Annotated in this window: 55 protein-coding genes and 2 tRNA genes (2 of these 57 running past the window's edge); 34 read left to right on the top strand and 23 right to left on the bottom strand. The window is 45.4% G+C overall.

The features are described 5' to 3' along the window. Positions 1–392, top strand: partial view of a hypothetical protein gene (locus tag MOX91_RS02825; RefSeq protein WP_370396558.1) — the end only. The gene continues 553 nt to the left of window position 1, outside the view; only the last 392 of its 945 coding nucleotides appear in the window; its start codon lies beyond the left edge, outside the window; the stop codon is at positions 390–392. Between the two features lie 74 nt (positions 393–466). Then, on the top strand, positions 467–724 hold the full coding sequence (locus MOX91_RS02820) for an LEA/WHy family protein (protein WP_370396557.1): 258 nt from the start codon (positions 467–469) through the stop codon (positions 722–724). Positions 725–802: 78 nt separating this feature from the next. On the opposite strand, the gene MOX91_RS02815 is transcribed toward MOX91_RS02820, so the two are convergent. Continuing rightward, positions 803–3,358: an AMP-binding protein gene (locus tag MOX91_RS02815; protein WP_370396556.1), complete on the bottom strand. Its 2,556-nt coding sequence runs from the start codon at positions 3,356–3,358 to the stop codon at positions 803–805. A gap of 1 nt (position 3,359) precedes the next feature. Then, positions 3,360–4,235: a 4-(cytidine 5'-diphospho)-2-C-methyl-D-erythritol kinase gene (gene ispE, locus MOX91_RS02810; RefSeq protein WP_370396555.1), complete on the bottom strand. Its 876-nt coding sequence runs from the start codon at positions 4,233–4,235 to the stop codon at positions 3,360–3,362. A gap of 43 nt (positions 4,236–4,278) precedes the next feature. Here ispE and pyrF point away from each other — a divergent pair, with 43 nt between their 5' ends. The 5 genes from pyrF to MOX91_RS02785 are packed head-to-tail and all read left to right on the top strand — an operon-like array spanning position 4,279 to position 7,219. Beyond that, a complete protein-coding gene (gene pyrF, locus MOX91_RS02805) occupies positions 4,279–4,983 on the top strand; it encodes an orotidine-5'-phosphate decarboxylase (RefSeq protein ID WP_370396554.1) in 705 nt (234 codons plus the stop codon). Beyond that, the gene (gene ispD / locus MOX91_RS02800; protein WP_370396553.1) at positions 4,973–5,686 is read left to right on the top strand and encodes a 2-C-methyl-D-erythritol 4-phosphate cytidylyltransferase; all 714 of its coding nucleotides are present in this window, start codon (positions 4,973–4,975) and stop codon (positions 5,684–5,686) included. The genes pyrF and ispD overlap by 11 nt, the downstream gene beginning before the upstream one ends. After that, on the top strand, positions 5,683–6,165 hold the full coding sequence (gene ispF, locus MOX91_RS02795) for a 2-C-methyl-D-erythritol 2,4-cyclodiphosphate synthase (RefSeq protein WP_370396552.1): 483 nt from the start codon (positions 5,683–5,685) through the stop codon (positions 6,163–6,165). Before ispD ends, ispF begins: the two co-directional genes overlap by 4 nt. A gap of 2 nt (positions 6,166–6,167) precedes the next feature. Further along, positions 6,168–6,476 carry a hypothetical protein gene (locus MOX91_RS02790; RefSeq protein ID WP_370396551.1) on the top strand — a complete coding sequence of 103 codons (309 nt, stop codon included), beginning with the start codon at positions 6,168–6,170 and terminating at the stop codon, positions 6,474–6,476. After that, positions 6,473–7,219: a TlyA family RNA methyltransferase gene (locus tag MOX91_RS02785; protein WP_370396550.1), complete on the top strand. Its 747-nt coding sequence runs from the start codon at positions 6,473–6,475 to the stop codon at positions 7,217–7,219. Before MOX91_RS02790 ends, MOX91_RS02785 begins: the two co-directional genes overlap by 4 nt. Here the strand turns inward: MOX91_RS02785 and MOX91_RS02780 are convergent. The 7 genes from MOX91_RS02780 to MOX91_RS02750 all read right to left on the bottom strand — a co-directional run bounded on the left by MOX91_RS02780 (position 7,216) and on the right by MOX91_RS02750 (position 15,698). Continuing rightward, complete coding sequence (locus MOX91_RS02780; RefSeq protein ID WP_370396549.1) at positions 7,216–8,016, bottom strand: hypothetical protein; 801 nt, start codon at positions 8,014–8,016, stop codon at positions 7,216–7,218. The two genes, MOX91_RS02785 and MOX91_RS02780, sit on opposite strands and share 4 nt — an antisense overlap. A gap of 821 nt (positions 8,017–8,837) precedes the next feature. Continuing rightward, positions 8,838–9,278 carry a tRNA (adenosine(37)-N6)-threonylcarbamoyltransferase complex ATPase subunit type 1 TsaE gene (tsaE, locus tag MOX91_RS02775; RefSeq protein ID WP_370396548.1) on the bottom strand — a complete coding sequence of 147 codons (441 nt, stop codon included), beginning with the start codon at positions 9,276–9,278 and terminating at the stop codon, positions 8,838–8,840. Between the two features lie 69 nt (positions 9,279–9,347). After that, complete coding sequence (locus MOX91_RS02770; protein WP_370396547.1) at positions 9,348–10,529, bottom strand: pyridoxal phosphate-dependent aminotransferase; 1,182 nt, start codon at positions 10,527–10,529, stop codon at positions 9,348–9,350. A gap of 436 nt (positions 10,530–10,965) precedes the next feature. Next, positions 10,966–11,304 carry a histone H1-like repetitive region-containing protein gene (locus MOX91_RS02765; RefSeq protein WP_370396546.1) on the bottom strand — a complete coding sequence of 113 codons (339 nt, stop codon included), beginning with the start codon at positions 11,302–11,304 and terminating at the stop codon, positions 10,966–10,968. A gap of 553 nt (positions 11,305–11,857) precedes the next feature. Continuing rightward, positions 11,858–12,391, bottom strand: coding sequence for a phosphoribosyltransferase (locus tag MOX91_RS02760; RefSeq protein WP_370396545.1), 534 nt, complete (start codon positions 12,389–12,391; stop codon positions 11,858–11,860). Positions 12,392–12,457: 66 nt separating this feature from the next. Beyond that, entirely contained in the window at positions 12,458–14,005 is a 1,548-nt protein-coding gene (locus MOX91_RS02755) for a sialate O-acetylesterase (protein WP_370396544.1), read from the bottom strand. A 313-nt stretch (positions 14,006–14,318) separates the two neighbouring features. Then, complete coding sequence (locus MOX91_RS02750; protein ID WP_370396543.1) at positions 14,319–15,698, bottom strand: sugar porter family MFS transporter; 1,380 nt, start codon at positions 15,696–15,698, stop codon at positions 14,319–14,321. Positions 15,699–15,813: 115 nt separating this feature from the next. Between MOX91_RS02750 and MOX91_RS02745 the strand changes: the two genes are divergently transcribed. Further along, complete coding sequence (locus tag MOX91_RS02745; protein WP_370396542.1) at positions 15,814–16,254, top strand: 23S rRNA (pseudouridine(1915)-N(3))-methyltransferase RlmH; 441 nt, start codon at positions 15,814–15,816, stop codon at positions 16,252–16,254. Positions 16,255–16,299: 45 nt separating this feature from the next. Here MOX91_RS02745 and rdgB read toward each other — a convergent pair whose 3' ends face one another. After that, positions 16,300–17,910 (bottom strand): RdgB/HAM1 family non-canonical purine NTP pyrophosphatase, encoded by a 1,611-nt coding sequence (gene rdgB, locus MOX91_RS02740; protein ID WP_370396541.1) that lies wholly within the window; start codon positions 17,908–17,910, stop codon positions 16,300–16,302. Positions 17,911–18,023: 113 nt separating this feature from the next. On the opposite strand from rdgB, the gene MOX91_RS02735 reads away from it, so the two are divergent. From MOX91_RS02735 to MOX91_RS02710, 6 genes are all read left to right on the top strand, one after another. Then, complete coding sequence (locus MOX91_RS02735; protein WP_370396540.1) at positions 18,024–18,224, top strand: hypothetical protein; 201 nt, start codon at positions 18,024–18,026, stop codon at positions 18,222–18,224. A 97-nt stretch (positions 18,225–18,321) separates the two neighbouring features. Continuing rightward, positions 18,322–18,398 (top strand) — tRNA-Glu (locus MOX91_RS02730). 737 nt (positions 18,399–19,135) lie between these two features. Further along, positions 19,136–19,208: transfer RNA gene (locus tag MOX91_RS02725), tRNA-Thr, on the top strand. Between the two features lie 185 nt (positions 19,209–19,393). Next, positions 19,394–20,281 (top strand): glycosyltransferase family 8 protein, encoded by an 888-nt coding sequence (locus MOX91_RS02720; protein ID WP_370396539.1) that lies wholly within the window; start codon positions 19,394–19,396, stop codon positions 20,279–20,281. Between the two features lie 53 nt (positions 20,282–20,334). Next, positions 20,335–20,847 (top strand): acyltransferase, encoded by a 513-nt coding sequence (locus tag MOX91_RS02715; protein ID WP_370396538.1) that lies wholly within the window; start codon positions 20,335–20,337, stop codon positions 20,845–20,847. A 28-nt stretch (positions 20,848–20,875) separates the two neighbouring features. Further along, positions 20,876–21,745, top strand: coding sequence for a polysaccharide pyruvyl transferase family protein (locus tag MOX91_RS02710; protein ID WP_370396537.1), 870 nt, complete (start codon positions 20,876–20,878; stop codon positions 21,743–21,745). 102 nt (positions 21,746–21,847) lie between these two features. On the opposite strand, the gene nhaD is transcribed toward MOX91_RS02710, so the two are convergent. Beyond that, positions 21,848–23,266 carry a sodium:proton antiporter NhaD gene (nhaD, locus tag MOX91_RS02705; protein ID WP_370396536.1) on the bottom strand — a complete coding sequence of 473 codons (1,419 nt, stop codon included), beginning with the start codon at positions 23,264–23,266 and terminating at the stop codon, positions 21,848–21,850. A gap of 206 nt (positions 23,267–23,472) precedes the next feature. Here nhaD and kdsB point away from each other — a divergent pair, with 206 nt between their 5' ends. The 4 genes from kdsB to MOX91_RS02685 are packed head-to-tail and all read left to right on the top strand — an operon-like array spanning position 23,473 to position 27,861. Next, a complete protein-coding gene (gene kdsB / locus MOX91_RS02700) occupies positions 23,473–24,540 on the top strand; it encodes a 3-deoxy-manno-octulosonate cytidylyltransferase (protein WP_370396535.1) in 1,068 nt (355 codons plus the stop codon). Positions 24,541–24,544: 4 nt separating this feature from the next. Then, positions 24,545–25,513 carry a KpsF/GutQ family sugar-phosphate isomerase gene (locus tag MOX91_RS02695; protein ID WP_370396534.1) on the top strand — a complete coding sequence of 323 codons (969 nt, stop codon included), beginning with the start codon at positions 24,545–24,547 and terminating at the stop codon, positions 25,511–25,513. 3 nt (positions 25,514–25,516) lie between these two features. Beyond that, positions 25,517–26,086 carry a class I SAM-dependent methyltransferase gene (locus MOX91_RS02690; protein ID WP_370396533.1) on the top strand — a complete coding sequence of 190 codons (570 nt, stop codon included), beginning with the start codon at positions 25,517–25,519 and terminating at the stop codon, positions 26,084–26,086. Further along, on the top strand, positions 26,083–27,861 hold the full coding sequence (locus MOX91_RS02685) for a SulP family inorganic anion transporter (RefSeq protein WP_370396532.1): 1,779 nt from the start codon (positions 26,083–26,085) through the stop codon (positions 27,859–27,861). Before MOX91_RS02690 ends, MOX91_RS02685 begins: the two co-directional genes overlap by 4 nt. Before the next feature lie 178 nt (positions 27,862–28,039). Here MOX91_RS02685 and MOX91_RS02680 read toward each other — a convergent pair whose 3' ends face one another. The 7 genes from MOX91_RS02680 to MOX91_RS02650 form a co-directional block, all read right to left on the bottom strand. After that, positions 28,040–29,743, bottom strand: a complete 1,704-nt coding sequence (locus tag MOX91_RS02680) for a SulP family inorganic anion transporter (protein WP_370396531.1) — start codon at positions 29,741–29,743, stop codon at positions 28,040–28,042. Between the two features lie 166 nt (positions 29,744–29,909). After that, the gene (locus MOX91_RS02675; RefSeq protein ID WP_370396530.1) at positions 29,910–30,347 is read right to left on the bottom strand and encodes a hypothetical protein; all 438 of its coding nucleotides are present in this window, start codon (positions 30,345–30,347) and stop codon (positions 29,910–29,912) included. A gap of 9 nt (positions 30,348–30,356) precedes the next feature. After that, positions 30,357–31,439, bottom strand: a complete 1,083-nt coding sequence (locus tag MOX91_RS02670; protein ID WP_370396529.1) for a PulJ/GspJ family protein — start codon at positions 31,437–31,439, stop codon at positions 30,357–30,359. 4 nt (positions 31,440–31,443) lie between these two features. Beyond that, complete coding sequence (locus tag MOX91_RS02665; RefSeq protein ID WP_370396528.1) at positions 31,444–32,076, bottom strand: type IV pilus modification PilV family protein; 633 nt, start codon at positions 32,074–32,076, stop codon at positions 31,444–31,446. Next, positions 32,073–32,783, bottom strand: a complete 711-nt coding sequence (locus MOX91_RS02660; protein ID WP_370396527.1) for a prepilin-type N-terminal cleavage/methylation domain-containing protein — start codon at positions 32,781–32,783, stop codon at positions 32,073–32,075. Before MOX91_RS02660 ends, MOX91_RS02665 begins: the two co-directional genes overlap by 4 nt. A gap of 14 nt (positions 32,784–32,797) precedes the next feature. Further along, entirely contained in the window at positions 32,798–33,418 is a 621-nt protein-coding gene (locus MOX91_RS02655; protein WP_370396526.1) for a type II secretion system protein, read from the bottom strand. 61 nt (positions 33,419–33,479) lie between these two features. Then, positions 33,480–34,145 (bottom strand): prepilin-type N-terminal cleavage/methylation domain-containing protein, encoded by a 666-nt coding sequence (locus MOX91_RS02650; protein WP_370396525.1) that lies wholly within the window; start codon positions 34,143–34,145, stop codon positions 33,480–33,482. A gap of 133 nt (positions 34,146–34,278) precedes the next feature. On the opposite strand from MOX91_RS02650, the gene purB reads away from it, so the two are divergent. Together purB and tgt are read left to right on the top strand one after the other, a co-directional pair. Beyond that, entirely contained in the window at positions 34,279–35,697 is a 1,419-nt protein-coding gene (purB, locus tag MOX91_RS02645) for an adenylosuccinate lyase (protein ID WP_370396524.1), read from the top strand. Between the two features lie 7 nt (positions 35,698–35,704). Beyond that, positions 35,705–36,814 (top strand): tRNA guanosine(34) transglycosylase Tgt, encoded by a 1,110-nt coding sequence (gene tgt, locus MOX91_RS02640; protein WP_370396523.1) that lies wholly within the window; start codon positions 35,705–35,707, stop codon positions 36,812–36,814. Positions 36,815–36,912: 98 nt separating this feature from the next. Here the strand turns inward: tgt and MOX91_RS02635 are convergent, their stop codons facing one another. Next, on the bottom strand, positions 36,913–37,374 hold the full coding sequence (locus MOX91_RS02635) for a hypothetical protein (protein ID WP_370396522.1): 462 nt from the start codon (positions 37,372–37,374) through the stop codon (positions 36,913–36,915). Positions 37,375–37,601: 227 nt separating this feature from the next. Here MOX91_RS02635 and MOX91_RS02630 point away from each other — a divergent pair, with 227 nt between their 5' ends. Beyond that, positions 37,602–38,738 (top strand): pentapeptide repeat-containing protein, encoded by a 1,137-nt coding sequence (locus tag MOX91_RS02630; protein WP_370396521.1) that lies wholly within the window; start codon positions 37,602–37,604, stop codon positions 38,736–38,738. Positions 38,739–38,988: 250 nt separating this feature from the next. Here MOX91_RS02630 and MOX91_RS02625 read toward each other — a convergent pair whose 3' ends face one another. The 4 genes from MOX91_RS02625 to MOX91_RS02610 are packed head-to-tail and all read right to left on the bottom strand — an operon-like array spanning position 38,989 to position 43,438. Continuing rightward, positions 38,989–39,411, bottom strand: coding sequence for a hypothetical protein (locus MOX91_RS02625; protein WP_370396520.1), 423 nt, complete (start codon positions 39,409–39,411; stop codon positions 38,989–38,991). A gap of 4 nt (positions 39,412–39,415) precedes the next feature. Next, positions 39,416–41,365, bottom strand: a complete 1,950-nt coding sequence (locus MOX91_RS02620; RefSeq protein ID WP_370396519.1) for a hypothetical protein — start codon at positions 41,363–41,365, stop codon at positions 39,416–39,418. Further along, positions 41,366–41,740 (bottom strand): hypothetical protein, encoded by a 375-nt coding sequence (locus MOX91_RS02615; protein WP_370396518.1) that lies wholly within the window; start codon positions 41,738–41,740, stop codon positions 41,366–41,368. 36 nt (positions 41,741–41,776) lie between these two features. Then, positions 41,777–43,438, bottom strand: a complete 1,662-nt coding sequence (locus tag MOX91_RS02610) for an ATP-binding cassette domain-containing protein (protein ID WP_370396517.1) — start codon at positions 43,436–43,438, stop codon at positions 41,777–41,779. Between the two features lie 70 nt (positions 43,439–43,508). Here MOX91_RS02610 and MOX91_RS02605 point away from each other — a divergent pair, with 70 nt between their 5' ends. The 13 genes from MOX91_RS02605 to MOX91_RS02545 form a co-directional block, all read left to right on the top strand. Further along, entirely contained in the window at positions 43,509–44,105 is a 597-nt protein-coding gene (locus MOX91_RS02605) for a hypothetical protein (RefSeq protein WP_370396516.1), read from the top strand. Between the two features lie 2 nt (positions 44,106–44,107). After that, positions 44,108–44,914 carry a hypothetical protein gene (locus MOX91_RS02600; protein WP_370396515.1) on the top strand — a complete coding sequence of 269 codons (807 nt, stop codon included), beginning with the start codon at positions 44,108–44,110 and terminating at the stop codon, positions 44,912–44,914. A gap of 72 nt (positions 44,915–44,986) precedes the next feature. After that, complete coding sequence (gene queA, locus MOX91_RS02595; RefSeq protein ID WP_370396514.1) at positions 44,987–46,063, top strand: tRNA preQ1(34) S-adenosylmethionine ribosyltransferase-isomerase QueA; 1,077 nt, start codon at positions 44,987–44,989, stop codon at positions 46,061–46,063. Positions 46,064–46,138: 75 nt separating this feature from the next. Next, positions 46,139–47,653: a potassium/proton antiporter gene (locus tag MOX91_RS02590; RefSeq protein ID WP_370396513.1), complete on the top strand. Its 1,515-nt coding sequence runs from the start codon at positions 46,139–46,141 to the stop codon at positions 47,651–47,653. Between the two features lie 3 nt (positions 47,654–47,656). Next, a complete protein-coding gene (locus tag MOX91_RS02585; RefSeq protein WP_370396512.1) occupies positions 47,657–48,946 on the top strand; it encodes a hemolysin family protein in 1,290 nt (429 codons plus the stop codon). A gap of 115 nt (positions 48,947–49,061) precedes the next feature. Beyond that, complete coding sequence (locus tag MOX91_RS02580; RefSeq protein ID WP_370396511.1) at positions 49,062–50,381, top strand: porin; 1,320 nt, start codon at positions 49,062–49,064, stop codon at positions 50,379–50,381. A 73-nt stretch (positions 50,382–50,454) separates the two neighbouring features. After that, a complete protein-coding gene (pstS, locus tag MOX91_RS02575) occupies positions 50,455–51,462 on the top strand; it encodes a phosphate ABC transporter substrate-binding protein PstS (protein WP_370396510.1) in 1,008 nt (335 codons plus the stop codon). Between the two features lie 2 nt (positions 51,463–51,464). Next, positions 51,465–52,373 (top strand): phosphate ABC transporter permease subunit PstC, encoded by a 909-nt coding sequence (gene pstC, locus MOX91_RS02570; RefSeq protein WP_370396509.1) that lies wholly within the window; start codon positions 51,465–51,467, stop codon positions 52,371–52,373. A 1-nt stretch (position 52,374) separates the two neighbouring features. Then, positions 52,375–53,241, top strand: coding sequence for a phosphate ABC transporter permease PstA (gene pstA / locus MOX91_RS02565; protein ID WP_370396508.1), 867 nt, complete (start codon positions 52,375–52,377; stop codon positions 53,239–53,241). Then, positions 53,231–53,986 carry a phosphate ABC transporter ATP-binding protein PstB gene (gene pstB, locus MOX91_RS02560; RefSeq protein WP_370396507.1) on the top strand — a complete coding sequence of 252 codons (756 nt, stop codon included), beginning with the start codon at positions 53,231–53,233 and terminating at the stop codon, positions 53,984–53,986. The genes pstA and pstB overlap by 11 nt, the downstream gene beginning before the upstream one ends. 16 nt (positions 53,987–54,002) lie before the next feature. Continuing rightward, the gene (gene phoU, locus MOX91_RS02555; protein ID WP_370396506.1) at positions 54,003–54,662 is read left to right on the top strand and encodes a phosphate signaling complex protein PhoU; all 660 of its coding nucleotides are present in this window, start codon (positions 54,003–54,005) and stop codon (positions 54,660–54,662) included. 5 nt (positions 54,663–54,667) lie between these two features. Further along, complete coding sequence (locus MOX91_RS02550) at positions 54,668–55,357, top strand: response regulator transcription factor (RefSeq protein WP_370396505.1); 690 nt, start codon at positions 54,668–54,670, stop codon at positions 55,355–55,357. Position 55,358: 1 nt separating this feature from the next. Next, positions 55,359–56,589, top strand: partial view of a sensor histidine kinase gene (locus MOX91_RS02545; protein WP_370396504.1) — the 5' portion only. Its footprint extends 518 nt past the window's final position; only the first 1,231 of its 1,749 coding nucleotides appear in the window; it begins with the start codon at positions 55,359–55,361; the stop codon falls past the right edge of the window.

The raw sequence follows: 56,589 nt of genomic DNA, 5'->3' as shown, positions 1-56,589 counted from the left end.
CCAATATTTATGTTGATTCCACTTCAAGTTTTTCATCGACAGACAAAGTTCAGTATAACGGCAAGTTGAGCTTTGAAGCGGGAGCTGAAATTTCCTTTGCCAAAGGGAATGATATAAGCAACATGACCTTTGAATTTGTCGTTGACGACATTTCTGCGTTCCAAGACAAGGAATTAAACGAGTATTTCGAGACTATAACGCTTGCGGGAAGCTCGATAGAAAACTTGCTGACATCTGAAAATTTGACGGTTTTCGACAAATCTACAAATATGACGTACAATATAAGAATTTCAGATAACGGCACTATTACAATCATTCCCGAACCTTCTGCATATGCGGCAATTTTCGGCGCACTTGCTCTCGCGTTTGCGACGTACATAAGAAGAAAGTAATTTTTTTATAGGTATAAAATAGGATACGGGGCTTTCGGGCTTTATGCCCGAAGGCTCTTTCTAAGGGAAGAAAGATGAACTCATACTCGGAATACGGATTTTTGGATTTCTTTGTGGAAGTCGTATTTTCGCAGGGATTTTTATTTTTTACGCTTATTGTTGTTATATTTGCGTTCTTGTGTTTTAGGTTTTACAAGCTGAATTTTACGGCAGTCGATACTTCAGAAAGTGAAAATAACGGCTCGTACAAAATGGGGCTTAACATTTCACTTTTAATGCTGATGGGCACTGCGGCAACACTCTACTTCTTGTACCTTTATTCGCTTTTATAATTTCTTCTTATAGTCAATAAAACGAGGCGGGGACTGCTTTTTGCTGTCCCCGCCTTTCCTTTTTTGGGATTTAGAATTTTAATCTGACGATAGCTCCCTGCCCTCTATTTTCGCCTTTTCGGCGATAACAATTTCGCGGACTCGGTTTGAAAAATCCGCGTAGCTTTCGCCCTCTTCAACCGAAACGGGCGGCAAAAGCTTAATTTTTATCTTCGTTCCGCGCGCGGGCAAACTCGTTCTCGCTTTCAAGCCTTCAAACGCCCCCGAAATGACCATGGGAACAACCCTTACGCCCATTTCTTTTGCCAAAATCGCGAACATCGGCTTAAATTCGGCAACATTTCCGTCGCGCGTGCGCGTCCCTTCGGGGAACATCACAACGTAATTTTTCTTGCGCAGAATTTCCGCAAGCTTTTGCACGGATTCCTTTATGTTCGATTTTACGTCAACTACGATAATGTTGCTGTGCCGCACATAAAACTTCATGAACTTGCTGCTCATCATCGCCCGCATTTTCGCGAAGAAATAGAATTTGTACAATTTCTTGCGCGGAAACATTTTGGCGAAGAAAAATCCGTCGCACAAAGACTGGTGGTTGGGGGCAACAATCATAGGCTCGCCGTCTTTTATGTTTTCCCTGCCCTCTATTTCGATGTCATACCAAAACTTAAAGAAAATTCTTGCGGCAAACAGAGTTATCGCGTGAAAAAAGTAAGTTTTAGGGATTATCGGAGGTGTGCAGTTTTTCAAAATTTCACTCCACGCGACAGCCTTGGGCTTTCTCGGCTTCGGAGAATCGGCAACTGCTTTTTCCTCCGTCTTTTTCTTCTGCTCTTCCTCTATGAAATTTGCGACCTTGCGCAAAGACGAATATTTTTCAAAATCGCTTTCCTGCATATCAATATTGTAATTTTCTTTTATAAATCCGTGTAGCGCAACTTTGCCCAAAGAATCCAAGCCCAAATCCATTTCCATATGGGCATCGGGCAAAACAGTAACAGAAACCTGCATTGCCAAAAACTCCTTCAAGTCCTTGTAGATTTTGCTTTCAGGCTCGGGGGCAAAAACCTGCTCTATGGGCAGCTCCGTTTTCACGCTTTCCACAAACGACGCAAGCTGGAATCTTTTAAGCTTGCCTATGCGAGTGCGCGGAAACTCTTTCGTTGTAACGGTAAAACGTATGATGCGCCTGTAAGAGGCGTTTACCCTGTTGTATGGAAGAATTGCGTTTTCCCTCACAAAATCTTCCGCCCCTTCTTTCCCAAGCTCGGCATACATCTTATCTGAAATTCTGCAAACTGCCTGCAAGATGTCGTCATACATCAAAACTCCGACTTCTTCAAGCTGTGGGCATTTTTCCTTTATCTGTTCTTCAAGCTCGATTGGGTTCAGCTTTTTACCGTTGGGCAAGACTATAATTTCCTTGCGCCTGCCTGTTATGAACAAAAAGCCGTCATCGTCAAAATATCCCAAGTCTCCCGTGTATAGCCATCCGTTGTTAAATGAGGCTTCGTTTTCTTCGGGGCGGCGGTAATAGCCCTTGGTTATGCTCCTGCCGCGAACGGTGATTTCGCCGTCCACAATACGGACTTCGTTCGACGGCAAAGGCTGACCGCAAGAGCCTATCTTGATGTTCCCTATTCTGGGAAAAGCTATGATGGGAGCGGCTTCCGTCATTCCGTAGCCCTCGCAGATTTTAAATCCGAGCGCGCTCAAATCAGCGTTCACTTCGCGGTTTAACGCCGCCCCCCCGCAGACCCACGCCGAAACTTTTCCGCCAAAACGCTTGTGAATGCTCGCAAAAAGCATTCTTGCAAACTTTACAGAACCCGCAAACTTAGAAAGCAGAAAAAGCGACTTCACGGCAATGGACTTGTTCACCTTTTCCATTATGTTTGCATGTATAAGCTCGTAAAATCTGGGGACGGAAATAACCATGGTAGCCTTGCGCTTTGCAAGAACGCCCGCAATGTCTGCGGGAGCGAGGCTCTTCGGGAAAACTATCGCGCCCCCAACGTAAAGCACCCCCACAACAGTACCTACAAGTGGCAAAATATGCTGAAAAGGAAGCATCGCGAGAGTGCGCATTTTTTCATGGAAATATCCCTCGTCCGAAACCGCCTCGATATTCGCCTGCAAATTGTCGAAAGTAAGCATTACGCCTTTCGGATTGCTGGTTGTTCCGGAAGTGTAAACAATGAAAGCCAAGTCTTCCGCCTCGCACTCGATTTTCCAGCCGTTTGGCAAAGTTGCGTTCATCAAAGGCTTTTCGACTTCCTCGATTACGCAAATTTCAACCGCCCTGCCCGACTTTTCAACCGCCGCCTTCGCGTTTTCCAAATTCGCTTTAGAGGCAAACAAAAAATCCGTTTCGCTATCCGACAAAATGAACGCAGTCTCCGCAACCGGCAATGTCGCGTCAACAGGCACAACCGTTGAATGTTTCAGCCACGCGCCGTATAGAGCGCACACCCACTCCGGCGAATTTTCGGCATAGATTGCTACATGCGCCCTTTCTTTTGGCACGCGCTTTGAAAACTCCAAAACATTCGCATACATGGAGGAATACGATATTTCAAAATCGTCGCCCAAAAATGCGGGCAAATTATTGTCTTTTAAGAATGTGTATTTCATTTTAAGCCTCCGTGATAAAACAGCTTTCGCCAAGCCTTTTTTTAATTGCGTCTTTCAGGCTCTGCAAAGCGTCGGGTTGCAAATTGTTGACCACCGCAAAGCACGCGCTGCCCGATCCGCTCATGAGACAGGGCAGATTGTACTCGTTGCGGATAAAATTCAAAACAGCCTCCAATGCGGGGAACTTTTCAAAAGCGGGAATTTGCATATTGTTAACAAGCGGCAGATTTTCAATCTCGGGATTTTTTATCCACGACAAAAGCGCATCTTCCGCCTCTTGTTCTGAAATATACATCTTGCCCGACTCTTTCATGGTTTTGTACGCCCAACCCGTATTTATGGAAAAGTTCGGCTTGAATATCAAAAGTTTCAAAGACGCAATCAAATTTTGCGCGTTTTCGGGCAAGTCTTCAAGAAGCTCCCCTCTGCCGCGCATGACAACAGGTTTTCCCCTCAAAAACAGGGGGCAGTCTGAACCGATGAGAGCAGAAAGCCTTTCAAGCTCTCCATTAGAGAGCGGATAGCCACAAATTTGATTTAACGCCAAAAGAGCAGTTGCCGCGTTTGACGACCCCCCACCAAGCCCCGCCCCGTGCGGAACTTTCTTGACCAAATTGAATTTGAAAAAGCGGTTCATCATCGTCGCCCGCCTGAAAACCGCCGCCGCTTTCATAACCAAATTTGACTCGTCGCAAGGCACGCCCTCCAAATTGCATTCGATTGAATCCTCGCCCGCCTCTTCGATAAAAAGCTCGTCGCCAAAGCGCGTCGGAGCGACAAGGCTGACAAGATTATGAAATCCATCGGGACGGACTCCCGTAATCGTAAGCATGTAATTTACTTTGCACGGGCTGAAAAATGATGTCTGGTATGTCATTTGGTTTGAAAAATAAAAACATTTGTGCCAAATTTTAACCCATATGTCAAAACAATGTAAATTAATTCTCGCCCTCGACCTTCCCGACAAGGAAAGCGCGCTCGATATGCTAAAAAAGCTGCAAGGCTCGCTCGAATGGGTTAAAATCGGGCTTCAAATGTATTTGAAATACGGCGCGGACTTCGTGCGCCAAGTCGGCGAAATGGGCTTTAAAGTCTTTTTGGATTTAAAATTATACGATATTCCAAACACAGTGGCTTCCGCCGTAAAAAGCCTTGAAGGGCTTCCCGTTTCAATGCTCACAATCCACACAAGCGGAGGGGCTGAAATGATGAAAGCGGCCTTGAACGCCGCAAAAGAAACAAACAAGGAAATGCAAATTTTGGGGGTTACAGTCCTAACTTCCTTTGACGAAGACTCAATGCGGGCAACGGGCTTTGACAGGACTCTGTCCGAACAAGTTTTAAAACTTGCAAAGCTCGCCGAAGAATCGGGGCTTTCAGGGCTTGTGTGCTCTCCGCTTGAAATCGAACTTCTGCGCAAAAATTTAAAAAGCGAAATGGATTTAATCACCCCCGGCATAAGACCCGCCGGAAGCGACTCAAACGAGCAAAAGCGCATTATGACGCCGTCGCTTGCCGCAAAGACAGGTTCAAGCTACATCGTTGTCGGCAGACCCATATTAAAGGCGGAAAATCCCGCCGAAGCCGCAAAAGCAATCATAAAAGAACTAAAAGATGCAAAATAATTCCGCAATATTGCTCGCCGCAGGCGGCGGCTCGCGAATGAGAGGCTCCGTAAAGGACAAAACCTTAGCCCCTCTCTTAGGCAAACCCGTATTGTACCACAGCGCGGAAGCCTTTATTGAAAGCGGCGTTGTAAGCGAGATTATTTTTGTATGCCGCGACGATGAACAAATTGCGCAAATAAAAACACACCTTGCGCCCATCTTAAAAAAAATCGCCCATACATTTACATACGGCGGCGCGGAAAGGCAGGACAGCGTTTTAAACGGGTTGCTGAAAACTTCTGAAAAATCCGAAAATGTTTTTATCCACGACTCCGCGCGTCCTTTGGTCGGTTCCGACAACATAAAAAAGCTAAGCGAAGCCCTGAAAAGCGACTCCTGCGCAGTGTTGGCGGCAAAAGTGGTAGATACAATAAAAAAGCTCGACAAAAATCCGAACGAGTTGAGAAACAGGGAGCTTATCGACCTTGAACGCCCGCTGCTTTGGGCAATGCAAACCCCGCAGGCGTTCAAAAGAAGCATAATTTTGGACTGCTACCAAAAAGTTAACTCGTCGGGCGCAAAAATAACCGACGACGTTGCCGCGGCAGTAAAGTCGGGATACAAAATAACGATTGTCGAAAACATTTATCCAAACCCCAAAATCACGGTGCCCGAAGACTTGGCAATGGTTGAATTTTTAAAATCAAAAGGAAAAATATGAGCAAATTCAGAGTTGGCTACGGCTATGACGTGCATCAGCTTGTGGAAGGCAGAAAATGCATAATTGGCGGAGTTGAAATCCCCAACAAAGTAGGGCCTCTCGGACATTCCGACGCCGACGTATTAAGCCACGCAATCGCTGACGCCATTTTGGGCGCGGCGGCATTGCCCGACATCGGGCACTTCTTTCCGAATACTTCAAAAGAGTGCGAAGGCATGGACAGCCAAGATATTTTAAGGCGCGCAGTCGCCGAAATCGAAAAACTCGGCTACAAGCTCGTAAACATCGATTCGTCTTTGATTGCGGAAACGCCGAAACTTTCCCCGCATCTTGCCGATATAAAAAGGACGCTTGCAAAAACGTTGGGGATTGCCCCCGAAGACGTCGGCGTAAAGGCTACCACGAATGAAAAAATGGGCTGGATTGGCAGAAAGGAAGGCTTGGCGGCGCACGCGGTATGCCTTATTGAAAAGGCTTAAAAATGATTATTGACGTAAACAAAATCCGCTCGCGGACAAAGACGAAAATCATGGACCGTCCGAAGTCGGGCATTTTCATTTCCCGATTTAACAAAAAAAGCCCGACGGCGAAACTTTCGGAAAGATTTTCAACCTTGTTTGGCGCGCTGATTTTAATCGCCATAACCATTGGCGGCGCGTACTTGATTTGGACGCTCGTAAAGCAATCTTCGCGCTACATTGAAATTCAGGCGGATAAATCGAACGCCGAAACCGCGCCTTACGACAAGTCGGCAACATACGAAATCACCTACAAGCCTTCGCAAAAATGAAGCGCGCCGACGAACTTCTTGCGGAACTTAAACTGGTTGAAAGCCGCTCAAAAGCCCGCGCCTTGATTGAGGAAGGCAAAGTAAAGGTATGCGGAAAAATCATCGACAAGCCCTCGCGAAAAATTCCTGACGACTCCGAAATCGAAATAATTAAAGACGCGAACACTTTAAAATACGTTTCGCGCGCGGGGCTGAAAATAGAGGCTTTCTTGGACGCCTTCAAAATAGACCCGTCGGAACTTGACATAATCGACATTGGAGCTTCCACGGGCGGATTTACCGACTGCCTTTTGCAACGGGGCGCAAAATACGCGGCTTGCGTTGACGTGGGGGTAAACCAGCTTCACGAAAAGATAAAGTCCGACCCGCGCGTAAAAAATCTTGAAAAGACAGACGCACGCAACCTTTCATCTGAAATTTTAGACGACAAAACATTCGACATACTCTGCGCCGACCTATCTTTCATTTCCCTTGAAAAAGTGATACCAAGCGTCTGGCAATTCCTAAAAGACGGCGGGATAGCAATATTTCTTGTAAAGCCGCAATTTGAAACCCTGCCCGAATTTTTGCGCCGAACAAAAGGCATAATAAAAGACGCGGAAATCCAGCAGAACGCCCTTCAAAAGATAAAGAAGTTTCTAAAAGAAAATTACCCGAACTCGCAATATATCGGCGATATACCCTCGCCCATCAAAGGCGGAGACGGCAATGTGGAATTTGTTTTGGGCGTGAAGAAGTTTTAGTGGCGAAAAGTATAATATTTTTCTTCTGAACAATATTGGTTCAAATATAACAACGAAGAAAAAGAAAAAAGTGAAAACGAAAAAAGAAAATCACAATTTAAAAATCTTTCAAATAACCCCGGCAAGAAATAAGTAATTGGCGAAGTCAAAACAAGATATACGCATTTACGAACATAGTGAATTTTGCATTTATAAATGTCGTATTGCAAAAGCATCGTAAATAATAATAACTCGATAAGACAAATGATTATTATAACCATCTTTGCATTAGTTGTGTAAAAATATTTGCTACATATTTCATTAGTTTCAAAGCATAAAAGAATATTAAAAAAAGGTTGCAACATAGCCGAAATACAAAGCATATAATGCTTAAACGGCAAAGTGTATTTGCGTTTTTTATAAAAAGTTTCGGGGTCGCGTGCGGCAAACAACACATACAACAAAAATGGGAGCGGCATAAGCCACATTAAATACCCCAAATAAAGCCCATCCAAAACCGCACTTGATATTGGATAAACCAAAAAGAAAATTGCGCCAATTATACTCTTAATAAAGACGTTCATTTTATACATCATCAAGTCCCCGATAATGCAAAAAGAACAAAAAAATATTAGGCTGCCCAACAAAAAATAATTCGCAGTAAAAGAAAGATTTGGTGGCAAAAACTTACACCAAAGAATGCTTATTACAATGCAAGCAGATACAGAAGAAACCGCGCAAACGCGCAAGCCCAAAATGCTTTCCTTTGCCATTTTTATTGAATTTTCCAGAACTGGAATTTTTACTGAATTTTCCACAACTTGAAATTTTCTGAAATTAATCTATTTGCGAAGATACAAATACTTTTTTTCTTCGCAAGTTTCCGCAATATAAAAATAAGGCAAAAACGCAAAAATCAGCGGAATGATTGGAATAAAAAATAAAAGTACTGAAATCGTTATCGGCGAAAGAAAAATTATATAAAAAAATTTTTTTAATTTACCCATCTTGCATTTCACAATATCCATGCAAAACAAAACATAACACAAAAGCGACATAACAAAAGCAAGCAATACAGAAATCATTTCCGCTTCCGACTTGCCGCATAAGCACGGGATAAAAATATTGGAAAAAAATACCGTTAAAAGCGGCATTAAAACTCCGCACGCGCAAAGCATATTGCGCTTAAAAGAGAACTCAAAATTGCGCTTTTCATAAAACAATTCAGGATTCCGCGCAACAAAATGTACATATAAAACCATCGGAAATGGCGCAATTAAATACAAAAATTTCAAATTAAAACAAATCGAGACGCCAAAAAAAACGGGATACCATAAGACAAAAATTAAAAACAGTAAATTTTTTGCACACGCTTTTATTTTAAGCAGACTTAAATCGCAAATTGTACAAATAGTATAAAAAGAAAGAAAGTTTCCCAAAAGAAAATAATTCGCAAAATATGTTTTTTCACTCGATAAATGCGCAAATGAAAGCAGATAAAATACAGCGCACACAAATACCGAAAATACCGCGCAAACGCGCAAGCCCAAAATGCTTTCCTTTGCCATTTTTATTGAATTTTCCATAGCTTAATTTTTACTTAAATTATAGAAATTTAAGAAATTAAGACAAGAAAATTCTATCGGGCGACCAACTTCAAAAGCCTCGTGTCGGGCTCTTCGTGATTGGGAGAGGAAATTTCAATCCAAATAGTGTCGTCAGGCAGGGCATCGGCAATGATTTGCGGCCATTCGACGCATATCAAGCGAGGTTCAGGGACAAGCTCGTCAATCAGCAGATTTTCGTAATCGTCCGAAGATTTGAGCCTGTAAGCGTCTATATGCACAAAGTTTGCGCCGTTTTCCGAATATGTGAGGCAAACGTTGTAAGACGGGCTTTTTACGGAAGCAGTTATGCCCAAGCCCCGCGCCAAGCCCTTTGCGAAAGTTGTCTTGCCTGCCCCCAAGTCTCCGACAAGCGCAATGACCGCCTGCGGGCAGGCTTTTGCAATGCGCTCTGCAAGTTCCGCAGTTTCGCGCGCGCTTTTGCAAACAATTCCGCTTTTCAATTCTTCAATCATTAAAAGAAATAAAAAAGGCGATTTTAAATTTCGCAATCCAAAACCGCCCAAAAATGTTTTTAAATGATTTTAAAGCTTCGAGCAAAAACGCGCAAGGCGTTCCAATCCCTTTTCAATTGTTTCTTCGCTTACGGCGTAGCTAAACCTTATGTTCGGTTCAGAGCCAAAAGCAGAGCCGGGAACAACCGCGACAAGCTCTTCATCCAACAACTTGGAGCAAAAATCGACAGACCCCATTCCAAAAGAAGAGATATTCGGGAATACATAAAACGCGCCTTTCGGGCGGCGGCATGAAATTCCCTTTATGGAGTTAAGCCCGTTATAGAACATCAGGCGGCGGCGGTCAAAGGCGACAAGCATTTTTTCGAGAGCTTCTTTCGCCAAATCGGGACGCTTCATTGCCTCCAATGCGCCGTACTGTGCAAATGTCGTTGCGTTAGAGCAAGTCTGGCTTTGCAGTTTTGCAACCGCTTTTGCAATGTCGTCGGGAGCGCAGATTGTGCCAAGCCTCCAGCCCGTCATCGCGTAAGACTTGCTGAAACCCGCAGTTATTATGACGCGGCTTTGCGCGTCTTCAGAAATGCTTGCGGGGCTTACCGCTTCAACTCCGTCATAGACCAAGCTTTCATAAATCTCGTCCGACAAAATATAAATATCGTGCTTTGCGGCAAAATCGACAATCGCCTTCAACTCTTCGCGGGTATAAACTGCGCCTGTCGGGTTTGACGGGCTTGTTAAGATTACCATCTTGGTTTTTTCCGTCAGCGCAGTTTCGAGAATTGCGGGAGTAATTTTGAAGTCGCTTTCATCGCCCGCATAGACAAAGACAGGCTTGCCGCCCGCAAGCTTCACCATTTCGGGATAGCTCACCCAATAAGGAGCGGGAATTATGACTTCGTCGTTCGGGGAAATCGCCGCCATAATTGCAAGGTAGCAGGAGAATTTTCCGCCGGGGCTTACAATTATGTTTGAAAAATCAATGTTTTTTAAGCCTTTTTTGCCGATGTAATAATCCGCCAGAGCAGTGCGCAACTCCAAAAGACCGGGAGCCGGAATATATTTTGTCTTGCCTTCCGCAAGAGCTTTCACGCAAGCGTCCTTTATGAACTGCGGAGTATCGAAATCGGGTTCGCCCGCGCCAAAGCCGCAAACATCTTTGCCTGCCGCTTTCAATGCCTTCGCCTTCGCGTCAACTGCCAAAGTCGGCGACGGAGATATGTTTAATGCCCATGTTGAGAGTCTGTTTTCCATAGCTTAAAAAAACGCGATTATATGAAAGCAAAATCCATAAAATTGCAAACAATTATTGTATGTTTTTTCAGCCGCCGCAAAAATTGAAAGAAATCTGCATTCCTAAGAGAAAGTGCTTCCGCTTAAAGAAAATCCGAAATTCAATAAAAACACAATGCGGCGCAATAAAAAATGGGCGCGCAATATTTCCCTCTGCCCAATTTTTTGATTTGCGCACTGAAAAATTACCGCCGTCTTGAAAAAAACGGCAAGAACGCCATAAAAACGAAGATTTTTACAAAAAACGCTCCGCAACAAAACACCTTGCCACTTCAAAAGCCAAACGGGAATGATTGCCATAAAAACGGAATTATCAGCGGACGCCGTTTAACGCGCCGCCGACAATCCATTAAAAAGATAAAACAAAGCGTCTTGCAAAAATCAGCCGATAAGCGAATTACTTTTTGCAGGCGCACTTTTTCGCGCAGGCTTTTTTTGCCACTGCCTTCTTTGCAGGTGCTTTCTTGGCTGCGACTTTCTTTGCAGGAGCCTTTATCGCCGCTTTTTTGGCAGGAGCTTTTTTGGCAACCGCTTTCTTTGCGGGTGCTTTTGCCGCAACAGTTTTCTTTACAACCGCCTTTTTCGCAGGAGCCTTCTTTACGGCTGTCTTTTTAGCGGGAGCTTTCTTTGCCACCGCTTTTTTAGCGGGAGCCTTGGTTGCCGCAACTTTTTTTGTCGCCACTTTTTTTGCCACTGCCTTCTTTGCAGGCGTTTTTACTGCTTTTTTTACTGCCATAATATTTTGTTTTTGGATTTTTTACGAACCGATACCGCCTTGCCGCACATGCGGAAAAACGCGCTCTTCAAAAGAGCCGTACCGATAAAAATTTTCATTTCTTGCAAAAAATTCTTCAAATTCAAAAAAAGGCTTTAACACCGACGCAAAAAAACCGCCCATCGAAAAATTTTCGAGAAAGCATGACCTGCGGATTTTTTCCGCACAAAAAACAATAATTGATAAGGGCGATTTTTCCAAAATATTTTGCTCGGAGATCGGGGTTAATTCTTGTCGAAAAAATTTTTTAAGCGAGATTTCAATCAAATAAAAATATCAACGCCGTAAAAATAACTTCGATGGAATTGATTATTTTAACATTGAAAAAAAATGCAATAAAAAATTGATGCAAAATCTCTTTTGTAAAAATTTTTTTAACTTGCGAAAAATTTATGCGCAACTTGCAAAACACACTTTCAAAAAATTTTGCGCAAATAAAAATTTCTTTCCCCCAAAAAAAATGCGCGCAAAAAAACTTTGCGCGCAATGCCCAGATTTGCCGAATATAAAAAAGTCAGTAGTCAAAAGCCATTATGTCGGGCAAATCGCGATACTCCCCCGCAATGTCCAGCCCGAACCCGAACACATACTTGTCGGGGATTTCAAAGCCTTCAAAATCCGGCTTCAAACAGCCTTTGTTTTTCTCCGCCTTGTTGAGCAAAAAGCACGTTTTGACTTCCTCCACTCCGTTTGATTTGAGTTTCGCAATCACGGTTTTTGCGGTAAGCCCCGTATCTAAAATATCATCGACAAGCAAAACCCTTCGGGCTTTTATGTCATTTATGGAATCGTAGATTTTTACATCGCCCGAAGACTCGAACGACTTTCCGTAGCTCGAAACTTTTATCGAACGCATTTTTATGCTCAAATTCATTGCGTTAAAAAGCGCGTCTGCAAAATGGCGCGCGCCTTCCGCAATCCAAACCATTTCGATTTCGCCCAAATCGCAAGAGGCATAGTACTGTCTCACTTTTTCCGCGATTTCCAAAATGCGCGACCTTATGGTTTGGGAATCAAACAAAACACTTGAATTGGGGGGAAGTTTCATATTTGGCATAATATGCATTAAATATAAATTTTTTCAATTCTTTTATGAAGCAAAGGATAAATTTTGCTACTTTTTGAGCGCGCAAAACGGCGCAAGCGGAAGTCCGTCGGCATTGAACACGCTTGCAAGCGGACGCGCCCAGCCTTTGTGCAAGTAGCGGACGCCTTCGATTGCCTCGCCTTTTTTTGCGAAAAGCTCAACCACATTCCCCGACGCTCTTGCAGATTCGGGAGAAATCCAGTTTCCGCCAACCAAGATTTCAAATCCCGAAAGCCCGCTTCTAAAATTCGGCTTTGATTTTTCAAAATCGAAGAATGCCTTTGCGCAATTTGCCGAATACTTTATTTTTGAAAGTTTAGGATAGTATGCATTTGCATTTTTATCCCCATAGGAAAATCTCCTTACGAGGTTTTCCAAACGCACGGCGGGCGACAGCTTGTCCTTCGGATGCACGTCCTTTTCCTCTCCCAAATCAATGTGCACGACCATATGTACATTTTTGAGTTTTTTTGCGACATCTTCCTGCGCCTGACGCGGGCCTATCCAAAAATCCCTGTCCATGCTCGGCAACTGGAAGAAGTAAAACGGCATATTTTCGATCCCCCAATATTTGCGCCAGCAATTTATGAGCTGTTCAAATTTTTCCGCATAATGCTCCGAATGGATTGTGGTGTCGCTTTCGCCCTGATACCACAAAAAGCCCTTTGACGTATAGCCCGCAATCGGGGCAATTTTCGCGTTGTAAAAGATTGACGGGATTGCGGTAAACCTGCCCCTGCCCCACGGTTCGGGCTTCCCCGTCGGCTTTTTAATTTTGCCGACATCTTCTCCGCGCGACTTTGCCTCTTCTACTTCCGCCTTGTATTTGGCGACTTTCTCATTGTAGGCATTCATTGATTTTTGATAGTCGAAATCCTTGTTTTCAGCTTCGTATTTCTCAAGCTGGTCTTTAAATCCACTTACGTTTTTCAAGTCTTCTTTCGCAAGCCATACCGACATAAAGCTGCCTGGAAACGACGTCTCCAAAATGCCGATGGGAGTATCCAAATCGCGCTCCAGATTGCGGGCAAAGTAGAATGCTATCGCGCTCAAATTCTTGCAATTATCGGGCTTGACTTCCACCCATTTTGCATTTTTGGGCAAGTCCTCCTGCGGACTTATGCTCACGGCGTTTGCGGGCATTCTCAAAAATCTGACAGCCCTTATGGATTTCGCGCTCTCGACGGCTTCCGCCACTGCTTCTTTAAGGCATCTTTGCAACTCCCATTGCATATTCGACTGCCCTCCCGCAACCCAGACTTCGCCGACTAACACATTTTTTATTGATTTTGCTAATTTGCCGTTTTCGTAAACGCCCAATACCCTGTTTTCAAAAGACTTTTCAAGAGGCTTTAAATACACAGTCCACTTGCCGTCCTTGTCCGCGGTTGCGGAAGTTTTGACGCCTGCAAAATCGATTTCTATTTTCGCATTCGTCTCCGCCCTGCCCCAGATTTTTACTTTCTCCCCCGACTGCAAAACCATATTGTCGGAAAAGATTTTTGGCATCCAAACATCCGCAAAAACCGCGCTTGCGGCAAACGCAATAGCCATAACAACAGCTGATTTCTTCATATTTTCACTCCTTGTTAAAAATTTTCTTTTAAATATTTTCAAAAAAAAACATTGACATAAAACCCGAATAGTACAGACTGGTACACGAACTTAATAAAATAAGTTTATTTTCAGTAGCAAGTTGGTAAGTAGTATGGGGAGCAATCCGAGAAATCGGGTTGCTCCTTCAGTTTTTGCCAAAGCAAATGCAAAACAACTTCCAAACGCACAAAGCAATTTGAGAAATCGTATTTTCAGTTTTGAAAATCCCAAAACCGCCTCCGAAAATTCTGCGGAGCGCCAATCCCGCCTGCAGCTTAACCCCCATAACATTTTAATTTTTCCCAAATTTCATTTTTTCCCTTACAAGCTCAAGCGGAACACCCTTTGTTTCGGGATAAAACACAAAGACCACCGCGAACTGCACAAGCGTCATTAAGCAAAACAAATAAAACGGAAACGAACCATTAAGACGCACGCCGTCAATGCCAAAATCTGCCCCGTCCAACGCCGCGAGAATAGGAAATACAAGGGCGATTACAGAGCAAAAAACCCAATGCGCCGACGCTCCGAACGACACGCCTTTCGCCCGAACCGAAACGGGGAATATTTCGCTGATGTAAACCCAGATGACGGCACCCTGCGAAACGGCAAAAAACGCGATGTAAATTGAAAGCACATAAACAAGCGCCCACTGCGCCGCCTGCGTCTGCAAAATAAAACCTGCCAAAAACAGCATTAAAGACGTCCCCGCCGCCCCTATCAAAAGAAGCGTTTTTCTGCCGAGCCTGTCTATCAAAAACATGGCAAGCACCGTGAACAAAAGATTTGCGCTTCCCACAACAACCGCCGACAAATTTCCGTCAAGCCCCGCTTTGGCGAAAATGTCGTTTATGTAATAGAGCACGGCGTTGATGCCGGAAAACTGGTTGAAAAAAGAAATCGAAAACGCCAGAAAAACGGGATAGAAAAACGCCTTGCAAAATAAAGATGAATTGCCAAGCCTGCCTGTTTCCTCTATCGATTTTTCAATTTCCAAAACTGTTTCAGACACAAAATCGGGCGAAATGCGCTCCAAAACCGCAACGGCTTCGCTCTTTCTGCCAACCTTCAAAAGCCAGTAAGGCGACCTGCCGACAAAGAAAAGCAAAACCAAAAACAAAAACGCGGGCAAAGCCTCTACGCCAAGCTTTATCCTCCACTCCGTTAAATCGGGATTAAATCCGCAAAGAGAGACAATGTAGTTTGAAAAATACGCAAGCAAAATGCCAAAAACTATGTTGCCCTGAAACGTCGCAACAAATACTCCCCTGAACTTTGCGGGAGCGATTTCGGCAATGTACATCGGCGCAATGACCGAGGCAATGCCAATACCCACTCCTCCCACAAACCTAAAAAAGAGCATGGAATGCCAGCCCCACGCAAACGCGCACCCGAGAGCCGACAATAAAAACAGCGCGCCCGTGATTTTAAGCGAATCGCGCCTGCCGATTTTATCCGCAGGGAAAGACGCAAACGCCGCTCCCAGCATAGTTCCCCAGAGGGCGATTGAAACCGTAAAGCCCTGCCCCCATTCGCTCAAAGCGTAGATTTTTGAAAGCGGCTTCGTGACCCCCGCAATCACCGCCGTGTCAAACCCGAACAACAGCCCCGCAAGGGCTGCAACAACCGCGCTCGCCAAAAGCGCGGAATTCATCTTGATGGTATTTTGCATGTTAAACAAATTGGTATATATGCAAAATCAATGTATTAAATAATAAGCAAAATTAAAGAAAAAATTTCATATTTTTTTGTCGCCAAATTTGCGGGCGGAAAAATACTTAAAAGACATGCTGAAAATCATCGCCATAGGAAAAATGAAAAACAAGCCCCTCGAAGAGCTTGCAAACGAATACCGCAAACGGCTTTCAAAATACGACAAACTTGAAATCGCCGAACTGAAAGACGCGAGCGTCGAAAAGGAAGGCGAAAAAATACTCGAAGTTCTAAAAGGCGCAAAGGGGAAAATCTACGCGATGGCAGAAGAAGGAAAAACCATGTCTTCAGAAGAGTTTTCGGAAATGCTCGAAAAAGACCTGATGGCAAGCGGCTCTTCCATATTTATAATAGGAGGCCCGTATGGGCTTTCCAAAGAAGTAAAAGAAGCCGCCCACTGCCTGTTTTCGCTTTCAAAAATGACATTCACGCACGAATGGGCGCGAACAATACTTCTCGAACAGCTTTACAGGGCAAAATCAATCTCCGCAGGCTCGGGCTACCACCACAAATGAAAATCCGCAAAACAAGATTGCGGTCTTTCAAATCCGAAACAAAACCTATTGAGTTTTTAAGAATTTTATAAGCTCTTTAAGGGCGCGGGCTCTGTGGCTTATTTCGTTTTTGCAAGCCTCGGGAAGCTCCGCGGTGGTCATTCCCTCGGGAAGCTCGAATAATGGGTCGTATCCAAAGCCGTTTTTGCCTTTCGCCCCGTGGTTTATGAAACCTTCAACCCTGCCCTCAAAACTTTTCCTTTCGCCATTTGGACATACCAACGCCAAAACGCACACAAAGCGCGCGGAACGTTCGCCGTCGGGAATATTTTCAAGAGCTTTCAACAGCTTTTCGTTGTTCGCCTTGTCCGCGCCTTCGCCCTTGACGCCCGCATACCTTGCGGAATGTATGCCCGGATTTCCGCCGAGCGCGTCAACCACGATTCCGCTGTCGTCAGCCAAAACATAGGCATCGGCAGGGGCGATTTTTTTGAGGGCGTCAGCCTTGATAAACGCATTGCCCTCAAACGTATCGGCATTTTCATCGCATTCGGGCATTCCGCCGATTTCGTCCGCGCCGCCCACATCGCAATCCACGCCCCACTCTTCAAACATCGCCTTGATTTCCTTTACTTTGTGGGCATTCGACGTGGCTATAAAGATTTTCTTTCCGCTTGAAACCTCGACTTTCGCGCCAGCAAATTCATCGTCGGGCTTCGACTGCAAAATTCTAGTCTGCAACGCGGGAACAAGATCGGTAAATTCGCCGTCTCCCCCCGTTTTCAATGCGGAATAAACCGCGCCCATTCTGGCGTCGAGATAGTCGAGCATCGAAACAAAAACAGCTTCAGGCGTCGCCGCAACTGCCGCCGCGCCCCATTGCAGTTCGCCTTGGTGGCTCAATATGATATGCTCCAAACGCCCGGTCAAGTCTTCGTTCAGTTTGCATTTTAACGCCGCCTTGCGGACTATCCTGAAACCAAGCACCACATGGCCCTGCAAAATGCCGATTTTCGTCTTTTCAGTCGCAAGCCCCTGCGAATACTCTATAGTCTTGCCGATATCGTGCAACACGGCTCCTGCAATCGCCAAAGACGGATTTACAAAAGGATACATCGGCAATAGCTTCACTGCAAGACGCGCCAGATGAAGCGAATGCTCCAAAAGCCCGCAGACATAAGCATGGTGCATTTTTATCGCCGCAGTGCTTCTGAAAAAAACCTCCCCGACATCGTTTAGCGCATACTTAACCGTCTCGCGGACATCGGGATTTGGGATTTTTTCGATAATGGAAAAAAGTTCTGCGCGCATTGCATCGGCATTTTCGGGCGCGACTTCCACAAGCTCGCCCAAAAGAGACTGCAACTCTTCCTCCGACAACTTTTCCATTGAGTCGATTTTCGGGCTGAACCTGCCGTTGTAAAAATCGGCAACGCCGAAAATCTTGAAAGCGTCGCCCGCGCTTGCCCTCGTCAATGAGATGTACGCAAGAGAGTCGGCAAAAACCATGAGAGTCATCGACCCCGAATTGTCGGCAAAATCCGCAACGAGAAACTCGCTGCCGTTTTTCGCAAGACGCTTCTGCAAAGACTTCAAAATGGCGCATGCGCAAAACTGCGCGCGGCTTCCCTCGGGCAAAGACTTTATCTCGGAAATTTTTTGAAAATCGGAATTCATATAAGCCAATAAGAATACAAAGGAAAAGAATGGGCAAGTTTAAATATGCCATTTTTGGAGCAATAATAATTATGCGCTTGCATTGAATGAAAAAATTTTGATAAATTAAAATTATGTTTCTAATAAGAGTTTCGCTTTTGGCATTGGCATCCATTATCTTGTCGGGATGCACTTTCACGCTGTCGCCATTGATGATTTTAATGTTCGTGGAAACGCCAATCCAAATTGAAGACGCGGAAGACAAAACATCCGCCCCCGCCGAAACACAAATTGCCTCGGAAGACGCGCAAAACAAAGTTTTCGCAAAGGCATAAAAATTTAGCGATGTGGTTTGTCGAAAAATTTTTTTAAAAATTTTTCTTGCAAAAGCAAAAAGCATTCGTATCGTATATAAGCTTTAAATCGAGCTACGTCCCTATCGTCTAGCCCGGTTAGGACATAAGATTTTCATTCTTACGACCAGGGTTCGAATCCCTGTGGGGACGCCAGCTTGAAAAGCCTGCAAACAAGATGTTTGCGGGCTTTTTTATGTTTGGCAGGAATAGCATAAATTGCATTTGCAATTTACCCAAAGGGCAAGCGAAGCGCAGTGCAATCCCACGACAAATGCCAGTTCAAAAAATTACCGCAGGAAAATGCGGTTTTTTTGTGTTTGGCAGGGATGGCATAAATTGCATTTGCAATTTACCCAAAGAGCAAGCGAAGCGCAGTGCAATCCCACGACAAACGCCAGCTTGAAAAAGAGGTTTGCGAAAGTTAACCTCTTTTTTTTGTTCCAAGGGGATGAGAACCCTTGGGTTCGACGCCGAAGGTGGCGCGAAGCGACAGCCTGAGACGGTGGCTTTTTGCATTCGCAAAAAGAGCCGAGCGTAGCGAGTGCCGAAATGGCGCGGATTTTGTAAAGCAAAATCAATCCGCGAGCACAATCCCCGTGGGGACGCCAGCTTGAAAAATTACCGCAGGAAACTGCGGTTTTTTTGTGTTTGGCAGGGATAGCATAAATTGCAATCGCAATTTACCCGCAAGAGCAAGCTAAGCACAGTGAATTACTGCGGAAAATAGAAGGGCTTAAACTGTCTCCAAAAGGGTAAGACAAAAGAATTGAAAGCGCAAAGAGTCAATTTTCGGGAAAATTCTTGTTTGTTGATTTTTTTCTTGAAATCGAAGAAAAAAAACACATTGTATTTTATCTTTAATTTTAATCGTTTAATGACGGTTTAACACCGCCGAAGTAGCTCAGTTGGTAGAGCAACGCATTCGTAATGCGTGGGTCGTGAGTTCGAGTCTCATCTTCGGCTTTTGTTTTTGAAGCCTGTTTAAGATTTTTCTTGCAGGCTTATTTTTTTGCAAGAATGCGTCCGCGATAATTTTTCATGACCCTAACTATTACAGGACAACTTTTTCGGCGTCTTTTAAAGAAACAAATTGTCTTGAACTTTATTTATAAATCTTTTGAATTTAAAAGGAAAATTATACAATTATTATGGGCAAGATTCCGATAGTTTTCACTTTTGACGACAGAATTATACTTGGGGCGTCTGTCGCAATCAAAAGTCTTTTAAATTCTGCTAAATCGGAAACTTCTTATGATATTTATGTACTGCACAACGGAATTTCAAAGAAGTATCTTGACGCACTTTCTGAAATTGTGCCATCTCCCCACTCCATACAATTTAAGTTTATCGACAAGTCGGTTTTTAAAGGCGTAAAAAAGAACCGAAAATCTTGGACGGAAATCGTATATTACAGAATGATTATTCCCGAAGTCTTGCAAGACTTGGACAAGATAATATACTCGGACGTAGATGTCTTTTTCAAGGACGATTTAACGGAAGCGTTCAATACGGACATTTCAGATTTCCACTGGGCGGGAGTCAGAGCGGAGCGAAACTTGCCAAGTGCCATAGGGCATAAATATTTCCCCGAAAACAAAAACGAATTCATTTTTTGGTCGGGATTCATGCTTATAAACTGCAAAAGATGCAGGGATGAAAAATTTTTCACAAAATGTATGAAAACGGCATTCGATTTCCACGACAAGCTTAAATTTTTCGACCTTGACGTTTTGAACATAGCCTCCGACAAAATTGCGCCGATGCCGTTAAAATATTGCACTTTGGAAGCACTATACGCTCTCGAAAACATTGAAGAATGCAGGGACTTGAAATATTTGAAAAAAGTATATTCCGCCGCAGAACTTGCCGAAGCTAAAAACGCCCCCGCCATAATCCACTACGCGGGGCAGCTCGGCAAACCATGGCATCGGAAAAATCCGCCTTCGTACTACGGCGAAATTTTAAACTCGCTACCTAAAATCCTAAAAAAGCGCACACTCAGAGATTTAAGGAAATTACTTTTTAGTAAAAAATAGACACTTAAAGGATAAAAAATGAGTTTAAAAAAATAAGAAAAAACTTAATTGAGTTGATACCAATAAGAGGTCTTCGGCGCAAATTACATTATAAATATGGATGGTTTCCGGGAAATCATGTTCAACCTAAATGCCAAATTTCAAGTATCAGGAATTTAAAATTAGGAGGAGAAGTATATATAGGCAATAGCAGGCTTTGTTGTGAAGGAGACATTGAAATAGGCTTTAACACTAAAATAGGAGAAGGTTGTTTCTTCCTTTCTACAAACCATAACTATAAATCCGAAACGTACATACCATATGATAATATTGGCTTATTGCAAAAAATATCCATTGGGAAAAATGTATGGATAGGAGCGCGTTCAGTAATATGTCCCGGAGTCCAAATACAAGACGGCGCAATTGTTGCAATGGGTAGTGTTGTTACAAAATCAGTTCCATCGTGTGCCATAGTAGGAGGAAACCCTGCAAAAATAATCGGATATAGAGATAAAGAGATTTTTCAAGACTTGGAAAAAAAAGCAGCTATTATCCCTCTCAATGTATGGAAAAGAGAAAATGGATAAGAATAAACGAATCTAAAAAATTCTTGGAATGACTAAAATTGAAAAAAATATAAAAATAAGCTTTTGCGATATAAATAATTTCGGAGATGCGCTTAACAATCTTATTTTTCGCAATATATTCAATGTAAACCCGATTTGTACTTCCGTAAAAAAATCGGATTTTATCGGTATAGGCTCCGTTTTAGATCAATTATTATACAAAAAGAGAGAGTTTTTATTTTCCATTTTTCCATCATTGAACGATCCGTTAAACATTTTGTCGAGTGGATTCGGCTTTGACTTATACACGCATTTCCGCAAAAAAAAATATCTCTCACCTCTAAAAATAAGAAGAAGAATACACTGCGTCGCACTCCGCGGAGAAAAAACCAAATTCCAACTTGAGAAAATTTTGGGATTAAAGATTGAAAATGTCGTTTTGGGAGATGGAGGGTTGTTGTCTTCCGAAATCGATAATTTCACAAAAACAAAAAAATTCAGTTTGGGAATAATCCCCCATTATGGAGACGCAAAATCTCCCATTTTTCATAAAATTTGCGAATGCAATAAAAACAGCATCATATTAAATACAAACGAATATCCTCCTCTGGAATTTCTGAGAAAAATATCAGAATGTGAAACAATAATATCCACAGCAATGCACCCATTAATTGCGGCAGATTCGCTGAACATTCCTAATTTATGGGCGAGAATATCGGAAGACACAACTTCCTACTACAAATTTGAAGACTATTACTCCGCATTCGGACTAAAAAAAGAACCTTTTAGATTTTGTTGCCAATACAAAAATATCGACAAAATGATTCAGGAAAACTACGATATGCCCTTTAAAAAAATTGAAAATGTAAAAAAATTACTATATACATCAATAAAGAAAAGCATAGATTGCCATTTTTAAGAATATTTGTTTTTACATTTTGCAAAAGGTCAACTGCGAAAGTCATGATAATAAGTATTCCGAATCGATAAACACGCCTTCCGTAGAAAAATCTACTTTTTTTTAAAATATCAGCATTTGAAGCATAAACGTGCCGATTCCCGCAAAGAACCCCAAGAGCGCAATCAATGTTATATTCTTCAAATACCATAGAAAATCTATTTTTTCCAAACCCATCACAACTACGCCCGCCGCCGAGCCTATTATGAGAATGCTGCCTCCCGTTCCCGCGCAGAATGTCAGAAGTTGCCAGAAAGTGCCGTCTTGGACAAAGTGCGACAAATAATCGGGATTTGCCGAAGCCTGAACCATTTCGGGAGAGGCAATCGGATACATTCCCATTGAGGCGGCAACAAGCGGAACATTGTCGAACACCGAAGAAAGCAGTCCGATTATCGTGTTAATCAAATATGTGTTATGCACTTCCTTGTCCAAAAAATTCGCCGCCGAATGCAAAACGCCCACGCTTTCCAACGCCGCAACCGCCATCAAAATCCCCAGGAAAAACAGGATTGTCGGCATGTCTATTTTTGTAAGGATAAAAGGTATTCTGCGCATTCCGTGCGAAACCGTGCGCCTGAACAGATTGTAAATTATTTCGGAAAATATCCAAAGAAAGCCCAAAGAAAGCAATATCCCCATAAACGGAGGCAAGTGCGTGATGGATTTAAAAATGGGAACGAAAATAAGTCCGCCGACGCCGCAAATAAAAATCGAAAGCCTGAACCTGTAAGGCAGATGGTGTTCCGCCTCTTCGTAAGTTTCGACTTTGTCCGGAATTATCCCGCCTTTTATCTTTTTTGAAAGAATTGCAAGAGGAACGAGCAACGACACTAACGACGGCAAGAACAAATGCTCTAAAAGCTTTGCGCTTGTGACGTTTTCGTTAATCCAAAGCATTATAGTCGTGATGTCGCCAATGGGAGACCATGCGCCACCGCTGTTTGCCGCTATTACGACTACCCCGCCGAAAATCCACCTGTCTGTCTGCTCGGGCAAGAGCTTTCTTATGAGCATGACCATTACAATCGAGGTTGTCAAATTGTCCAAAACGGAAGATAGGAAAAAAGACAAAATGCCGACAATCCACAAGAGCTTGCGCTTGTTTTTTGTTGTTATGCGCTTTGTGATTATCGCAAACCCGCCATGCGAATCTATAAGCTCGACAATCGTCATTGCGCACAGCAAAAAGAACAGTATGCTCGCAATGTCCCCCAAGTGGTTTAAAATCTGATAGTTTCCCACAAACGAGTTCACTTGTGATGAAAGGCTGTTCTTTAACGCCTCGGGATGGAGCTTCAAGAAGAAGTCAAAACTTTCCTTGTTGATTTCGACAATCTGCGCATCTCCTATGAAGATGTACATCGTCCACAAAATAACCCCCAAAGTAATCGCTGTTGCCGACTTGTTTATCCTCAACTGATGCTCCATTGCTATGGCAATATAGCCAAGCATAAAAACAACAACCATTAGCGTAATCATATAGCCTAACCCCGTTTAATTAAGAGAATTTAACGAAAAAACAATTTTTTCATTTAAACGTTTGCTTCAAAGCACGTCAAGACAAACTTAATGTTTTTCGCAAAGCGGCGGGCAAACAAAAGTCCCTTAATTCCCATGTTCACAAGTAAAGCATTGACGAGCGTTTGATAAAAAGTTTTAATTTTTGCATAAAATTCTAAAAAAAGATGAAAGGCATCATTATATCCACTTTTCAAATTGCCCTTTGGGCAATTCCCGCCTGCATAGGCATTGCAATGCTCATCCGCGGCAAAGAATCTTACGAAGATTCCTATGTAAATTCCTCTTGGCGGGCAAACGGAATTTCAGAGCGCAAATATATCGCAATCTTCCGCCTTCTTGGAGTTTTGCTGATTGCGGCGGCGGCGACAATTTTTTACTATGTCCATTTGAGCGAAAATATCAGCTTGCCCGACGACGAAAAAGATTTCTGGAACGAAATAGATAAATCTAAAGGCGCAAACGCTATTTTTAAAACCGCGATATTGCTTTCGGGTGCAATCGCAATACCGACCAGAATGGGCTCAACCCGCTTCCCCGGCAAGCCCCTTGCCATGCTCGGCTCAAAGCGGGTGCTTGAACATGTTTACGAAAAATGCCTGTCTTCCAAAAATGCGCAGGGCGTTTTCATTTTGACAGACAGCCCCGAAATCGACGCCTTTTCAAAATCCATCGGCGCAAACTGCATAATGACAAGCCCCGAATGCCAAAACGGCACGGAGCGAATTGTCGAAGCCCTCGAAAAAATCAACGCCGAATTTATCGTCAACGTGCAGGGCGACGAGCCTTTCATTCCTCCAAGTTTGATAGACTCGATTTTTGAAATACGCTCGAGAACGCATTGCGAAATCGCGACAGCAGCAACCCCCATCGCGGATGCGGAAGAGCTTTTCAATCCCAACAACGTAAAAGTTCTCACAAACGCCTCGGGGCAAATCATTTATTTCAGCCGCTCACCCCTGCCCTTCGTGCGCGGGGAAAACGACAAAAACATGTGGCTTAAAAAGCGCAAATACTTGAAGCACATCGGAATTTACGGATATTCAAGGGAAGCCTTGCAAAAATACGCAAAACTGCCAAAAAGCTCGCTTGAAACATGCGAAAGCCTGGAACAGTTGCGCTTCATCGATGCGGGCATACCTATGTCATTGGTTGAAAGCGACTACAAGGTCGTCGGAATCGACACCCCCGAAGACTTGGAAAAAGCCCAAAAGATGCTCGAAGCAAAAATATAAAACAATGAAAACTTTCACAAAAGCCGCAAAGGAAGTCTTAAAAAGCGAAGCCAAGGCAATCGAGGCTCTGTCTGAAAGGCTCGGTTCGGAATTTGAAAAGGCAGTAAACACAATACTAAGCCACAAGGGAAAAATAATAATTTGCGGAGTGGGAAAATCGGGCTGGATTGGCAGAAAAATTGCCGCAACCCTCACAAGCACGGGAACTCCCGCAGTCTTTCTGCACGCATGCGAAGCCGTCCACGGAGACCTCGGCATATACGAGGACGGAGACCCCGCAATACTCATTTCAAACAGCGGGGCGACAAGCGAATGCCTGCGGATTATGCCAGTTTTAAGAAGCTTCGGCTCGACGCTCATCGCGCTTGTCGGCAACCCCGATTCCCCCATGGCGCGCAATGCCGACATAACCCTTGACGCAAGTTTTGAAAGCGAGGGAGACCCCCTCGGCATAGTTCCCACCACTTCCGCCGCCGTCGCGCTTGCCATGGGAGACGCAATAGCCTGCGCATTGATTGATGCAAGGGGCTTTTCAAAAACGGACTTTGCCAAGTTCCACCCCGCGGGGCAACTCGGCAGAAACCTCACCTACAAGGTGTCGGACGTGATGCAAAGTCTTGAAGAATGCCCTCTCGTCTCGAAAGGCGACACAATCCGTCAAACGGTGATTGCAATGACAAAAAAGCCCCTCGGCGCGGCGTGCGTTGTAGATGAAAACCTCGGGCTTCTCGGTCTGATTACCGACGGGGACATACGCAGAATGCTTCAAAACGAAATTGAAATAGATTCCGCAAAGGCGTCCGAAATAATGACGCGTTCCCCGATAACAATAGAACAGAGCGCAAGCCTCGGAGATGCGGTAAGGCTCATGGAAGAACGCAAGTCAAAACTCTCCGTCCTGCCTGTATTAAATTCCGAAAAGAAGCTCGCGGGGTTAATAAGGCTCCACGATATTTACACGCCGCAAGGTTAAAAAATGAATGGCAGAATTTCCGACATTCTAACATTTACATCACGTTTTTTCGCAAAACCGCGATTTACGGGTTCAATACTGCCAAGCTCCCGCTTTTTGGGCAAAAAGATGGCGTCTCTTGCCAAAATAGACCCCGAAAGAATAACCATAGAGCTTGGCCCCGGAACGGGGTCTATAACCGCCCAGCTCATAAATTCAGGGCTCCCGCCAAAAAACCTTTATTGCGTGGAATTCGACCCTAAAATGTGCGAAATTATAAAGCGCAAGTTTCCGGAAATAAACGTGATAAACGCAAGCGCGGAAAATTTGGGAAAGCTGTTTGCAGGAAAATCTTGCAAAATATGCGCAATAGTTTCAAGCCTTCCGCTTTTGAGCCTTCCAAAAAATGTAACCGAAAAAATCTTAAAAGAATCCCAAAGTATTCTTCCGCAAGGCGCGCGCTTCATACAATTTACTTACAATTTAAACCGCGTTCCCGAAGCGGTGGGCTTTACTGAAATGCGCCCCGTGGAATGCGCAAAGGTTTATGCAAACCTGCCCCCCGCAAGAGTTGACGCGTTTGAAAAATTATGATGCGAAATTCCGACATTCCCCAAAAAGTCCTGAAAGGAATTTTGAACACAAAAGGCGGAATTTCTCCGTTTCCGATTGCGAAAGTCTTGCGCAAATACACCAAGGAAAAAGCCGTCGGCGACTTGCGCGCGGGCATAAGCGTTGCGATGCTCTCTTTTTCAATGAGCATTGCATACGCGATGATTGCGGGGCTTCCCATAAGCTACGGGCTTTTCGGTTGCATTGTCGCGGCCTTTGTCTCGCTCGTGTTTTCATCGTCGAGATTTATAATGTTCGGTCCTAGCAACGCGTCGGCAATAATGCTTATGAGCGCGTTCGCCTCGCTCGGGCTTGCCGATGAAAACCAACGCGTTGCGGCGGTGGCGGCGATAGTCATATTGGTCGGAGCATTCTTGATATTCGCGAGTATTTTCAAGATTACGAACTTCGTGCGATATGTATCCCGAACAGTGGTTACGGGCTACATATCGGCGGGCGCGCTCCTAATAATGTCAAACCAGATAAAAAGCGCGCTTGGCATAACCACGATTGAAAACCCTTCGGGAAAATTCGTGGAAGGAACAATCCAAACATTTCGGCATATCCAAGACGCGAACTGGCAGGCAATCGCGCTCGCCTTAATTGCGATAGCAACGCTTTTTGCCTGCAAAAAATTTTTTAAACGCCTGCCTGCGCAGGCAGTGGCATTGATTGCGACATCGGTTTTGTGCGCAATGCTAAAAGACACCCTCGACATAAATGTAGCATATGTAAGCTCGGTAAGCGTTGGTGATTGGAAAGTTTCCATGCCTAATTTCGAGGGTCTTGATTTGAGGGGGCTGATTGTCGCCTCTTTGGCCGTAGCCCTGTTTTGCGTTATAGAATCCACTTCGATAGGCAAGAGCCTCGCGGCAAAAAACGCCGAAAGGCTCAACACAAACCAGGAAATTTTTTCGCTCGGAATGGCAAATCTGTTTGCGGGATTTTTCTCGGGGACGGTTGAATCAGGCTCTCTGACCCGCTCGGCGGCGGGGGCGGACGCGGGCACAAAAACAACCGTCGTCAACTTTTTCAGCGGTCTTTTTATGCTTCTTGGCGTTTTGATTTTCGGCAATTTGATTGGCTATATTCCGCGCCCCGCCCTTTCGGGGGTGATAATCGTGCTTGCTTTCACGCTGTTTAACAAAAGGACGCTGAAACTTGCTCTTTGCAGTACGAAATCCGATACGGCAGTCTTTCTCCTGACTTTTTTCACCGGCATAATAAGCTCGCTTGACGACGCCATTTATGTCGGCGTATGCGCGTCAATACTGCTGTTTTTGAAGAAGGCAAGCTCTCCCGAAGTCATAGAACTCGACATAGGAGACGACGGCAGGGAGAAAAAGAAATCCGACAAGGACAAATCGACTGAAATTTCAATCGTGCACGTAGGCGGCAATCTGTTTTTCGGTGCAAGCGAAGTTTTCCAAGACCAAGTACGCAGAATTTGCGAAACTCCGAATTTGAAAGTTCTGCTTCTAAAACTCGGCAATGCCATAAATTTTGATGCCACGAGCGCGGGAGACATCGCGGAGCTTGCCATACAAATGCAAAGAAGAGGAGGCGTTCTACTGCTTTGCGAAGTACAGCCTGAAATTGCGGGCATACTGAAAAATTCTGGGACTCGAAACATAGTCGGAGCGGAAAATATCTTCGCATACACTCCCGAAAACACCACGCTTTCAACCGCACTTGCGCTCCGCCGCGCAAAAAAATATCTGGACTTGAAAAATTCCGAACTGCAAATTTTGGTATAACTGTACGGCAAAAACTGCGGAAAATGCCATCGGCGAAACCCTAAAAACAGCAAAGAAGCCGAGCTTGCCAAATAAAAAAAACATGCGGGATACATATCCGCATTTTTAACGCAAAAAAAGTGTTTAACAAAAAAGGATTGCCGAAAATCAGCAATCCCGTTTCTAAAAAAGCACAAAACTACTTTTCCTCAATTTCCTCCGCATCCATCAGTGCAATGAGCTTGTCCGCGCGCTCAACCGCAATGTGAATGTTCTGGCAAATATTTTCCTCTCCAATTATTTCGGCAAGCCCCGATTTATATATCATCTGCAAGGGCTGGGAGTGAGTCCCCGAAAGCAGGAGGATTGCGCCGGTTGCGCGTATCTTTGAATGCAGGCGTTCAAGCGCGTTTATCGCCGTTGTGTCGAGTGCCATAACCGTGCGCATTCTAAGAATTACGACTTTCGGCGGAGTTGCGTTGCCACGCAAAACGCCGTCGAGCTTGTCCGCCGCGCCAAACATCAGCGCGCCGAAAACGCGGAAAATCATTACCCCGCGAGGAATATTGTAGCCTTCCAGACTTTCGAGATTTTCCAAATTTTCGACTTGGCGGTCAAAGGCGTCGATATGGGTGGAATCCGCAATTCGCCTTATGAACAGGAATGCCGCAAGAAGCATTCCGACTTCAACCGCGATAGTGAGGTCGAAAATCACGGTTAGCGCAAAAGTTATGATAAATACCAACGCGTCGCTCTTTGTCATTTTGTTTATGACCAAAAATTCGCGCCAGTCGCCCATATTGTAGGAGACGACAAACAAAATAGCGGCAAGGCAGCTCATCGGAATATACTTTGCGCAAGGCGCGAACACGAGCAGGATAACCAATAGCGTGATGGAGTGAATTATGCCCGCAATCGGGGTTTTTGCGCCGTTTTTAACGTTTGTTGCGGTTCTTGCAATCGCGCCCGTTGCGGGGATGCCGCCGAAAAGCGGAGAGACGATGTTTGCGATGCCCTGCGCCATAAGCTCTTGGTTGGAATCGTGCTTGTCCTCAATCATACCGTCCGCAACCACCGCCGACAAAAGAGATTCTATTGCCGCCAAAATCGCTATCGTAAGAGACGGAACTATCAGCCCCTGCAAGTCAGCCCATTTAAATTCCGGCATCGAAAACGCAGGCAAAGAATCGGGAATGCCGCCAAAAGTTGAGCCTATCGTTGCGATTTCAAGCCCCGTAATGCTTGCAAAAAGCGTGCCTACAACCAGCGCAACAACAGAACCCGGAACGCGCTTTCTCCACTTGACGGGCCAAAACAAAATGGTGCATATTGAAATTGCCGCAACAAGGGTCGTCCGCCAGTCAATGGTGTTGAGTGCGCCGAATATCGCCTCCATTTTGCCGAAGAAGTCCGACGGCATATTTTCGATTTCAAGCCCGAAAAAGTCTTTTATCTGGGTCGAAAAAATAATCACGGCAATGCCGTTCGTAAAGCCGATTGTTACGGGTCTTGGAATGAATTTTATGACAAAACCCATCTTCATCACGCTCATTATGACAAGCATGACGCCCGCCATCATCGTGCAGATTAAGAGAGCCTGCATTCCGTATTTTGCCACAACGCCCGATATTATCACGACAAACGCACCCGTAGGCCCGCCAATCTGAACCTTCGAGCCGCCGAATGCGGAAATTATGAAGCCCGCGACAATGGCGGTAAATATGCCCGCCTCAGGCTTGACACCGCTTGCGATTGCAAAAGCCATTGCAAGAGGCAGAGCCACAATGCCCACTATAACGCCTGCGCCCAAGTCGGAAAAGAACGCATTTAAATTGTATCCGCGCAGGGTATCCAAAAGTTTCGGGCGGAATTTGAAGGGAATATGAGGATTTGGTATTTCCATTTGCTTAACCTATTCTTCGATTTTGAATGAGGTAAAGCCTCTTTTTTAAATAGCCAAATTAAAGGCATTGCAAGAAAAAAACAAAATATCCGCCAAAAGCAGCTGAAAAAGTGACAAAAAAAACTCCCGACGAAAAATCGGGAGTTTTTCAAAGCTTCGCAAAAAATTACATATTACCGCTTAAAATAGCGCGCAACTTTTCTTGAAAATCAATAATGTCCTCCTGAGAGGGGCGATAGTCTTCCGCCGCTCCGCCAAGATGGAGCCTTCCTTCCGCGTCTAACTCCCAAGTGGCTTGCACCCCGTCGGAAAATGTCACGTTGCCGCCGGTCAAAACCCCCGGCCTTTGCACGGGATTTACTTCCACAGTAACACCGCCCTGCTTCGGAGTTTCAGTCTCGGCAGGCTCCGGTTTTGCTTCCTCTTTTGCCTCCGTCTTTGGGTCGCGCATCGTCAAATCCAAATCGTCAACCAAAAAGCGGACGTCCATGTAAGTCATTTTCACATTGAACTTTTCGCTTAATAGTTTTTGGACATCGACAAGTTTCGCGCCGTCGTTTATCCATTGTTTTACGGCTTCTTTTTGTTCTGAAGATAATTCCATATAAATATATTATTCGGCAGGCTGAACCATAAATGAAATCTTCCTTGTGGTCGTCGTGCCGTATTTCATTCGCAACTCTTTGAATCTCTGCTGTTTGTTTTCTCCTGAAAGATTGCGTATTTCCTGCGCCCCGATATCGGAAATGAAAGTCATTGAAACTTCCGCAAAAGCGAGAAATCCGTTTTCCACTTCATTTGGCATTATGTAAGATTTTCCGCCGCCGCTTGTGCGCTGATAGAGTTTGCCGTCAATATAAAGCTTGTCGGCAACCGTAAACGGGGTTCCGGGTTCGATGTAGGCGATTTCGTAAGGGCTTTCATACTGCTTTACTTCTCCTTCCTTCGGATACATCACGGCAAAGGTTACTTGGAAGTCCACAATGTTTGAAGCGATGAAATTTTCGGGAGACAAAACCCAGCTTTTCAAGTCGATGCCCTTTGTGTAATAACCATCGTCAGACAATACGGAACATGTCCCGTTCCAAAAACGCTGCAATGCGTTTTCAACCGTATTCATGTTCCCCTGGGCTTCACCCAATGCTTCTTCAAAAGTGGATCTCGAATCAATGACAGCGCGGTACAAGCCGTAAAAAGCGTTCGGCTGTCTTGAATTGCTGCCTTCATTCGCGGAACCGGTGCGGAACGGGCTTTTGTAGCTCATCTGGTATTTTACCGCGCAAATGCTGCCTGCAATCGGAGTTCTTTGTGTTGACTTTGTCATAAGCTGCTCGGCGTCAAAACGCGGGCGGACATAAGTCGGGGAAAAGAACATAATTTGCGGAGGACGCAGTGGAATGCCGCCAAGCCTTGCCCCCGTAAGCATGCCGACATTGTTGGGATACGAAACTTGCAACCAAGCCTTGCCGTCGCGCTTTAGTATCATGCTCTGCATGTCCTGCTGGATGAAATCTGCGAGAGAGTCGCCTTCGTAAAAGCCCTCTATTTTGCCCGCCGATTCGTTCCAAGACCTCAATACGTCGCTGACAGCGAGCAAAACCGCGCCCAAAATAATGACCATAATGGTTGCCGCGGCCAAGACTTCAATCAAAGTAAACCCCTTGCGCGCCTTAAAATCGTTTGTCTGTTTAGGCATAAAACTACCTCATTTTTATTGTTAAGTCGGAATGGATGCGCCGCTGGTTGTTCTGCTCTTCGTCTCCGCTTCCAATTATGATGTCGTTTACGGGATCAACCAGCACGTCAACAGTTATCGGGAGAAAAGCTTCGCCGTACATATCAGCAGAACTCGGCAACGGGCCGCCGTTGTATTCCGCATCGGGAGAAGCCAATTCCGTATGGCAACCCACAAGCGCGTCTTCGTTCAATTTCAAAATCACGCGGTAAATATTGCCTTCGGTGCGCTTCAACTCCTCGCTGTTCGGAGGCTCTCCAACCCTTCTGCCCTTGTCTTCCGAAGAAACGCAGACAAGCGACGGATCGTCAACTTCGTCGTCATTTGCATATTCGTCCCAGAAATAAATAACATAATCCTGACGCGGATTGCGCACCCAAGTGTAAACTTGGTCAAATGCCTTCGACTTCAATATGACCTCCAAGTCTGCGACAATGGAAATCGCCTTGCTCGCAGCCCTAACTTCGGCAACCTTTGTCGAAATTGCCGACAACAACCCAATCAGCGCGGTAAGCGAAACCGACAGTACGCCTATTGCAATCATGACTTCCACGAGGGTGAAAGCCCTTTTCTTCAAATTTTTAAGTTTCAAAATCATTGGAAAGTTCCTTCAATTTCAGCATAATCGGAAAATCCTACGCACTTGCCGCTCTTGACGACTCTAAAACCTAAAATGTCGTAGGGGTTCGACTGCACATACTTGCCCGATGCGTTCAGTGCGCCTGTCGCGACAACAATCTGCGCGCTCGGATTTTCAGACAAACCTTCGGGAGAAAATTCATAGCAATACCAGTCTCCGTTGCCCTCGCCCATGCTTTGCGGCTTTCTGCTGCCGAAGTTGGATATGCCTACTATGCTCGGAGCCCCCGTTGTTCCGTTGCGAAAAGTGCTGTACATAAGCCTTTGACCTTTAAAAGTTTCAGGAAGAGTTGCATAGGCATTATATTCGCCCGAAGTCGGAACGAAGAAAACGCCTTTCGGGAGCATAATCGCGTTTGAGTAGGAAGCCCAGCCAAGACTGTTGCCGTCCTCGTCAAAATATTCGTAAACCAACCCTACCTGACGCAATTTTCTCGTCAAGTCGTCGCCCTTGTAAATCAAAACCCTTGAACGCGCGTTTTTGGAGCATGACAAGAGCCTCGCTTCCTCAAACGCCGACATAAGCTGCTGCTGTGCGGTGCGCAAAGACTGCTTGCCCGAATTCCAGTTGACAAGCATCACGCTGCCCGATCCGATGAGAGCGATGATTGAAATGACAACCAAAAGCTCTATCAAAGTGAATGCTTTTTTTGTTCTTTTTAACATAGAAATATATTAGTTTACCAAGAGAACACATCGTCAGCCTCGTAGTCCGCGCCCGCCTTGGTTTCGTCCTTTTTAAGAGTGAAAATAATGACCGACTTGCGGACGCCCGAAGCAACATCGGGAACGATTTCCTTAAATTCCTCGGCGGAAATGCCGTCGGAAACCAAAGGATAGCCCTTGCGTATCTGACCCGCGCCAGTCTTGTCAACACAAATGTAAATATTGGGATTTCCAAAAGGATCGACAATCTTCCAAGAATTGTCCTTCTTCTGCAAGACAGTGCTGTCGAAAGTAAAGAAAGAGCGCATGCGGCGGTTAAACTTCTTTCTGTCGGCGTCCGACAAGTTGGAGCCGTCGATGTTCCTGCCGGTGAGAGATTTTATGAGATTTTCCGCATTGTTGCCGTCAGCGAGGTTGACACGCTCCTTTTCGACCAAAAATTCGGGATAAAATCCGTACTCCGTCTTAAACTGGTCAATTGCGCCAGCGAGCTGAACCATGAAAGTTTTTGAAGTGCTGCGCTTCGCCTTGTTGCGTGCGCCCGCGATTGCAGGCATCAAAAGACCCGCCATAACGGCGATAATCGAAATGACAATTAAAAGTTCGACAAGAGTAAATGCGTTTTTCTTTTTCATAATCGGGTTTTTATAATGGGTTAATTCTAAGATATTTTCAACAAATTTTTTTAAGTGGAAATCAATCCCAACCATAAACGATATTGTCCACGTTTTTCACGTTCGAGCGGTAGTCGTCTTCATTAGGCATGATTCCGTTGGAGAACATCGACTGCACTTCGGCGGATTCCCCGTCTTCGCCCATGCTCATGAGGAAAAACGAAGTCCCCTCCCACGCACCGATAGATCCTACCATAATCGAAGTGTCGTAGTAGTACAAATATGGATTGCCCCATGGATCGATAAAGGCGTTTCTGTCGTTATCGTAATTGGAGACGGGAGCATCGGGGTCTGAGGGGTCGCCAATGCGCATCAAAGTAACGTCCAAAAGCGGCTTGTAGTCAGATTCCTTGTCAACATCAATGAATTTCACTTGCCTGTCCTCCACTTTCATGTAAGACTGCCCCGCAAGGCATTTGTAAAGCCTGCGCGCGCAGTTTTCAACACCGCCTTTTGCGCTTAGGCGCGGATAGTCGTTGTACATTCCCTTGAAAGCGTCAAGCCCGACCGCGATTGCCGCCATGTCCGCGGCGGCTCTCGAACGCCCCTGCGCCTGCGTCACGGAATCCGCAACGCGCGTTGTCAAAGCCGCAAGCACCGCAATTATTGCGATGACTATGAGAATTTCAACCAATGTAAACGCGCGTTTTGCGCGATTTTCGGGAGTAAAAAGGATAGTCTTTTTCATGTATGGACAAAAGTTTGATATATGATTTAATGTTTGTCAAGAAATTCGGCATTTCAAAAAAAATTCATTTTTCCACGCGTCGGCTAATTTTAATCTTTAAAAGGAACAAAATTTCGCCAATATAAAAAACATCATGATAGCAGATGTATTGGCAGAAAGATACGCCTCCTCGCAAATGAAAGATATTTGGAGCGCGGAAGGAAAAATTTTACTCGAACGCGAACTTTGGATTGCCGTTATGAAGGCACAAAAGGAGCTGGGCTTGGATATTCCGCAGGAAGCGATAGATTCTTACGAAAGAGCAAAGTCGAACATAAACGTCGCCTCAATCAACGCCCGCGAAAAAATCACGCGCCACGACGTGAAGGCGAGAATCGAGGAATTTTGCGACTTGGCGGGCTTTGAACACATCCACAAAGGAATGACAAGCCGCGACCTGACCGAATGCGTCGAACAGCTGCAAGTTTACAAGTCGCTAAAACTCGCGCAGATGAAAGCAGTGGCGTCTCTTGGCGCATTCAAGGCTTACGCGGAAAAATACGCCGAATATCCGTACGCGGCGCGCACACACAACGTAATCGCACAGCTTACGACGCTCGGCAAACGCTTCGCAATGTTCGGCGAAGACCTCTTGCGCGCAGTTTGCGGGCTTCAACAGCTTATCGACACCTATCCCGTGCGCGGGCTGAAAGGCGCAATCGGCACCCAGCTCGACCAGCTCACCCTCTTTAACGGGGACAAGAAAAAGGCATTGAAGCTCAATGAACTTGTCCTCGAACACCTCGGCATTTCAAACTCGTTCGGGGCGACAGGGCAAGTCTATCCGCGCTCGCTCGATTTTGAAACGGTGGCGGCGGTGTACCAACTGGCATCCGGTCCTTCCTCATTTGCAAAAACCCTCCGCATAATGGCGGGCCACGAACTCGCGGGCGAAGGCTTTGCAAAGGGGCAGACAGGCTCTTCGGCAATGCCGCACAAAATGAACTCCCGCAGCTGCGAACGCTTAAACGGCTTCCAGGTAATCATAAGGGGCTTCATGGAAATGGCGGCCTCCCTTGCGGGCGACCAGTGGAACGAAGGCGACGTCTCCTGCTCTGTTGTGCGACGTGTGATGCTTCCCGGAACTTTCTTTGCAATCGACGGGCTTTTTGAGACATTCCTCACAATTTCAAGGCAAATGGAAATAAACGAAGCGGTAATCGACGCTGAAAAGGAAAAGTATATGCCGTTTCTGCTCACGACAACCGTGATGATGCAGGCGGTAAAAAACGGCATCGGAAGAGAAGACGCCCACGAAGTCATAAAAGAGCATGCCGTTGCCACTTTGCGCGACTTGCGCGCGGGCAAAATCGTCAAAAACGATTTGCTTGAACGACTCGCAAACGACAGCCGAATGCCGCTTGATCTTCCCGCGCTCCAAAATATTTTGGAAAAAGGCAAAAGCGAAACAGGCATGGCAAAAGCGCAAGCCCTCGACTTTGCAAAGCGCGTGGAATGCTGGCTGAAAAAATATCCCGAAGCCGAAAGCTACGCCCCCGCCCCCATTCTCTGATTTGCAGATGTTTGAAGTTTTAAATACAGAGCAAGGCGCAAGAAGGGGCGTTTTAACGACTCCGCACGGCAAAATCCAAACTCCGATATTTATGCCCGTCGGCACGCAGGCAACGGTTAAATCCCTTACGCCCGCGCAGATAGAGGAAACGGGAGCGCAAATAATCCTTTCAAACACCTACCATCTGAACATTCGCCCGACATCAAAGCTAATCGAAAAATTCGGGGGACTGCACGGCTTTATGAGATGGAACAAGCCCATCTTGACCGACAGTGGCGGCTTTCAGGCGTTTTCGCTTTCAAAACTGCGCAAAATCACCGAGGAAGGCATAACGTTTAAATCGCACTTAGACGGCGCAAAACTCTTTCTCTCACCCGAAAGTTGCATGCAAATCCAAAAGGAGCTTAACAGCGACATCCGCATGGTTTTGGACGAATGCATACCCTACCCATGCGAAAAGCGCGACTGCCTGAAATCGGTTGAGCGCACTATCCGCTGGGCAAAACGCTGTAAGAAAATCCATGACAGCTTTGCCGACGGCAACCTCACTTTCGGCATCGTGCAAGGCGGAATTTACGACGACATTCGCAAAATGTGCGCCGAAGAGCTTTCGCAAATGGATTTCCCGGGATATGCAATCGGCGGAGTGAGCGTCGGAGAACCTGAGGAAGAAATGTTAAAACAAGTTGACGCTTCCACAAAATACCTGCCCGAAAACAAACCGCGCTACGTTATGGGAGTCGGAACACCCGTCCAACTCTTAAAAATGATTGCGCTCGGCGCAGACATGTTCGACTGCGTAATGCCGACAAGGCTCGCGCGCCACGCCAACGCATTTACCGTTAACGGCGTAATAAACCTGAAAAATTCGCGCTTTAAAGAAGACCATTCGCCAATAGACGAAACTGTCCAAAGCTATGCGTCAAACTTCACGAGAGCCTATATAAGACACCTCGTGGTTTCAAATGAAATGCTCGCCTGCACCCTGCTTTCAATCCATAATATTTCATTCTTTTTGGACTTGATGCGACAGGCGCGCGAACACCTTGAAATCGGCGATTTTGCCGAATGGTCAAACTTCTGGATAAGCCGCTATAACTCAGGCGAAAAACAATAAATAGCCGCCGCAAGCACGCCCCGCAACTTTTGATTATGGCACATTTTCAACCGCCGCTTGCAAAATGCAAACGGCGTTTTTTTGTTTCCGCCAACCTTTCAGCAATTCATATTTATAAAAACTACGCCCGTTAGTTTAGTTAAAGAAATCCGCCGCGTCGGATTTAGAGATTTGCGACATATTGACGTATCGGGAGCGGAGAAGAGATAGGTCGCGGTGCCCCATATTGAGCTGGAGTCGCGGAAGGTCGGAGTATCTTTTCGCAAAGTAGCTTGCGTAGGTATGTCGAAGAACGTCCTGAACCCACACGCCTTTGAATCGGGACGCAAAGTTTTTTTCTTTGTTTCGTAGTAAAGATTAAAGCCGTTAGCAAAAGACATTTCGTTTATTCTGAAATTAGCTTTTCCAGTTTCGATGATTTTCGTACAAAATTGAGCTTCGGTTAAATTTGAGCCTTTCGGCATAAAATCAAGAACGCTTCTTATGAGCCTTACAGCGTCAACAAGAGTTAAGTTTGTACCGTTTAAAATTGCTTTTGCGATGTCGTTTTCGTGTGTCATGGTATTTGGAATACTGTATGTGTTTTTATGTGGATAAGAGGTTGATTATAAGTATGTTGTAAATTGTAATGTTTTTAGGATTTTAAAATTCGCGCATTTTTTCATTTATCCTTAAAAGATAAAATCTTCAAAAGCATCAAATAGTTCCAAAATAAAATTGAACATTTTATTTGACGTGAGTATTCCAAATACTGTATAAATACCGTTTTTTTAAATATAAAAACAAAATGAAAAAATATTTAACAATATTGACCGTTTTTATCGTTGGATCTGTTTTTGCAGAAATAAATTTTTCCAATCAAGACTTGACCGGAAGAGAATTTTCCAATCAAGACTTGACCGGAAGAGATTTTTCCAATCAAGACTTAACCGATGCACGTTTTTACGATGTGAATTTGACCGATGTGTCTTTTTATGGAGCAAATCTAACAAATGCCATATTTTCTTCCAATAATTTACAATCTAAATCGGTGTTGGGAAACGCAAATTTTACTAATGCTATAATAAAAGGAGCTCAATTTAATGCGTTTGATGTTTCTACGGGGGAATTTCCATATGGCAATGAGAAATCATCTTTAACATTGGAACAGCTTTATTCCACTGCCAGCTATAAAAATAATGATTTGTGCGGAGAAACGGCGAATACCGCAACCACATTTATGTCGCAACGTTTTAATAATGCAGATTTTGATGGATTCAATTTAAAAAATGTAAATTTTATACATACCGATCTTGCAAACGCAAAATTTAATAACGCCATAATAAATGGAACTGTTTTATATGGATCTAATTTTTCAGTCGAACAACTTTATTCCACTGCCAGTTATAAAAATAAGGATTTATCTGATTTAATTTTTCATAGATATCAAGAATATCATGCTGTTTTAAATTTATCGGAACAAAAGTTGTCCAATTCGGAATTTTATGATTTTGAAAATATAATAGTTTCAGATGCCTTGTTTGAATCTTCCTCGTTTTTTAACAGTAAAATTTTCTTGGAAAAAAACTCTATTGTTCTGAATATAAAAAATCTAAAATCTCCCGCAATTACTTTATCGGATGAATCGTTCTTCAATCTGTCCGACGGTAAACTTATCATAAATTTAACAGATGAATTTGTATTAAATGATAAGGAAATAAATGTAATGTCTTGGGATGACGGAACTACCATAACAGGTTTCGATAAATTAGTAAAAGGCGAAAATCTGATTTTAAAACAAAATGGTCTTGAATTTAATGACGACTTTTGGTCTTTTGAAGTTAGATCGGACGGGTTGTATATTTCGGTTCCCGAACCCTCTACTTACGCAGCGATATTCGGCGCGCTTGCTCTTGCTTTTGCAGCGTACCGCAGAAGAAAGTAGCGGATAGGTAAAAGTTATATTGCAAAAACGCACGATTAATTTACACCGTGCGTTTTTTATATATTTGTTTTTAGCGAGTATTACCAATATCGAACAACCTGAAAAAGAATCTGAGCTTCAAACTTCTACCCAAATTTTTTAGATAGATCCGCGAATAACTTTAATGGGACTTATATACAACGCTAACCCAAACGGCGCAAAGAAAAAACTTTGCGCCGTTTTTTGTGGAAATATCACGGAAAAATTTAAATCACATTGAAGAGAGGATGACGCCGTTAAAAAAGAGCCCCAATAGCCCGATTATGAGCGAAAGGATGAAAATTTGCGCCGCAAGTTTACCCCTGCCAGATTTCGCAAGAAATATGCAGTAGAGAAAAGAACCCGCCATTGACGCCATCGACAAAAATGAAAGCCCCGCAAGCGCATAGCCGAATATGGCAAATTCAAACTCTCCCGCAGTCCCGTTTTCTTTTGCAAATTCCGCTTCAAAATCGAATTCTTCGGCGGAATTATCGAGCTTTTGAAGCAGGTCGCCAACGCTTATGAATTTGCCCGATTTAAGCCTGACGCCGTGCAAATACCCGATTGTCCCGCGCGCGACTTCATCGCGCAGTTCGCCTGCGTCAAATTCGCCGACAAATTCTCCCTTCCAGTAAACATTGAACTTTTGCATGGCGTTATTTAAACGAGGGGAATTTATTTGAAATGCGGCTTATGCCTTCCCTGCAAGTTTGCGATGTCGGAAATATGTCCTGTGCGCGAAGGTACAAGTTCAACGCTTCGATAAATTTGCCTGATTTTTCGGCAAGCCGCGCCTTGTCCAAAATCTGCACATATCCCGCAACTGACGGGGCAAGAGACGCCATGGCGCGCGCCAAAATCGGATCGGCGGCATCGATTGCACGCGCCTTTTCCAACAGCTCCCACGCGACGTATGAATTGCCCTGCAAGCCCAACTCCTTTGCCTGTGCAATCAAAAAGTCTATTTGCGAAACGTTTGAAACGATTTCTTTCAACTTTGCGATTTTTTCGGGATTGTCGCGCAAGGCGATGCCGAATTCAGCCGCGTTATCCATAATTTCGCGGTAGTTTTGGCGTTCCAAAAGCTCGTCGAACCTTGAAATATATTTCGACGCCCCGACAGACATTTTCATTACTTCGTCCGTAAATTTGTCAAGTTCGGGGTTGAGGGGCCAGATTTTGGCGGCTTCTGTTATCGAAGCTTTTGCGGATTCCAAATTCCCCGCGAACGCGGAGGCGCGCGCTTCCATTATCTTCAAGTTTGACGCCTGTTTTGCGATGCGGATTTTTGAGTACGCCTCGTGGGACGGGAAGTCGTCAGCGAGAGCGGAAATTCTTTTAAGAGCCTCTTCTATCGCCGCCAAGTCGCGATTGTCCGCCAACGTCTTAACGAGGATTGCGTCGCGGTAAATTTGATGGAGAACCTTCTTTTTTTCGAAGTCGAAAGCCCGCACGCTCGGCTCGTTTTCGCCAAGCATGAAAGTTTCCATTAAGCGCATCAAAGCGGTGTACCTCTGCCCCGAATCGTAAAGGGTGTTTACGGTAATCATACCCTCGCGGACGTCGTTTCGCGCCTCTGTTGCAAGGCTTTCCATGAGGTCGTTTGTGGGCAGAATGTTGGATACGGGGTAGAAATTTGCAAACTCTTCTTTCCCGACTTCAAAGTTTTGCGCCCCGCCCTTGTAAATATGCCTGTAAAAATAGGCGGAGATATTCGCGTGCTGGAATTTGCGCGCAAGCAAGAATGTCATTGTCTGCGACTGGAATTGGAGTATCGACTGCGCCCCGACGGCGTTTCTTTCCGCCTCTTTCAAAGTTTTTTTCGCGACTTTTTCGGCATACGCTTTCGAGGCGAACGCAAGCTTATTCACGTTTGTGGGAACGGCAACCACGCGCTTGTCTTTCGTTGTGGACATGGCGCGCTTTTGCGCTTCGTAATTATCCATGTTGGCCTTGCGCTCCATCTGGTCGAGGACGCGCTCCGCGGAAGATTTTTCGTACCCCGCCTGCGCCTCGCGCACCTTCGCCTTTTCGTATTCGACTTTCATTCTCCACGCCTGATAGACGCAGTTTGCGATTGCAATGCAGCCGTCGTTATCAATGTCGTATTCCGCGGCATCGTAGAGCTTTGACCACGCGCTGCGAATGACTTCGGGGGAAATTTCGTCGTTTGCGGGGGATAGCGCGCCTGTAATTTCCTTTAAAATCTTCTGGTAGGAATCGAAATTTTGGTCGCGCAAATCCATTGCGAGATAGCGTTCAAAACGCGAGCGCACCACGCGCGAAGAACCCAAGTCAAAAGTTTTTCCCTTCCACTTGAACTGCCCGTTTTCAAAATCTATGCTGTCGCTTTCAACGTCGAAAAGCTTGTCCTGCGTGCGTTCAAGCGTGCCGCTGTCAAGGCTCGTCGAAGGAGCCAGAGAAACGGAAGTGTTGTTCGTTGCGGGAGCAATTTCGGTCTTTTGAGACTGCGTTTGGACGTTTCCGTTTCCCTGCGACTGCGGAGAAATTGCAGACGGAGATACGGACGGCGTTTGCGGCAAAATCTGCCCCTGCGCCGAAAAGGCGAACAAAACAAATATTGGCGTTATAAAAAAATGCTTCATTTAAAACTTCTCCAAACCCCTTGCAATTAGCGATCCGTCCTGCATAACCTCGACATCAAACCCGTATTTCTGCCCCGCCTGAATATTCTTGCCGACTTCAATCGGCACTATGACGGCGACCCTCGAACCGTCGGGAGTTCTGACGCACAAAAGCCTGCCCGCATTTTCCTTGTAGGCGAGTTGGGAATCCACCTGCGCCCTTAAAATATATTTGTTGCCGAAAAACGAAGCCGGATTTTCAACATAGGCGTCAACGGGAAACACTGCCGAATTTGCCGACGCCGATTTTTTGTAAAGAACCGACCCAAGCGCAAACGCAACCGCCAAAAGCGGTATGGCGACTGCGATTATAACGGGATTAAATTTGTTTTTCATACTTTTCTAAATTTGTTTTGGCAAAAGAAATATTTTCTAATTCCACTTTTTTTGATAACAGCCTTTAAGCACAAAAGCAATTCCAATTATTCCCTGCACTGCAAGGGCAAAGAGCGCAATGCTTGGCTTTGCAATCCACTCGTAAGACGGGCTTGTTTGGACAAACGCGTCGTAAAGGCGCGTGTCTTTCATTGAGGTCATGAAGCCCGCCCAGCCCCAATAGGAATTTATGAGCGGGCGGCAAATCCATTTCAGGCACTCGGGAAGCGCAAGCACAATCCCCGAAAGCGGAAGCTGAAACCCAACCAAATAAATCGAAACAATGTTCGCCTTGTCGGGCGATGAAAACAAGGCGGAAAAAGCAAGGCATACGAGGGTCATTGAAATGCAGACACCCGAAAGCACCGCCGCCTGGACTAAAAAACTGCCGGGGAAATCGCATATGAACTTGACAAACCAGCACATCCAGACGCCTTGAAAGAGCGCGATTATCGAAGTAAATATTATTTTTGAAAAAGCGTAAGCCCACGGGCGCAAGCCAAGCAGCCGCTCCTTTTCGTACAAATTGCGCTCCGCGGCGATTTCGCGCGCCGAATTGTTAGAACCCATCAGGGTAAGGAGAACAACCTGGAACAATATAAGCCCCGTCACCAATGTCGAAGTCTGCGCGGCTTCAATGGAAAAGCGCAAAGTCTCCCGAAGCTCCTCAACGCCGCCAAGCGAGCGTTCAAGAGCAAGCCCCCTTATTTGCGGAAGCCCCCCGAAAGCGAAAATCACGACAACTATGGGGAACCCGAAAGTTATCGCCATTGTCAAAAGAAGATAGCCAGAATCCCTGAAAAACAGCTTGAAGCGGCGCATCAAGAGAGTGAAAATCTGCGAAGCCGCGCTCGGGCGGGGAGGGCGCGACGGAAGAGACTTTGGGTCGCAATCCGCGCAAAAATCTTCAAGAGGCGGGCGTTTTTCAAGCCAATACTTTACGCCCTTTGCGTTCAGCGCGTCATAAAGGTTCAAGGGAGAATCTATTTCAAAGTGCCTGTTTAACTCTTTGGGAGAGCCTTGAAATACTACATGCCCTTCGTAAACCACCGTAACCAAGTCGAAATATTCGAGCTTTGCGAGGTTGTGGATAATGCAGATTACGGTTTTGCCGCCGTCGCCGCAAAACTTTTTAAGCATGTCCAAAATGGCGTTTTCGGAAAGAGGGTCAAGCCCGCTTGTCACTTCGTCGCAAAACATTGCGGGAGGGTCGGCGGCAAGCTCCAAGCCCAAGCCGATTCTCCGCAGTTGACCCCCCGAAAGGCTTTCGATGAATTTTTCGGAATGGGCTTCAAGACCTATTATTTTTAGAATTTTTTTCGCGCGCGTCGAAATTTTTGACAAGTCGCGCTCGCCTATTTTAAGCGCGCCTTCTATCGCCTCCAAAACAGTGAGCTTGGGATGCGCGCAGGTGAACTGGGGAGCATAGCCCACCCTGCCCGACAAAGACTCGCTTGAAAGAATTTCCTCCCCGCAAAAATACGACTTCCCCTCCCTCTCGACAAGGCGCATCATAGCCTTTAAAAGAGTGGTTTTGCCGCATCCCGATGGGCCTATCACGGCATTCATTGCATGCGGCTTGAAAGACAAGGTTGCATCGGACAAAATAGGCTCTGCGGAGCCGTCCACCCTCACCGTTAAATTTTTGCAGCTTAACATTATTTCTTGCGGTACAAATAAAAATCGTTAACATCCGTAAATATTCAAAAAATTTTTAAAAATTGCAACAATGAATGTAAAAATAATAAAAGTTCTGACAATTTTGCTTCTGCTTGCCCAGGCAACGCTTTTCGGGCAGCAAGGCACTTCTTTTGTAAAGACAAAGGGCGCACTGCAAAACAAGGCTCTCTGCGGCATAGAATTTTTAAACGAAACATCGGTTTATATAAACATAGCTTCCATCACTTCTATTTCCAAACAAATTTACATTGCAGGTCCATTGGAAGTTCGCGAATTTTCAATCGACACAAACGGCAATTCGCAAATAAGGATTTACCACGCAAGCCCAATCGACCCGCAAAACCAGATAAATACGGCAGCAAACAAGCTTCCAAACGAAATTGCATCAAGAGCGAAGCCGCACATCGAAACCGCCCTTGAAAAAGCTAATGCCGTAAAAGAAAAAGTGCCGTTTGCAAATGACGCCGAAAAAAATGCGGGGATTTCAAACGTATATAAAATCTACCCCTCCACAACGCACTCGAAAACCCTCGAATTTGCAGTGGCAACAAAAGAGGCTTTCGACTCGCTTTACAAGCAGTTTCAGGAAGCCTTTTCAAGCAACAAAAGCGAACTTTTAAGCTCAACTTTATTTAAGGAAATATAAAAATGAACATAAACATATTCAAATTTCTGCCTATTTTCGCCGCAAGCGCGGTCGTAAACGCAAGCGAAACATCTCCCGCAGTGGGCGACATCGTAAGAATGGGACAGCAAAGCTACATGATAGTTTTCGACTTCAATTCCTACCCGAAGTACGAAGAGTTCCAACGCAACGTCCAAATAATGAAGGCGACGGACGCCACGATGAAGTCTCTTAAAGAGCAGATAAAAAAAGAAACCGACGCGCAGATAAAAAAATCCCTCGAATTGAAATTAAAACAAATCGACGGAGAATTTCAGGCAAACGACAAGACGATGGTGGGCGGATACAACTTTTCAAGCAACCGCCAGTATGTCGTATTGTTCTTAAAGACAAACATATGCGTTCCGATTTCCCCCGAGGAATATTCTTCGTACACCTTCAAGGACGGCACGAAAATCAACCCCCTCGAAATCGTCACAAAATCCGGCAAGCACTTTTACCGCAAAAGCACTGTCGAAGGGTTTAAGGCAAACGACGAATTTCAGCGCGCACTGCAATACTCCATGAAAACGCGCAATGAAATTGCCTCCCTGCGCAAGCAGCTTGAAACTTCGACAGATGTGAACGAGCTTGCAAAAATATCCGAAAAAATCGCCTCTTACGAGAAAGCCTTGAAAGAAAGCGAAGACGCGATGAAGGAAAAGTACGAAATGGGAAGCGGGCAATACATGATTGAGATTGAAAAATCCAAGCTCCTGCTCCTGCTAACCCCCGAAGAGTTGGCAAAACTTGAAGCGGAGCGGACGTTGAAAAAACAAGAAAAAAATTAAAACCGCCCTCCGAAAAACGCCTATTGACCTCGGGCGTTTTTTTTGCAAATTTATGCGCTTTGACTTTGAAAAATGGACGCTTCTATACTCGATTACAATCTTCCCAAAGAGCGAATAGCCCAACTGCCCGCGCAAAAGCGCGATAATTCAAAACTGCTTGTTTTCAGGCGCGAAACGGGAGAAATCGAACATCGCCGATTTTCCGAACTCGGCGAAATTTTGCCGCATTCATTTTCATTTGTGCGCAACAATGCCGCCGTGCTGAAAGCGAGAATTTTCGCAACCAGAAAAAGCGGCGGCTTTGTTGAGTGCCTGCTTCTTTCCCCCGTAGAAAACAACATATGGCAAGCGATGCTGCGCCCGGGCAAGAAATTGCCCGTCGGGGCAAGCTTTTTTATAGATGGAATATTCAAGGCAAAAGTTCTCGAAAAATTCAATGACGGGCAGGCAATGGTGGAATTTGTCGAAAACAAGTTTTCAAACGTCGTCGAACTGTGCGAAAACATAGGCGCAGTTCCCCTCCCCCCTTACATAGAGCGCGACCAGCGCGCGCCGGACTACGACAGGAAATTCGACAACGAACGCTACGAAACTGTCTATGCCGACCCTTCAAGGCGCGTCGCGGCGGCGGCTCCGACTGCGGGACTTCACTTTACCCCCGAATTATGCTCGCGCCTTGAAAAAAGCGGAAACACTTTTTACGACATAACATTGCATGTCGGGCTTGGAACTTTCCAACCCATAAAAAGCGAAAGAGTCGAAGACCATAAAATGCACTCCGAAATTTATGAAATTCCCCCCGAAACCCTGCGCGTTTTGAAAGGCAGAAAAGACTTTAAAACGCTTATGGTAGGCACAACGTCGCTGCGCGCAAGCGAGGACTTTTGCAGAAAAAATCCGCAAGTTGATTTGGATAAACCCTACTTTGGCGATGCTTCGCTTTTCGTCTATCCGCCGCAAGAAATAATTTCCGCAGACGCCCTCATAACGAACTTCCACCTGCCGCGCTCAACTTTAATGTGCCTTGTCGGCGCGTTTCTGACGCCCGGAAAGCTTGGCGGAATTGAAAAGCTCAAAGAAATATACAAAATCGCCATTGAAAACGATTACAGATTTTTCTCATACGGAGACGCAATGCTTATTCTTTGAGAAATTCCGCCTTTTGCAAAATCGACATATCCTTAAATATTTTCTAAAATCTGCCGAAAAAAAATACTTAAAACCATGTTTTTATCCGCCCTACAAATTTCAATCACACCGGAAAATATCTTATTGATAGGCTCGACCCTGCTTTTTCTGAGCGTCATAGCGGGGAAATTCGGCTATAAATGGGGCGTCCCCGTCCTTCTGCTCTTCCTCGGAGTGGGAATGGCATGCGGCGTGGACGGCATAGGCGTCAAGTTCCAAAATCCTGCAATCGCCCAATTCATAGGAGTGATTGCCCTCAGCATCATACTGTTTTCGGGCGGCATGGACACGAAGTATGAAGACATAAAGCCCGTATGGAAAGAAGGCGTGATTTTGGCGACTTTGGGGGTGCTTTTAACGGCGATAATCACGGGCGGATTCATATACGCGCTCTCCCGCTTAATCGGCGGGGACTTCGAGCTTTCCATTCCCGAATCTCTGCTTCTTGCCTCCGTAATGTCTTCCACCGACTCCGCGTCGGTATTCTCGCTTTTGCGCTCGAAAGGGCTTAACATCGACCGCAAACTGCGCTCCACTTTGGAACTTGAAAGCGGAAGCAACGACCCTATGGCGTACATGTTGACAATTCTTCTTATACAGGTCATCACATCAGAGAGCTTTAACTGGGAAAAATCCGCAATCGATTTCATAATACAAATGTCGGTCGGCGCCACGCTTGGATGGGTTTTGGGAAGAGCCACGCTGTACGCGCTAAACAAAATAAACGTCGCAAACCAGTCTCTTTATTCGATTTTGCTTCTCGCGCTCATTTTATTCACCTTCACGATTACCGACACTCTCGACGGCAACGGATATTTGGCGGTTTACATAGCGGGCTTGGTCGTGGGAAACAACAAATTTTCGCATAAAAAAGCCATTACCTCGTTTTTTGAAAGCTTTGCATGGCTTTGGCAGATTGCGATGTTCCTCACCTTGGGGCTCTTGGTAAGCCCGAGCGAACTTCTGCCGATAGCGGTGTTCGGGCTTGCAATCGGGGCTTTCATGATACTTTTCGGACGCCCGTTAAGCGTTTTGTTCTGTCTTCTGCCCTTTTCAATCGGAAGGCCGCAAAAATACTACATAAGCTGGGTCGGGTTAAAAGGCGCGGTTCCGATTATTTTCGCGACATACCCGATGCTCGCAAATCTCGAAAAGGCAAACCTCATATTTAACGTTGTATTTTTCATAACAATCATATCCCTTTTGATTCAGGGAACGACTGTCGGATTTGCCGCAAAAGTCCTAAATCTCATAAAGCCGAACGAAATTTCATCGGACGAATTCGGCGTGGCGCTTTCAGAAGACATAAAATCAACTATGTCGGAAATTGTGGTATCCGAAAAAATGCTTGAAAACGGCAAGAGGCTGATGGACATGAGCATGCCCGAAAACACTTTGGCTGTATTGGTCAAAAGAAACGGCGCGTATTTCGTCCCGCAGGGCAACACGGAATTATGCGCGGGAGACAAGGTCCTCGTAATCTCCGACAACGCCGAAGAGCTTGAAAAGCTCTACAAGAAATTCGGCATCGAAAGCTTTAAGATAAATTAGCAGATGGATTTTGCGATTATTTTAATTTTAATACTTTCAAACGGAATATTTGCGATGTCGGAAATCGCAATAGTCGCCGCATCAAAATCAAAGCTTTCAAACGAAGCCAAAAAAGGAGGCAAAAGAAGCGCGCAAGCCCTGAATCTTGCGAAAAATCCCGACAAATTTTTCTCCACCGTCCAAATAGGCATAACGCTGATTGGAATTTTGACGGGCATATATTCGGGAGACGCGCTCGGCGAAAAATTCGCCAAAATTCTGTCAAAAACGCCTATCCCCGACGAATACGCCCTGTTTGCCGCAAAAGCGGCGATAGTCGTTGGCGCGACATTTTTTACGCTCGTCATAGGCGAGCTTGTGCCCAAAAGGCTTGGGCTTGCCTACCCCGAAAAAATCGCAAAAATCGCCGCAGTTCCAATGTCCGCCCTCTCGAAAGCGATGTCGCCATTCGTATTCGTTTTAAGCAAGTCAAGCGGCGCAATATGCAAAATTCTCGGCGTGGATTCGGCGCGAAACAAAGTGACCGAAGAAGAAATCAAAATGATGGTTGAAGAAGGGACGGAAAACGGGGAAATCCAAAAGATAGAGCGCAACATTCTAAACCGCGTGTTTTCGCTCGGAGACAGGTTCGTCTCTTCAATAATGACGCCGCGCAACGAAATCGTGCGGATTGAGGCGGACGCAACTGCCGCCGACATAAAGAATATCGTCTCAAAATTTCCGCACGCGGTCTATCCCGTCGCAAACGGCTCTTTGGACGATATTTTGGGAGTCTTGTACCTTGAAGATTTATTCGGCGAAATTGAAAACCCGTCATTCAACTTAAAAGACAAAATCTGCCCCGCGGTATATTTCCACGAAAACACAAAAGTGTACCATGCTCTCGAAGAGTTGCGTGCAAAACGCCAGAAATACGGCATAGTATGCAACGAATTCGGCGTTACGCTTGGCATTGCGACTTTAAACGACATAATAGACGCCCTTTTGGGCAATATGCCCGAGCTTGGGGAAGAACCTGAAATAGTGCAAAGGGACGACAATTCCTACTTGGTTGACGGGCAGTATTCTTTTTACGATTTTTCAATTTTCTTCAACCTCGACGAAAAGCCGCGCGACCAGTATAATACGGTGGGAGGCTTGATTTTGGCGCAACTTGGCAGAATTCCCAAAACGGGAGAAAAGCTGAAATGGAAAAATTTTGTGTTTGAAATCGTCGATATGGACGGAGCGAGAATAGACAAAATACTCGCCAAAAAGACGGAATTAAAGAAAGATGCGGAAGCCGCTTTTTGAAAATCCGCACCACTTAACGAAAAATTCACATTTGCCTTATAATATTTAAATACAGCGGACTTATCATTGCCCTCAAATTTCAGCCGAAATGTTTTCGGAGAAATTTGAATAAACAATGAAAAAGAGTAATATTGTAAAATTGATACTAACCGCATTTGTTTTCGGCGCGTCAAATTTTGCTAACGCGCAAGACAAAGCAACATTGGACATTCTGGTTTCAAAGGGAATCATCACGCAAGACGAAGCCGGAAAAATCCTGAAAAGCTCCTCCATACAAGTCAAAGCGAAGGAGAAGGAAACCGTAAAGCTCACATTCTCGGGCAGAATACATGAGCAGTTCATGTGGATAAAGTCCGAAGCAGACGATCCCTTCTACAAAGATACAAGCACCAAAAGCGGTTTCAGAATGCGCCGTATGTATCTGGGAATGGCGGCAGAGCTTGCAAACGGATGGTCGGGAAATCTCGTCTTGGATTTGGCAAAAACAACCAATAACGGCGCAAACTATCTCGACAGCGTAACAATATCAAAAAAAATCGACTGGGAATTTTTAAACGGAAAACTCGACGTCGGATATAGGAAGGTAAACTTCGTATTTGAGGAAAACACCTCATCGTCCAAGCTCCTATCCATTGAACGTTCCCCCGCAACGCGCTACTTCGTCGAAGGACAGAGTTCGGGAACAAAAGGCAACATCGGCTTCGGCAACCGCTACACGGGAGTTTTCTGGGACGGCAAAGCCGACGCCGTAAAAGGGCTCTCGTATTCGTTTGCCGTCACAAATCCGCAAAACTATGCCATAAAGCCCAACAACAGCGGAACTGACAACACGGTAAACCTCTGGGCAAGCGTCAACTATAAAAACGATGCCGATACCTCGATTGGCAAGCTTAAATACGAAATAGGATTAAACGCGGGCTACGGAATGGGCGCAAACATAACAACCGACGTCTATTCCGACAACGGCTATATCGTGGGCGCAAATCCCTATTTCAAAATCACGCTCGACAACTTCACCCTCTGGGGCGAATACATGATGGCTAACATTCAATACGGCAAAAAAGACGCGGCGGGAAATTTCCAAGACGCGACTCCGCAAGGCGTAAATGTCGGCGCGGAATATAAATTCGACTGCGGATTTATCGGACAAATAGCTCCAACAGTAAGATATTCGGGGCTCTTTACCGACGGGCACGGCGCAAAGATTTCAGACACCATAAATTCGGCGGCAAACGTAAGCTCGGGCGGTTCCGACTACTATAAAAATGCAAACAGCATATTTGCCGGCATAAACTGGTACATCGATGGCAACAGCGTCAAGCTTCAAGCGGGCTATGAATACGCAAGATTTTCAGGCTCTCCGTCAAATGAAAGCTTCGCGTCCAAGAGCGCGGACGTAAACGCCTTCCGCACACAGCTGCAAATTCTCTTCTAAGCGATATTAACAAAAAACTAACAATATCCTCATACGCAAAAAACAATAATGCGCAAAAATAGAAGGACAAAATATGAAAGTTAAAAAATTACTCGCAAATATTTTAATTTCGGCACTTGCGCTTGGAGCCGCAAAAGCCGACGAAATGATGATTAACGGAGCGGGGGCATCTTTCCCCGCCCCTGTTTACCAGATGTGGAGCTACCTCTACACCCACAGCCAGAACGCCGCAAAAATAAATTACCAAAGCATCGGCTCGGGCGCGGGATTAAACCAGTTGAAGTCCGGCACAATAGACTTCGCGGGTTCCGACAATCCGCTCACGCTCGAAAGCCAGAAAGAATTTGCCATCAAGCAATTCCCGATGCTGACGGGCGGCGTTGTTGTAATTACAAACATTCCAAACGTAAAAAGCGGTGAGCTCAAACTCGACCGCAAAACCCTCTCGCGAATTTTTCTTGGAGAAATAAAAAATTGGAACGACGCAGAAATAGCGAAACTTAACCCAAGCCTCAAGCTTCCCGACTTGCCGATAACCGTCGTGCACCGTTCGGATTCGAGCGGGACTACCTTCATATTCACGAACTACCTTTCAAAGATTTCAAAAGACTGGAAGGAAAACATTGGCGAAGGCAGCTCCGTAAAGTGGCCTGCGGGCATCGGCGGGCAAAAAAACCCGGGCGTATGCAACAACGTAAAGAAGATTTCAGGCTCCATAGGCTATACCGAATATACTTACGCGCTTGAAGCAAAACTCGCCTGCGCCACGCTCGAAAACGCGGAAGGCAAATTCGTCGAGCCGAACTTAAAGACCTTTTCCGCGGCGGTGGAATCCGCAAACTGGGCGGACGCAAAGGGCTTTTACATGGTGCTTACAAACCAGGGCGGCGAAAATTCGTACCCGATAATGGGAGTGACATACATACTCTTCCCCGAAAACTGCGGCGCGGAAAAGAAATCTGAAATGTTCAAGTATTTCAACTGGTGCTTCAATTCGGGAAAAATCAACGCTGAAAAACTGGGCTATGTTCCCATTCCCGAAAGCGTCGTAAAGCTTATAAGAGACGAAATTTTCAAATAAAAATGAAAATATCGGCGGATTTCATTTTCAAAAAGACATGCAGGCTGTGCGCATTTGCGGTGCTGATTTTCATAAGCGCGTTCTTCGTACAGCTTGCGCTGTCTTCTTCTGAAGCATGGAAAGAGTTCGGGCTTGACTTCATCGTATCGGGGAAATGGAACCCCGTCACGGAGGAGTTTGGCGCGCTAAACGCCATTTTGGGAACTCTGATAACCACGCTCATCGCTCTTTCCGTCGCACTTCCCCTCGCATTCGCGCTCGCGCTTTTCATCGCCGACGCCCCCGAAATAATTGCAAAACCCCTCGCGCACGCAATAGACCTGCTCGCCTCAATACCGAGCGTAATTTACGGCATGTGGGGGCTTTTTGTAATCTGCCCCGTAATGCAAAACATCGTCCAGCCGTTTTTGATTGAGACATTGCATTTCGGAAAAATTCCGTTTTTCGGAACACAAGGCAACGGCTTCGGATTTCTCACGGCGGGGCTTATTTTGGCGGTCATGGTACTGCCGTACATCTGCGCCGTAATGAGGGACGTTTTCAAGATGACGCCCCCCATGCTAAGGGAATCCGCATTCGGCATCGGATGCACGCGGTTTGAGGCGGCAAAAGACATAATCGTAAAATACGGCAAAAGGGGCATTCTCGGCGGAATTTTCATAGGGCTCGGGCGCGCGCTCGGAGAAACGATGGCGGTTTTGTTCGTTATCGGAAACTTCATGGGCGCGCCCTCTTCCCTCATGGGAAGCGGAACGACAATAGCCTCCACAATCGCGAACAATTTTGCGGAGGCCGACGGGCTGCACAAAAGCGCGCTGTTTGCCCTCGGGCTAATACTGCTTGCGATGTCGCTTTTCATACAGGCGGTTTCGCAGTACTATCTACATAAAACAGATGCAAACTCAAATTAAGATGCAAGACTTAAAATACAAAAGCTTGTTTTTCAGAAAACTCAAAAACGGGCTTTTTTCAATTTTTTCATTTTTCGCAATCGCCGCCTCGCTGTTTCTCATAGGTTGGATTTTGTTTGAAATAGTGAAAAACGGAGCGGGCGCAATTTCATGGGATTTCCTGACAAACCCCTCAAAGCCTTACGGCATACCCGACGCGGGAATTTCAAACGCAATCATAGGCACGATTTTGATAACATTGGCGGCGGCGGCAATATCCATTGCGCCCGCGATGCTTGCAGGCATATATCTTTCGGAGTTCGGAAAGAACAAAAAGCATGCCGACATAATACGCTTCGGGGCAAACGTAATGATGGGCGTTCCGTCGATTTTGGTCGGGCTTTTCGTTTACATGACGGTAGTGGTTCCAAGCGGGAATTTTTCGGGGCTTGCGGGCGGAATTGCGCTTGCTATTATTATGTTCCCCATAATAATGCGCACCACCGAAGACATGATGGCAATGGTGCCGAACCATCTGAGGGAAGCTTCGCTTGCGCTCGGCATGACCAAGGCGCGCTCTACACTTTGCATTGTCTGCCGCTCCGCGAAAAACGGGCTTATAACGGGGATACTGCTTGCAATCGCAAGAGTCGGAGGCGAGACTGCCCCGCTTTTATTCACCGCGCTATTTTGCGACGGAGCAATCCAAAATTTCTTCACAAAGCCAACAGCAAACATGCCCGTTCTCATAGCGGAATACGCAACAAATTCGCCGTTTGAAGAAATGCACAAATCCGCATGGGGAGCATCGCTTATCATAATACTCGCAATTCTCGCAATCAACATTTCAACCAGAATTTTATTAAGGGAAAAGAAAAATGGGCATTAAAATCAGCGCTCAAAACATAAACTTCTTCTACGGTCCCCACCAGGCACTATTTGACAACTCCTTGGACATAGAAGAAAACAAAATAACCGCCGTCATCGGCCCTTCGGGGTGCGGCAAATCGACGCATCTTAGAATTTACAACCGAATTTACGAGCTTTACCACGACCAGAGAGCGGAGGGAAAACTCCTTATAGACGGCAAAAACATCCTTGAAAAAGACGTGGACCTATTGAAGCTGCGCAGGAAAGTCGGCATGATTTTTCAAAAGCCTACGCCATTTCCGATGTCGATTTTCGACAATGTCGCCTACCCCCTCAAACTCCACTTCAACCTAAGCAAGAAAGAAATTTCCGAAAGGGTCGAAGAGGCGTTAAGGGGCGTTTCGATTTGGGACGAAGTAAAGGACAAGCTCAAAAAGAGCGGGCTTGCCCTTTCGGGCGGCCAGCAGCAAAGGCTTTGCATCGCCCGCACAATCGCAGCCCGTCCCGAAATTCTTTTGATGGACGAGCCGACATCTGCGATAGACCCGATAGCGACATTAAAAATAGAAGACCTGCTCTTAAAGCTGAAAGAGCGGTTCACCATTGTGATTGTCACCCACAACATGCAGCAGGCTGCACGCATTTCCGACAACACGGCCTTCTTTTACAAAGGCAAAATAATAGAAAGCGGCTCAACAAAAAAAATTTTCACAAACCCAGAAAACAAAAAAACCGAAGAGTACATCACGGGACGCTTCGGATGATAAAAAAAGGATTTTTATGAGAGAACACTTCACAATGGAAATTGACAGCCTGCAAAAGCTTCTGCTTGAAATGTCGGTAAGCGCGGGCGTATCAATCGTAAAAGCTTTGGACGCAATGCGCGAAAAAGACGCAGAAGCCGCAAAAGATGTTATTGAAAACGACAGCGGCATTGATTTAATGGAAGTCAAAATAGAAGAGGAATGCCTGAAAATCATCGCCCTCTACCAACCCGTGGCGAAAGACTTGCGCACAATCGTGGCAGTTCTTAAAATCAATGCGGAGCTGGAGCGCATTGCTGACTTCGCCTCCACGATTGCCCGAAGGGCTTTGGACATTTCAGGCATTGAAGAAAAAATTGCCGAAGAAATCGACTTTGCGGAAATGCTAAAACTTGTTTACGCGAACTTTCAAAAAGCGATGGGATCTTTCATCGAACGCGACTGCATTGCCGCTCTCAACGTAATTCGCGCAGACGACGAAGTTGACAAGATGCACCGCGAAAATTTTGCGAAAATCACAAACCTGATAATAAAATACCCGAACTTCACATCTTATTATCTGGATTGCCTGAGCGTCTCCAAAAGCCTCGAAAGGATTTGCGATATTTCAACAAACATAAGCGAAAACCTAATCTATTTGGAACAAGGCAAAATCATACGCCACAGCCACCTTTAAAAGACATGTCAAAAGAAAAAATACTGATTATAGAGGACGAAGCCCCAATACGCGAAATCCTCGAAATGGTTTTAAGAACCAACGGCTTTTCAAACATAAAAACGGCTTCCGACGGCGAAACGGGGCTTAGCCTCGCGTTTTCCTACAAGCCAGACGCAATCCTGCTCGACCTGATGCTTCCCAACATCGACGGACTCGGAGTATGCAGAAAAATAAGGGAAAATCCGCAAACAAACGGAATACCCATAATAATGCTCACCGCAAAAAGCGGGGAAAGCGACATAGTTTTGGGTCTTGAACTCGGCGCGGACGACTACATCACAAAGCCGTTTTCAAACAATGTGCTGATTGCGCGGCTTAGAACGCAGCTGCGCAAAAAATCGGAGCCTGAGAAACCGTCCGACACAATATCGTACAAAAATCTTTCCATCGACCGCTCAAAGCATAGCGCGGTTTTGGACGGAAAACCCGTGGAGCTTACATACACAGAATTTGCAATACTCGCCCTGCTTGCAAAAAACGCGGGCAGAGTATTCTCTCGCGACGCCCTGATTTCGGGGGTACGCGGAGAGGAATATGCAGTTACCGACCGCGCAATCGACGTCCAAATAGTAAATCTTCGCAGAAAGCTCGGCAGTTTCGGCGCAAATATCGAAACCGTCCGTGGAATAGGCTACAAAATGAAGGAGGCGTAAAATGAAAAAGCGCAACCTGACCCTCGCAGTCATTCCCGCCGTAATAACCGCCATTGTTTTCATAGGGGTAATATCACTATACTTGCAGCTTAAAAGCTTTAAAAATTCCTATTTGGACGAAGCTGAAAACGTCTTAAAAATCCAGGCGGAACAAACATTGAGCGCGATTATCCCGATTATCGAAGAAAAAAAATTTGAAAAGCTGCAAGACTACTGCCAGAAATTTGAAAAAGTCCCGCTTAGAATAACAGTGTTTTCCAAAGATGGGAAAGCCATAGGAGAATCGCAAACCGACGACGGCAACTTGGGCGACCATTCCGACCGCCCCGAATTTAAAGACGCCCTCGTCGGGAACAAGGAAACCGTGGTAAGATACAGCGCAACGCTGAACATGGAAATGATTTACTATTCGTTGGCGTTTTCCGCAGGCAAAGAAAAGTACGTCCTGCGGCTTTCCATCTCCACCAAAAGCATGTCGAATTTCATTTCCCACTCCAAAAGAAACATATTTTTTGCGATGGTTTTCGGCGCCGCCCTTTCACTTGCGTCAATGAGCTATTCTTACCTGAAAGTAAGGATACCGTTTGACATGTTCAAAAAAAGCGCGGTTGAAATCGCGAACGGAAATCTTGAAGCCGAAATATACGTCCCGCAATCGGGAATACTGACCGAGCTTGCCTCTGCCGTAAGCGCGATGTCAAACCGCTTGAAGCAAACCATCAAAACGCTGACAAAACAGCGCAACGAAAGAGATGTAATTTTCAACGCCATGAGCGAGGCGATTTTGGTAGTCGCGCCCGACGGCAAACTTTCGTCGTGGAACAAGCCCGCATCGCAGATTTTCGGCATTAAGCAAAGCCTAAAAAACGCGCACATTGCAAACTGCTCTTCGGAAGAGCTTATAAAATATGTAAACGATGCCTTCAAAAACTCCCATGCACCCGAACGCGAGATAGCCTACGTTTGCCCCGATAAAAAATTCACCCTGCTTCTGCGCGGAGTGTTTCTTGAAAACAACGGCTCAAAAAACCTCTTGATTTCAATTACCGATTTGACAAACCTGCGCAAGCTCGAATCTTTCAGAAGCGAATTTGTCGCAAATGTTTCCCATGAAATAAAAACCCCGCTTACGGGAATTTTGTCGGCATCGGAGCTTTTGGAGGACATTGCCTCGTCGCCCGAAACTTCAAAATGCGTAAAGATATTGAAAACGCAGTCCCAAAGGCTTAATT

This window comes from Intestinicryptomonas porci, from assembly GCF_033971905.1.
Classification (GTDB): Bacteria; Verrucomicrobiota; Verrucomicrobiia; order Opitutales; family Intestinicryptomonadaceae; genus Intestinicryptomonas; species Intestinicryptomonas porci.
Note: the sequence above shows the minus strand (reverse complement) of the source record. Positions and strands in the feature narration are given on the sequence as shown.

What these genes read in the sequence shown, in the direction of transcription:
- MOX91_RS02820 (WP_370396557.1), top strand. Translation starts at nt 467, where the DNA reads ATGAACTCATACTCGGAATACGGATTTTTGGATTTCTTTGTGGAAGTC.
- MOX91_RS02815 (WP_370396556.1), bottom strand. Translation starts at nt 3,358, where the DNA reads ATGAAATACACATTCTTAAAAGACAATAATTTGCCCGCATTTTTGGGC.
- ispE (WP_370396555.1), bottom strand. Translation starts at nt 4,235, where the DNA reads ATGACATACCAGACATCATTTTTCAGCCCGTGCAAAGTAAATTACATG.
- pyrF (WP_370396554.1), top strand. Translation starts at nt 4,279, where the DNA reads ATGTCAAAACAATGTAAATTAATTCTCGCCCTCGACCTTCCCGACAAG.
- ispD (WP_370396553.1), top strand. Translation starts at nt 4,973, where the DNA reads ATGCAAAATAATTCCGCAATATTGCTCGCCGCAGGCGGCGGCTCGCGA.
- ispF (WP_370396552.1), top strand. Translation starts at nt 5,683, where the DNA reads ATGAGCAAATTCAGAGTTGGCTACGGCTATGACGTGCATCAGCTTGTG.
- MOX91_RS02790 (WP_370396551.1), top strand. Translation starts at nt 6,168, where the DNA reads ATGATTATTGACGTAAACAAAATCCGCTCGCGGACAAAGACGAAAATC.
- MOX91_RS02785 (WP_370396550.1), top strand. Translation starts at nt 6,473, where the DNA reads ATGAAGCGCGCCGACGAACTTCTTGCGGAACTTAAACTGGTTGAAAGC.
- tsaE (WP_370396548.1), bottom strand. Translation starts at nt 9,278, where the DNA reads ATGATTGAAGAATTGAAAAGCGGAATTGTTTGCAAAAGCGCGCGCGAA.
- MOX91_RS02770 (WP_370396547.1), bottom strand. Translation starts at nt 10,529, where the DNA reads ATGGAAAACAGACTCTCAACATGGGCATTAAACATATCTCCGTCGCCG.
- MOX91_RS02765 (WP_370396546.1), bottom strand. Translation starts at nt 11,304, where the DNA reads ATGGCAGTAAAAAAAGCAGTAAAAACGCCTGCAAAGAAGGCAGTGGCA.
- MOX91_RS02760 (WP_370396545.1), bottom strand. Translation starts at nt 12,391, where the DNA reads ATGAAACTTCCCCCCAATTCAAGTGTTTTGTTTGATTCCCAAACCATA.
- MOX91_RS02755 (WP_370396544.1), bottom strand. Translation starts at nt 14,005, where the DNA reads ATGAAGAAATCAGCTGTTGTTATGGCTATTGCGTTTGCCGCAAGCGCG.
- MOX91_RS02750 (WP_370396543.1), bottom strand. Translation starts at nt 15,698, where the DNA reads ATGCAAAATACCATCAAGATGAATTCCGCGCTTTTGGCGAGCGCGGTT.
- MOX91_RS02745 (WP_370396542.1), top strand. Translation starts at nt 15,814, where the DNA reads ATGCTGAAAATCATCGCCATAGGAAAAATGAAAAACAAGCCCCTCGAA.
- rdgB (WP_370396541.1), bottom strand. Translation starts at nt 17,910, where the DNA reads ATGAATTCCGATTTTCAAAAAATTTCCGAGATAAAGTCTTTGCCCGAG.
- MOX91_RS02735 (WP_370396540.1), top strand. Translation starts at nt 18,024, where the DNA reads ATGTTTCTAATAAGAGTTTCGCTTTTGGCATTGGCATCCATTATCTTG.
- MOX91_RS02720 (WP_370396539.1), top strand. Translation starts at nt 19,394, where the DNA reads ATGGGCAAGATTCCGATAGTTTTCACTTTTGACGACAGAATTATACTT.
- MOX91_RS02710 (WP_370396537.1), top strand. Translation starts at nt 20,876, where the DNA reads ATGACTAAAATTGAAAAAAATATAAAAATAAGCTTTTGCGATATAAAT.
- nhaD (WP_370396536.1), bottom strand. Translation starts at nt 23,266, where the DNA reads ATGATTACGCTAATGGTTGTTGTTTTTATGCTTGGCTATATTGCCATA.
- kdsB (WP_370396535.1), top strand. Translation starts at nt 23,473, where the DNA reads ATGAAAGGCATCATTATATCCACTTTTCAAATTGCCCTTTGGGCAATT.
- MOX91_RS02695 (WP_370396534.1), top strand. Translation starts at nt 24,545, where the DNA reads ATGAAAACTTTCACAAAAGCCGCAAAGGAAGTCTTAAAAAGCGAAGCC.
- MOX91_RS02690 (WP_370396533.1), top strand. Translation starts at nt 25,517, where the DNA reads ATGAATGGCAGAATTTCCGACATTCTAACATTTACATCACGTTTTTTC.
- MOX91_RS02685 (WP_370396532.1), top strand. Translation starts at nt 26,083, where the DNA reads ATGATGCGAAATTCCGACATTCCCCAAAAAGTCCTGAAAGGAATTTTG.
- MOX91_RS02680 (WP_370396531.1), bottom strand. Translation starts at nt 29,743, where the DNA reads ATGGAAATACCAAATCCTCATATTCCCTTCAAATTCCGCCCGAAACTT.
- MOX91_RS02675 (WP_370396530.1), bottom strand. Translation starts at nt 30,347, where the DNA reads ATGGAATTATCTTCAGAACAAAAAGAAGCCGTAAAACAATGGATAAAC.
- MOX91_RS02670 (WP_370396529.1), bottom strand. Translation starts at nt 31,439, where the DNA reads ATGCCTAAACAGACAAACGATTTTAAGGCGCGCAAGGGGTTTACTTTG.
- MOX91_RS02665 (WP_370396528.1), bottom strand. Translation starts at nt 32,076, where the DNA reads ATGATTTTGAAACTTAAAAATTTGAAGAAAAGGGCTTTCACCCTCGTG.
- MOX91_RS02660 (WP_370396527.1), bottom strand. Translation starts at nt 32,783, where the DNA reads ATGTTAAAAAGAACAAAAAAAGCATTCACTTTGATAGAGCTTTTGGTT.
- MOX91_RS02655 (WP_370396526.1), bottom strand. Translation starts at nt 33,418, where the DNA reads ATGAAAAAGAAAAACGCATTTACTCTTGTCGAACTTTTAATTGTCATT.
- MOX91_RS02650 (WP_370396525.1), bottom strand. Translation starts at nt 34,145, where the DNA reads ATGAAAAAGACTATCCTTTTTACTCCCGAAAATCGCGCAAAACGCGCG.
- purB (WP_370396524.1), top strand. Translation starts at nt 34,279, where the DNA reads ATGATAGCAGATGTATTGGCAGAAAGATACGCCTCCTCGCAAATGAAA.
- tgt (WP_370396523.1), top strand. Translation starts at nt 35,705, where the DNA reads ATGTTTGAAGTTTTAAATACAGAGCAAGGCGCAAGAAGGGGCGTTTTA.
- MOX91_RS02635 (WP_370396522.1), bottom strand. Translation starts at nt 37,374, where the DNA reads ATGACACACGAAAACGACATCGCAAAAGCAATTTTAAACGGTACAAAC.
- MOX91_RS02630 (WP_370396521.1), top strand. Translation starts at nt 37,602, where the DNA reads ATGAAAAAATATTTAACAATATTGACCGTTTTTATCGTTGGATCTGTT.
- MOX91_RS02625 (WP_370396520.1), bottom strand. Translation starts at nt 39,411, where the DNA reads ATGCAAAAGTTCAATGTTTACTGGAAGGGAGAATTTGTCGGCGAATTT.
- MOX91_RS02620 (WP_370396519.1), bottom strand. Translation starts at nt 41,365, where the DNA reads ATGAAGCATTTTTTTATAACGCCAATATTTGTTTTGTTCGCCTTTTCG.
- MOX91_RS02615 (WP_370396518.1), bottom strand. Translation starts at nt 41,740, where the DNA reads ATGAAAAACAAATTTAATCCCGTTATAATCGCAGTCGCCATACCGCTT.
- MOX91_RS02610 (WP_370396517.1), bottom strand. Translation starts at nt 43,438, where the DNA reads ATGTTAAGCTGCAAAAATTTAACGGTGAGGGTGGACGGCTCCGCAGAG.
- MOX91_RS02605 (WP_370396516.1), top strand. Translation starts at nt 43,509, where the DNA reads ATGAATGTAAAAATAATAAAAGTTCTGACAATTTTGCTTCTGCTTGCC.
- MOX91_RS02600 (WP_370396515.1), top strand. Translation starts at nt 44,108, where the DNA reads ATGAACATAAACATATTCAAATTTCTGCCTATTTTCGCCGCAAGCGCG.
- queA (WP_370396514.1), top strand. Translation starts at nt 44,987, where the DNA reads ATGGACGCTTCTATACTCGATTACAATCTTCCCAAAGAGCGAATAGCC.
- MOX91_RS02590 (WP_370396513.1), top strand. Translation starts at nt 46,139, where the DNA reads ATGTTTTTATCCGCCCTACAAATTTCAATCACACCGGAAAATATCTTA.
- MOX91_RS02585 (WP_370396512.1), top strand. Translation starts at nt 47,657, where the DNA reads ATGGATTTTGCGATTATTTTAATTTTAATACTTTCAAACGGAATATTT.
- MOX91_RS02580 (WP_370396511.1), top strand. Translation starts at nt 49,062, where the DNA reads ATGAAAAAGAGTAATATTGTAAAATTGATACTAACCGCATTTGTTTTC.
- pstS (WP_370396510.1), top strand. Translation starts at nt 50,455, where the DNA reads ATGAAAGTTAAAAAATTACTCGCAAATATTTTAATTTCGGCACTTGCG.
- pstC (WP_370396509.1), top strand. Translation starts at nt 51,465, where the DNA reads ATGAAAATATCGGCGGATTTCATTTTCAAAAAGACATGCAGGCTGTGC.
- pstA (WP_370396508.1), top strand. Translation starts at nt 52,375, where the DNA reads ATGCAAGACTTAAAATACAAAAGCTTGTTTTTCAGAAAACTCAAAAAC.
- pstB (WP_370396507.1), top strand. Translation starts at nt 53,231, where the DNA reads ATGGGCATTAAAATCAGCGCTCAAAACATAAACTTCTTCTACGGTCCC.
- phoU (WP_370396506.1), top strand. Translation starts at nt 54,003, where the DNA reads ATGAGAGAACACTTCACAATGGAAATTGACAGCCTGCAAAAGCTTCTG.
- MOX91_RS02550 (WP_370396505.1), top strand. Translation starts at nt 54,668, where the DNA reads ATGTCAAAAGAAAAAATACTGATTATAGAGGACGAAGCCCCAATACGC.